A 57,306-nucleotide genomic window follows, 5' to 3' on the forward strand; every position below is an offset into this window, starting at 1 on the left:
ACGACGCCGCGCTCGACCGCCTCGCCGCGGCCGCCGGCGTCGGCCTTGAATGGCGCGACGTCGCGGGACGCCTCACCATCGTCGGCGCCGACACGAAGCGCGCGCTGCTGCGCAGCCTCGGCCTCGGCGCCGAGACGACCGGCGAGGCGCGCGCCCAGCTCGCCCGGCTCGCCGACGAGCGGGCCTTCCGCCCCCTGCCCGTGGCGGTCACGCTGCGCGCCGGCGCGCCGCTCGGACTGCGCCTTGGCGGCGCGCTCGCCGACGCCGCGCTGCCGTTCGAGGTCAGGATCGCCTGCGAAGACGGATCGGATCATATGATCGTCGTTCCGCCGCAACTCGGCGAGCGGCGCGAGATCGTCGCCGACGACGGACGCCGCGCCCGCGTGCGCGACCTGCCGCTCCCCGAGCTGCCGCTCGGGCGCCATGAGGTCTTCACCGACGCCGCGCCCGATTTTCCGTGCCATCTTTCGGTCGTTCCAGGCGCCGCCTTCCTGCCGCCCGAACTCGAACGCGGCGGAGCCTTCGGCGTCGCCGCGCAGCTTTACGGCCTGCGTCGCGAAGGTCCGCTCGGCGATCAGGGCGTCGGCGACTTCACCTGCCTGCGCCTCCTCGCCGAGGAAGCCGGCCGCGCCGGCGCCGCGACGGTCGGGATCAATCCGCTGCACGCGCTCTATCCGCATGATCCCGGGCGCGCGAGCCCCTATCATCCTTCCGACCGCCGCTTCCTCGAACCGCTCGCCATCGACCTGTTCGACCTGCCGCCCGAACTCATGACCGAGGCGGTCCGGGCGGCGCTCGCCCGCGCCGAGCCGCAGGCGCGCGCGCTGTCGGCGGCCCCCTTCGTCGACTATCACGCCGTCGCCGGGCTCAAGAACCCGCTGTTCGACATCGCCTACGCCGCTTTCAGCGCGCGCCGCTTCGCCGCGCCGAACGATCCGCTCGTCATGGACTATGAGCGTTTTCGCGTGCTGGGCGGCGAGAGCCTTCGCCGCTTCGCGCTGTTTTGCGCGCTCGAGCGCGCCCATGGCGCGACGCTCTGGCGCTTTCCGCCCGAGCTTTCGACGCCGCACGCGCCAGGGCTCGACGCCTTCGCGGCGCGTCACGAGCATGAGATCGGACGCGCCAAGTTTTTGCAGTTCATCGCCGACCGCCAGTTCGCGGCGGCGGCGGCGAAAGGGCGGGCGGCGGGGCTTTCGCTCGGCTTCTATCGCGATCTCGCGGTCGGCTGCGCGCCGGACGGGGCCGAAGCCTTTTCCGAAACGAACCGGCTCGTTCCCGGCGTCTCGATCGGCGCGCCGCCCGATCCGCTCGGCCCCAAGGGGCAGGTCTGGGGCCTGCCGCCGTTCGATCCGCGCGCCCTCGCCGCAGACGGCTTCCGCAGCTACGGGCGGCTGATCGCCGCCAACATGGCTTACGCCGGCGTGCTGCGCATCGATCATGTGCTCGGCCTCAAGCGCCTGTTCCTCGTGCCGAACGGCGCGGAGGGCAAGGACGGCGCCTATCTCGCCCAGCCGTTCGAGGCGCTCGCCGGACAGGTCGCGCTCGAAAGCGCCAGGGCCCGCTGCGCCGTGGTCGGCGAGGATCTCGGCACGGTGCCGGAAGGCCTGCGCGACGCGCTCGCCGAGGCCAATTTCCTGTCCTACCGGGTGATGCGCTTCGAGCGCCGCGACGACGGGAGCTTCATCGCGCCGCGAGACTATCCGCCGCTCGCCGCCGCCTGCGTCGCCACGCACGACCTGCCGCCGCTCGCGGGCTGGTGGAGCGGCGCCGACCTCGACGAGGCGGAGGCCCTTGGCCGTCTCGACGATCCGGCGGCGGCGCGCGACGAGCGTCTCGCCGAAAAACGCGCGCTCTGCGAGGCGTTCTCGCAAGACGCTGACGCGCGGGACGACGGCGCTGAAGTCGCGCTCACGCCGGAGGGCGCGCTGGGGCTCGCGCAGGCGGCGGCGCTGCACGGCTTCGTCGCGCGCTCGGGCGCGGCCCTGATGCTGGCCCAGGCCGACGATCTCAGCCTTGAAACCTCGCCCGTCAACCTGCCCGGCACGGACCACGAGCGGCCGAACTGGCGGCGCAAGATCATGGCGCCGGTCGAGGCGCTGTTTGCGGGCGCCCCGGCGCAGGCCATTCTTGCTTCGGTGCGACGCTGGCGCGGCGCGGCGGCGGGCGGCGGCTGACCGCCGCGCGGCTCAGCCGCCCATGCCCGTCGCGAGCAGGATCAGAGCAAGGCCGATGATGACCGCGAAGGTCAGGCACATGCCGACCAGGCGCAGCCGCAGATCCTCGCGCGGCTGCGACACGCCAAACGCATGGAGGCCGCGCCCCACGAGCAGGGCGATCCCGGCGAGATGCAGCCCGAAGGCGGGAACATAGGCGATCTCGGCGAGCAGCAGCAGCAACAGGGCGAAGGGCGTGTATTCGGCGAAGTTCGCCTGAACGCGCGCCGCCCGCTCCAGCATCGGGTCGCCGCCCGCGCCGATCGCCGCCCGCACGCGGTGGCGCTCGCGGATCACGCGCAGCGACAGGCCGATGAACAGAATCGCCAGCACGCCGGCGTAAAAGGAGGTGACGGGCGCGACCATGAGACCTCTTGGAGCGTGAGCCGGTCCGGCTGTCCTGTCGCGCTCTCGCGACGCGAAGCCGGCCGCTTCGCCGGAAAATCCTCTAGGCTCTGCGCAGCGCCGCGGCAAGCGATCAGGCCGCTGTTTCGCCCGCCGGCGCTTTATGGGATGAATGCGCATGCGCGCCCTCGTCGTCCTCGCCCATCCGCTTGCGGAGAGCTTCGCCCACGCCGCCGCCGCCCGCGTCGCCGACGCGCTCGGACGACGCGGGTTCGAGGTCGATCTCCTCGATCTCTACGCCGAAGCCTTCGACCCGGTTCTGTCGGCGCGCGAGCGGCGCGCCTATTTTGCGCCGCCTTATGATTCGAGCGCGCTCCCGCCCTACGCCGAGCGCCTGCGCGCGGCGCACAAGCTCGCGCTCGTCTTTCCGCAATGGTGGTTCGACGCGCCGGCGATCCTGAAAGGCTTCTTCGACCGCGCGCTTGCGCCGGGCGTCGCCTTCGCGCATGGGCCGAACGGCCGGCCGACGCCGCTCCTGACCCAGATCGACGCGCTCTGGGCCGTGACCTCGACCGGCGCGCCGTGGTGGTTCACGCGCTTCGTCATGGGCGATCCGGTGCGCCGCCAGCTGTCACGCGGGATGAAGCCGTGGCTCTGCCCGAAGGCGCGTTTCCGCATGTTCACGCTCGACCATATGGACACGATGACGCGGGACCGAGCCGGCCGCTTCCTCGACCGCCTGGAGAAGGAGTGCGCGCATTTCTGACGCCCCCGCCCTTTGCGTGCGCGAGGCGGCCGCGCGCGACGAGCCCGCGATTCTCGCCTTCATGCGCGGACTGCATGAGACCGAGCAGGACGGCGAGCCGGCGACCGACCGCGCGCTGCTGCGGCTGCTCGACCGCAGCGAGATCTTCATCGCCGAGGACGCCTCGGGGCCGGTCGGCATGCTCGCGGTCGAGATTCTCGACCCGCCCGAAGACCTTGGCCGGCGCCCCTACGCCTGCCTGATGGCGCTCGCCGTCTCGCCCGCGCGCCGGGGCGCGGGCGTAGGCTCCAGGCTCGTCGAACGGATGCGCGCCTTTCTGAGGCGGGCCGGAATCGCCCGCGTCGATCTTTACGTGCGCGCGAGCAACGCGCAGGCGCTGGCCTTCTACCGCAAGCAGGGCTTCTGCGTCGAAACCCTCGCCATGCGGGCGCAGGTCTGACCTATTCGACGGTCACGCTTTTGGCGAGATTGCGCGGCTGGTCGGCGTCCTTGCCGAGCTCGACCGCCGTATAATAGGCGATGAGCTGGATCGGCACGGCGTAGATCATCGCCGCGAAATTCGCGCCGCATTTCGGCATGGCCACGACCGCCTCGGCGCCGACCGCCGCCTCGCGGGCGATCTCCTCCTCGCCGATCAGGATCAGCCGCCCGCCGCGCGCCGCGACCTCCTGCACGTTCGACACGGTCTTGTCGAGCACGCCGTCGTTCGGTGCGAGCACGATGACCGGCAGGTCGGCGTCGATGAGCGCGATCGGCCCGTGCTTCAGCTCGCCCGCGGCGTAGCCCTCGGCGTGGATATAGGTGATCTCCTTGAGCTTCAGCGCGCCTTCGAGCGCGAGCGGATAGGCCGTCCCCCGCCCGAGATAGAGCGCGTCGCGCGCCCGGGCGATCTTGTGCGCCGCCGACTCGGCCACGGGCTCGCATTTCAGCGCCTGCGCCATCAGGCCCGGCACGGCGATGAGCTCGGCGAGCGCGGCGCGCTCGGCCTCGCCCGCAAGCGTCCCGCGCGCCACGCCGAAGGCGATGGCGAGCGCCGCGAAGACCGCGAGCTGGCAGGTGAACGCCTTGGTCGAGGCGACGCCGATCTCGGGCCCGGCGAGGGTCGCCGCGACGACGTCGCTCTCGCGCGCGATGGTCGAGGTCTGCACGTTGACGATCGAAAGGATTTTCTGCCCCTTCGCCCGCGCAAGGCGCAGGGCGGCGAGCGTGTCGGCCGTCTCGCCCGACTGCGACACCACGACGAACAGCCCGCCTTCTTCGAGCGGCGGGTCGCGATAGCGGAACTCCGACGCGATCTCGACCTCGACCGGCAGGCGCGCGAAGCGCTCGAACCAGTATTTGGCGACGAGCGCCGAATAATAGGCCGTGCCGCAGCCGCACAGCGTGATCCGCGACAGCCTGGCGACGTCGACCGGAAGCTCATGCGGCGGCTCGATCTGGCCCGTCGCCATGTCGAGATAATGGGCGAGCGTGCGCGCGACGACCTCGGGCTGCTCGTGAATCTCCTTCGACATGAAGTGGCGATAGCCGCCCTTGTCGACCAGATAGGCCGAGGCGAGCGTCCTGACGCGGCGGCGCGTCACCGGCCGGCCGAAGCTGTCCATGAAAACGGCCGCGGCGCGGCTCACGACCACGACGTCGCCGTCTTCGAGATAGGCGATGGTCTGGGTGAAAGGCGCGAGCGCCAGCGCGTCCGAGCCGAGAAACATTTCGCCCTCGCGGTCGTCCTCGCCGAAGCCGACCGCGAGCGGCGCGCCGCGGCTCGCTCCGATGAGCAGGTCGTTCTCGCCCGCAAACAGCAGGACGAAGGCGAAGGCGCCTTCGAGCCGGGCGACGGCCGCGAGCGTCGCCGCCGTGGGGTCGAGCCCCTCGTCGAGCCCCTGCGACGCCAGATGGGCGATCACCTCCGAATCGGTCTGCGAGGCGAACACATGACCCTGCGCCTTCAGCTCCTCGCGCAGCTCGCGGAAATTCTCGATGATGCCGTTATGGACCACGGCGACCCTGTCGGTCGCATGCGGATGGGCGTTGGCCTCGGTGGCCTTGCCGTGGGTCGCCCAGCGCGTATGGCCGACGCCCGTCGTTCCCTTGAGCGGCCGCTCGGCGAGCAGCGCCTCGAGGTTGCGCAGCTTGCCGCTCGCGCGCCGCCGCTCGATCGCCCCGTGTTCGAGCGTCGCGAGGCCGGCCGAATCATAGCCGCGATATTCGAGCCGCTTGAGCCCCTCGACAAGGATGGGCTGGGCCGGGCCCAGAGCGAGCGCTCCCACAATGCCGCACATGATCTTCTCCCGACGGTCGCCTGAAGCTGCGCCTTTCCATAGCAGCGCCCGCGCCGCGGCGCAGGCGGCTTGCGTCGGGCGCCGCGCAATTTTGCGTAAAAATCCGGACCGGCCGGATCAGCCGCCGCTCTTTCTTTTGCGGAAGCGCGTCGCCCAGCCGGGCTTCTCGACCTGGCGCGCGCGCGCGAGCGCGAGGGCGTCGGGCGCGACGTCCTCGGTGATGACCGCGCCCGTGCCCACATAGGCGCCGTCGCCGACGCGCACCGGCGCGACGAGCGAGGCGTGCGAGCCGATGAAGGCGCCGGCGCCGATCTCGGTGCGGTGTTTGTCGAAGCCGTCGTAATTGCAGGTGATGGTTCCCGCCCCGACATTGGTCTTCGCGCCGACGGAGGCGTCGCCGACATAGCTCAGATGGTTGATCTTGGCTCCGGCGCCGACCTCGGCCGCCTTGGTCTCGACGAAATTGCCGATATGGACCTTCTCGGCCAGCCGGGTTCCGGGGCGCAGCCGCGCGAAGGGGCCGACGGTCGCGTCTTCGCCCACGCTCGCGCCTTCGAGATGCGAGAAGGCGCGGATCTGCGCGCCTGCGGCCACGCTCACGCCCGTCCCGAACACGACATGCGGCTCGACCGTCACATCCTCGCCAAGCGCCGTGTCGAAGGCGAGGGTCACGCTCGGGGGATCGACCAGCGTCGCTCCTTTGGTCATGGCGGCGTCGCGCAGGCGCTTCTGCATCAAGGCTTCGGCGGCGGCGAGCTGGAGCCGGTCGTTGACGCCCATCACCTCGTCCTGGGGCGCGATCAGCGCGCAGGCGGCGAGCTTCAGGAGGCGCGCGGCGGCGACGATGTCCGAGAGGTAATATTCCTTCTGCGCGTTGTCGCAGCCGATCGATTCGAGCAGGCCGAGCGCATGCGCGCCGGCGAGGCCCATGAGGCCGGCGTTGCAGGTCGTCACCTTGCGCTCGTCGGTGTTCGCGTCGCGGTCCTCGCGGATCGATTCGAGGAGGCCGTCCTTCATGATGAGGCGGCCGTAGCCGGTCGGATCGCTCGCCTCGAAGCCGAGGCAGACGACGGCGGTCTCGCCGGCGGCGAGCGCGATGCGCATCTTGGCGTAGGTGTCGGGGCGAACGAGCGGCGTGTCGGCGAAGGCGACGAGCACGTCGTCGAACCCTTCGGCGATCGCCCCGCGCGCGGCGAGCACGGCGTCGGCCGTGCCGCGCCGCTCCGCCTGCACGGCGATCTCGACGTCGGGCGCGATCCGGCGCGCCTCCTCGGCGAGAAGGTCGTGGTCCGGCCCGACCACCACCACGATCCTGTCGGCGCCGGCGTTCGAGACCGCGGCGAGCGCATGGCCGAGCATGGAGCGCCCGGCGACCTTGTGCATGACTTTCGGCAGCTTCGAGCGCATGCGCTTGCCCTGCCCCGCGGCGAGGACGACGGCGAGGCAGGTGCGGCGCGGATAGGCGCCGGTCGGGGTGTCTGCGGACATAAGCGCGAATGCTCCTTGCTGCGGTCGGCCGGCGTCGGCCGGAAAGGGTTCACCATGTCGGTGCGCCGCACAAAAAACGCGCGGCGCCGCGCTCGCCTCACCTTAACCGCGCCCCATTATGCGCTATAAGGCGAGAATTCTAGGGTTCCTTGACAAAAATGGCGCGGCGGCGCCGGAATGACGGGTTCATGATCGACCGCAGGGAGGTTTTGCAGCTCTCGCTCGGGCTGATGGCGACGCCCGCCTTCGCCCAGACCAATGGCGCAGCCGGGGCCCCGGCCGCGCCGCCCCCGGCCGCGCCGCCCGAACGCTTTCCGACCGCCGACGCGACGAGCTTCTCGCCCGAGATGGCGACGCAGGCCGCCCGCGCGCTCGCCGCGGCCCCCTACAAGCCCCCCGAGTCCGATCTCCCGGCCCCGTTCCGCTCGCTCACCTACGACCAGTATGTCGCGATCAACCTGCGGCCGCAGGGCGCGCTGTGGAAAACCGAGAACGTCGGCTTCGCGATCGAGCCGCTGCATCGCGGCTTCATCTTCTCGACGCCGATGCGCATCAACATCGTCGAGAACGGCGTGGCGCGCCGGCTCGTCTATGATTCGAGCCTCTACGACTTCGGCAAGCCGGCGCCGGCGGGGCTCGGCGACATCGGCTTCTCGGGCTTTCGCGTGCTCGCCCCGCGCGAGCATGGCGGCGGCTTCTTCGACCTCGCGACCTTCCAGGGCGCGAGCTTCTTTCGCGCGGTCGGGCGGGGCCTCGATCCGGGGCCGATGGCGCGGGCGCTGGCGATCAAGACCGCCGACCCGGCCGGCGAGGAATTTCCCGTCTTTCGCGTGGTGTGGATCGTGCGCCCGACGCTCGCCGACGCCGCGCTGACGATCTATGCGCTGATCGACTCCGAAAGCGTCGCCGGCGTCTATCGTTTCACGCTGCGGCCGGGCGACACCACGCTGATCGACACGGAATGCACCCTGTTCGCGCGCGCGGCGCTCGACCATTACGGCGTCGCCGCCATGAGCGCGACCCATGTTTCGGGCGCGATCGACCGCACCCGCGCCGACGACGTGCGGCCCCAGATCGGCGAGGTCGACGGGCTCCAGATCCTGACCGGCCGCGACGAATGGATCTGGCGCCCGGTGTCGAACCCGGCGACGCTGCAGGTCTCGACCTTCGTCGACGACAATCCGCGCGGCTTTGGCCTGATGCAGCGCGACCGCGACTTCGACCATTACCAGGACGACGACCAGCACTGGGAGAACCGCCCCTCGCTGTGGATCGAGCCGATCGCCGAAAAGGGCTGGGGCGCGGGCGGCGTGCAGCTCGTCGAGATCCCGTCCGATTCTGAAAACAACGACAACGTTTTGGCCTACTGGCGCCCCTCCGCCGCGCTGCCGGCCGGAGGCGAGGTCTCCTACGCCTATCGCCAGTTCTGGGGCCGCAATCCCGCGCCGCGCCCGCCGCTCGCCATGGTCGTCATGTCGCGCTCGGGGCGCGGGACCGGCAAGCGCCGGCGCTTCATCGTCGAATTCCAGGGCGGCCGGCTCGGCGAGATCCGCAACGGCGACGACGTCGTGCCGAAAGTCGTCGCGTCGCCGGGATCGATTCCGCTCGTGCGGACGTTTCAGAACGCCGACCGGGCGACCTGCCGGGTGATGTTCGAGCTCGACCCCGCCGGCGAAAATCATTCCGAACTGCGTCTTTCGCTCTTCTCGAAGGACGAGCCCATCAGCGAAACCTGGATCTATCGATGGACGGCGTGACGAAGGCCGATCTCGCCCTCGCCCGGGCGCCCGGACGCCCCGGCGACGAAACCTTTCCCTGCATGCCGGCGGAATCCCCGCTCGACATGCCGGCCCAGAGCCTGTCGCGCTTCGACCCGAAGAGCCGGCGCGGAAACGTCCTCTCCCACCCATGGGCCGGCGCCTTTCTGGCGCGGCTCGTGGTGTTTGGCGGCTGTCTCGCGCTCACCGGCTACGGGGCCTATGAGATGTATCGCGTCGTCGACGTCGGCGGCGTGACCCTGCTCGAATGGGCGCTGCTCATCCTCTTCGTCGCCAATTTCTCGTGGATCGCGCTCGCTTTCACGAGCGCGGTCGCCGGCGTGTTCTGGCTCGTTTTCCTCGCGCCCCGCCCGCCCGCGACGCCGGCCGCGCTGCATCAGCGCACGTCGATCGTGATGCCGATCTACAATGAGGCGCCGGGGCGCATCTTTTCGGCGCTCGAGGCCATGATCGAGGAGGTCGACGCGACCGGCCTCGGCGAGGCGTTCGACTGGTTCTTCCTCTCCGACACGACCGACCCCGACGTGTTTCTCGCCGAGGAGGCGGCTTACGCGGGCCTCGCCAGCCGCCTCGCCGGCAGGGCGCGCGTCTATTACCGGCACCGCCCGAAGAACGTGAACCGCAAGGCCGGCAACATCGAGGATTTCGTCACGCGCTGGGGCGGGCGCTACGACCACATGATCGTGCTCGACGCCGACAGCCTGATGACCGGCCACGCCGTCGTCTCGCTCGCCGCGGCGATGGAGGCCGACCCCGACGCCGGCATTATCCAGACCCTGCCGCTGATCATCAACCGCAACACGCTGTTCGCGCGGCTGCAGCAGTTCGCGGCGCGCATCTACGGGCCGGTCATCGCCGCCGGCGTGTCGGTCTGGATGGGACGGCAGGGCAATTACTGGGGCCACAACGCCATCATCCGCACCCGCGCCTTCGCCGCCCATTGCGGGCTGCCGACGCTGCGCGGACGCCCGCCCTTCGGCGGCCATATCCTGAGCCACGATTTCGTGGAGGCGGCGCTCATCCTGCGCGCGGGCTATGGCGTCTACATGCTGCCGACGCTCGGCGGCAGCTATGAGGAGAGCCCGCCGTCGCTGATCGACCTTTCGGCGCGCGACCGGCGCTGGTGCCAGGGCAATCTGCAACATCTGCGCGTGCTGCCCGCGAAGGGGTTTCGCCTCGCCTCGCGCCAGCATTTCATCACCGGCATCGTCGCCTATGTCGCCTCGCCTCTGTGGATGCTGCAAATTCTCGTCGGCGTCGTGATCGTGATCCAGGCGAGCTATATCCGGCCCGAATATTTCACCAACGACTTCATGCTGTTTCCGACATGGCCGCGCTTCGACGCGGCGCGGTCGCTGCAGCTGTTCGCGCTGACCATGGCGATCCTGCTCGCGCCGAAGTTCATGGGGCTGCTGCTCGCCCTGTTCGAGACGCGCACGCGCCGCGGCTGCGGCGGGGCGCTGCGCCTCACCCTGTCGTCGCTGTTCGAGATCGTCATGTCGGCGCTCCTCGCCCCGATCATGATGCTGATCCAGGCGGGCCATGTGCTGCACTTCGTGTTCGGCTTCGACACCGGCTGGGACCCGCAGCGGCGCGACGACGGCTCGATTCCGTTCCGCGCCATCGTGCGGCGGCACCGCGCTCATGTGGCGCTCGGCGTCGTCATGCTGATCGCCGGCTTCATGATCGCGCCTTCGCTCGCGGCCTGGATGTCGCCGACCATCGTCGGCCTGATCCTCGCGATCGTCCTGTCTTGGTCGACGGGGCTGCTCGGCGTCGGCCTCGCCTTTCGCCGCGCCGGCCTGCTGCTGACGCCCGAGGAGCAGTCGCAGCCGCCGCTCGTGGTGCGCGCCAACGATCTCGCGCGCAAGCGCGCGCAGGACGAACAGGACGCCGCGCCGCCGATCGAGGACGAAAGCTTCTGGGCGCGGCACCTCGCCTGGCTGCCGGCCGGCCTGAAGCGCGGCGACATCACCGCCGAATGGGCGCTCGCCAAGGCCCGGCTCGAAGAGGCCAGCACGCGCGAGGACGCGTTTGAGGCGATGCGGCCCAAGGAGCGCATGGCGCTGCTGCATGACCGATCGCTGATCGCCCGCCTGCTCGCCCTGCCCGCCGGGAGACGTCCCCCGGCCGGCCCCTGAGGCCGCGCGCGTCTTACACGCCGGCCGAAGCCGGCGCGGCGGGGAGCGGCCCGCAAAAGACCGCGCGACGCGCCGCGCCCTATTCCGCGAGGCCGAGATAGCCGGCGGCCTGCAGCCGCCAGTGCTCGAGCTTGAAGCCGCGCCCGCCAAGGAACGGCAGCATCGACATCGGCCAGCATTCGAGCGTCCAGGGACCGCCCCAATGGCGCACCAGCACGGGATATTTGTAGCCGCACGCCTTGTACAGGAAGGCGGCCCTGGCGCGGATCTTCTTGTCCTGGTCGCTCAGGGAGGCGTCAAGCTCCGCGTGATAGGAATTGCGATCGGCCGAGAGCTGGCCGGCGCGGGTGCGGAAACACCCCAGAATGGCGTCGACGGTCACGAGCGGCGCGCGCCGCGCGAAGCGTCGCCAGAGGTCGAAATCGCCGGCGAGGCGGAACGAGGCGTTGAGGCCGCCGGCCGCCTCCCACAGCTTCGGGCGCCAGAAGGTGCCTTCCTGCTGGATGAAATGGACCGAGAAGCGGCCGTCGAAAATGCCGGCGGCGATGGCGGTCTGCGGCAGCGGCCTGACCGGCGACAGGAACAGGGATTCGCCCGACTCGGCGAGCACGGTCGAGCGGCCGGTGAGCCATTCGACGTCAGGATAGGCCGCGAACACCGAGGCGACCGTCGCGAACGCGCCCGGCTCGAAGCGGTCGTCGGCGTTGATCCAGGTCATCGCGTCGGCCGGCCCGCAATGGGCGAAGCCCTTGTTCACGCCGTCATAGAGGCCCTTGTCCTTCTCGACCGCATAGGTGAAGTCGATTCCGCGGCAGGCGATGGGGAAGCCTTCGGCGAAGCGTTTCTTCCATTCGTCGAGCAGCGCCGCCGTGCTGTCGGTCGAGCCTGCGTCCTGGACATGATAATGAATCGAGAAATCGCCCGCCTGCGAGATCACGCTCAGCATGGTCTCGTTGAGAAAGCGCTCTCCATTGAAAACGGGCGTGACGATATTGAAACGCATTCCCCCACCATGCCGACAAGCCGCGCGCTCGCGCCTTTGAGGCGCCGGCGCATCTTTGCCCCGTTCAGCGCCGCGCCACAAGGCCGCGCGGCGTTCGCGCCATGAGACGCTTTGACGAAAGCCGAAACATCGCCCATACCTCGGCGAATTAAGCTGCGCCTTTTGGACGCTGGTCGTCCGAGGGCGCCGAAGACGGAAGACGGCCGCCGTTTCGCGACGCCTTCATGACGCCGCGCCCGCAACGTCCAGAATGACGCCGAACGCGCACCATCGTTGAGACGCCGGCGCCGCGACGGCCCCGGCGGCGACGGCGCGGCCCGCGGCGCCATCGAAGCAGGTTTCCCATGACCTCCATGCAGTCGTTTCCGCCGCCAAACGCCGAGCTCGCCCCGACCCGGCGCGAGCTGCGGCGTCTGAAGCTCTTCGACCTCGCGGCGGAGCGCCTACGCGCCTTCGTGAGAAAACGCCGCTCGCCGCTGCCGAGCGTGAGCCAGTGCGGGCAGGACCTGTTCGTCGCCGAGCATATCTTCCGGCGCAAGCGCGGCGGCTTCTTCCTCGAGATCGGCGGCGGCGACGGCCGCTATCTGTCGAACACGCTGGTGCTCGAGCTTTATCTCGACTGGCGCGGCGTTCTGGTCGAGCCGACGCAGGCGTTCGAGGCGCTCAGGCGCAACCGTCCCAACGCCGCCTGCGTGCGTGCGGCGCTCTCCGACCGCCGCAAGCGCGTGCGCGTGACCGAAGTCACGGACATGGGCCAGGTCGCCATGAATCCGGGCGTCGCCGAGGCGAACACGCTGCTTTCGGTGGTCGAGGACGCGGACGCCCCGAGCGCCTATGAGGCGCCGCATTTCGGTTCGGTCGTCGACAGCTATGTGGTCGAGGCGATGACGCTCGACGAGGTGCTGACCGAAACCGGCGCGCCGGCGACGATCGACTATTTCAGCTTCGACGTCGAAGGCCATGAATTCGAGATTCTTCGGGATTTTCCCTTCGACAAATGGCGCTTCAACTGCCTCGGCGTCGAACGGCCCTCCGAGGAGCTTCACAAGCTCCTGTGCGAGAAGGATTATTTCCTCATTCGCGACGACGGGCCGCTCGACTGGTTCTATCTGCGGCGCGATTTTCTGGTCGAGTGGTTCGCCAGCCTCGACTGATCCCGCGCGCCGCCGGCTCCTGCGGCGGATGGGCATTTTTCTGCGGCGTGATATGAACGAAAGCGTCGCCGCAGCGTTCTATCCTGGGACCCAGCGATTCGCGCGACATGCGGCGGCCGACGCGGCTAAGACAAAGGAAATTTTCGCCATGGCCTTCCGGGCGACGTTCAAAACGGCAACGCTTCTTCTCGCCGCCGCCGCGCTCGCGGCGACCGCCGGAGCCGCCTCGGCGCAGACGAAGCGCCAGCGCGCCCAGGCCGCGCGCGCGCCCTATGCGACCGAGCCGCCGCCGCTCACCGTCAACAAGCGCAGCTTTCTCGATCCGGGCCCGGTCGTGCCGGTCGGCAGCATGTCAAGCTACATGACCTCGCAGACGATCTTTTCGCGCACGCCGGACCAGACGGCGCATCGCTCGCTCTACGGCAACGAGACGCTTCCCGCGCCGCTCGAAGTTCCCGGGCGCCCGCAGCCGATCGTGACCTGGGAAACCCCGCGGGCCGACCCGTACTGAGCGTTTCGCCGCCAGTCGACAGCCCCTCGCCTCCTTCGGGGCGAGGGGTTTTTGCGCGTCGCCAGCCAGAGCCAGAGGCGTCACCAGGCCGATCTGGCGTCCTCGCCGCCCCGGTTGAGATGCACCTTGAGGTCGACATGATCGACCCAGGCGAGCGGCACATGATGGCGGGGCTCGTCCGGCGCGCCATTCTCATTCTCGAGTTCGATCGACCCATCGCCTTCCAGATGGTCGACGGCGCCGATTCGCACGCCGTCGGAGCCGACCACGTCCATATGGGCGACGATCTGGCTCGCCTGCGCGGCCGCGAGGCGCGACGCGGCCTCAGCGTCCGTTCCGGGCGTTGAGGCGGGCGCGGCCGCCCGAGTCCCGGTCGAGGCGGCGGCGACCGAAGCGGCGTGGGTCGAAGGCAGGGGGGCGGCGGCGGCCCCGCCGAGGCGGCCCGTCCAGCCCTCGCGGCGCCAATAGGTCTCCCGTTCGTCGATGTCGACGGCGCCGGCGCGGTCGAGGATGTCGACCGCGCGCTGATATTCATGCTCGAGCGGACGCACCGAAACCATGAAGCCGCCGCGCCGCAGCCCCTCGGCATAGGCGCGCCGGTCTTCATCCGGCAGGAAAAGCTCCTTCAGCGCCTCCCAGAAGCCTGGCTTCCCGTCCTCGCGCGGCGGATCGTCGGCGAGATGCTCCTCGCCCGTGACCAGCACCCGGCTCGGCGCGACGCCCGCCTGCATGAGGTCGGCCGCCGCGGCCTCCGCCTCCTCACGCGTGTCGAACAGGGCGGCGATGGCGTGGCTGTGGGAGCTTGAACGTTCGACGTCGATCATTCTTCGTCTCCAGAGGTCGCCGGCGTGACGGCCGGCAGGGCGAACGGGGTTGGGAACGAGCGGGGCGCGCCTGAGTTCCGCCCCGCCGACGCAAAGCGCGAAGAAAGCCGCAAGAAGAAAGCCGCAAACGGAAACGGCCGCGCCGGGCGAAAACCCGGCGCGGCCGTCGTGATCGAGCGTTAAGGCGCGAGCGGCGCGCGCCGCGGTCAGCGAACCTCGACCTTGAGCGCCTCCAGGATCGAGTCGCCCATCTGCGCGGTCGAGATCGACGGGCCGCCGGCGGCGATGTCGGCGGTGCGCAGCCCCTTGGCCAGCACCGCGGCGATCGAGCGGTCGAGCCGGTCGGCGAGGTCGTTCATGTTGAACGAATACCGCAGCGCCATCACCAGCGACGAAATCATGGCGATGGGATTGGCGATCCCCTTGCCGGCGATGTCCGGCGCCGAGCCATGCACCGGCTCGTACAGGGCCTTGCGCGCGCCGGTCGTCGCGTTGCGCTCGCCGAGCGAGGCGGACGGCAGCATGCCGAGCGAGCCGGTCAGCATGGCGGCGACGTCGGAGAGCATGTCGCCGAACAGATTGTCGGTGACGATCACGTCGAACTGCTTCGGCCGGCGCACGAGCTGCATGCCGAGCGCGTCGGCAAGCTGATGCTCGAGCTCGACGTCGGGGAATTCGCGCGTGTGCATGGCCGAGATGAGCTCGTGCCACAGCACGCCCGACTTCATGACGTTGCGCTTCTCCGACGAGGTGACCTTGTTGCGGCGCTTGCGCGCGAGTTCGAAGGCGATGCGGCCGATGCGCTCGATCTCATAGGTGTCATAGACCTGCGTGTCGATGGCGCGGCGCTGGCCGTCGCCGAGATCGATGATCTGCTTCGGCTCGCCGAAATAGACGCCGCCGGTCAGTTCCCGCACGATCAGGATGTCGAGGCCGTCGACGATCTCGCGCTTCAGCGAGGAGGCGTCGGCGAGCGCAGGGTAGCAGATGGCGGGGCGCAGATTGGCGAAGAGCTGCATGTCCTTGCGCAGGCGCAGCAGGCCGGCCTCGGGGCGCACGTCATAGGGCACGGCGTCCCATTTCGGGCCGCCGACGGCGGCGAGCAGCACGGCGTCGGCGGCCTGCGCGCGCGCCATGTCGTCTTCGCTGATGGCGACGCCATGGGCGTCATAGGCCGAGCCGCCGACGAGGCCCTTTTCGATCTCGAACTGGACGAGGCCCTCGGCCCCGAGGAAGGCCGCGAGCTTTTCGACCTCGGCCATCACCTCCGGGCCGATGCCGTCTCCGGGCAGCACGAGAAGCTTGTAGGTCGTCATGGCGATAAGGTCCCGTTGTTGCGAGGCGCGCGGAAGCGAGGGCGGCGCGAGCGAAACGCCGCGCCGCCGGCCGCCCGGGTCGACGGATGGCGGCGTCGCGGCGCGTCTTTTTGGAAGGGTCTTACAAGAGAAAACGCCGCCCGGCGAGGGGCGGCGCCAAGGCCTTGCTGGAAAACGCCGCTCAGGCGGCGGCGAGCTGGCGCAGAACGTAGGACAGAATGCCGCCGTTCTTGAAGTAGTCGAGCTCGTCGAGGGTGGCGATGCGGCAGAGCAGCGGCACCTTCTTCTTCTTGCCGTCGGCGTATTCGACCGACATCTCCATCTTCTGGCGCGGCTGCAGCTCCTCGCCGAGGCCATGGATGGTGACGAGCTCGTCGCCCTTGAGGCCAAGGCTCCTCCAGCTCGTGCCCGGCTCGAAGGTCAGCGGCAGCACGCCCATGCCGACGAGATTCGAGCGATGGATGCGCTCGAAGGATTCGGCGATCACCGCGCGCACGCCGAGCAGGCGCGTGCCCTTGGCCGCCCAGTCGCGCGAGGAGCCGTTGCCATATTCGGCGCCGGCGAAGATCACCAGCGGCACGCCGTCGGCCTGATACTTCATGGAGGCGTCGAAGATCGACAGCTCCTCGCCGTCGGGCCAGTGCTTGGTGTAGCCGCCCTCCGGCACGACGCCGTCCTGCTCGCGGATGAAGTTCTTGATGCGGATGTTGGCGAAGGTGCCGCGCATCATGATCTCATGATTGCCGCGGCGCGTGCCGTACTGGTTGAAGTCCTTCTGGGAGACCTGACGTTCGAGCAGATAGGAGCCGGCCGGGGACGCCGCCTTGATCGAGCCCGCGGGCGAGATGTGGTCGGTGGTGATCTTGTCGCCGAACAGCGCCAGGACGCGCGCGTCGACGATGTCCTTGACGGGCTCGGGCTCGGGCGTCAGCCCCTCGAAATAGGGCGGGTTCTGCACATAGGTCGAGCCCATGTCCCAATTGTAGGTCTCGCCCTCGGGCGCCTTGACCTTGCGCCAGTTGACGTCGCCGGCGAAGACGTCGGCGTAGCGCTCCTTGAACACCTTCTTGGTGACGAAGGCCTCGATATATTCGGCGACCTCCTCGTCGGACGGCCAGATGTCCGAGAGATAGACCGGGTTGCCCTTCTTGTCATGGGCGAGCGGCTCGGTCTTGAGGTCCTTCGCCACGGTGCCGGCCAGCGCATGGGCGACGACGAGCGGCGGCGAGGCGAGATAGTTCGCCTGCACGTCGGGGCTGATGCGGCCCTCGAAGTTGCGGTTGCCGGACAGCACGGCCGAGGCGACGATCCCATTGTCGTTGATCGACTTCGAGATTTCCGGCGCGAGCGGGCCGGAGTTGCCGATGCAGGTGGTGCAGCCGAAGCCGACCAGGTTGAAACCGACCTTGTCGAGGAACTTCTGCAGCCCCGACGCCGAGAGATATTCCGCCACCACCTGGCTCCCGGGCGCGAGCGAGGCCTTGACCCAGGGCTTCGAGGTCAGGCCCTTCTCGACCGCGTTGCGGGCGAGCAGGCCGGCGGCGATCAGCACGCTCGGATTCGAGGTGTTGGTGCAGGAGGTGATGGCGGCGATGACCACGTCGCCATGGCCGAGGTTGAAGTCCTTGCCCTCGACCGGGAAGCGTTTGTCGAGCTCGCCGGGCTTTTTGTATTCGGTTTCGAGCGACTTGACGAAGCCGGCGCCGACGCCTTCGAGCGGGATGCGGCCTTCGGGGCGCTTCGGGCCGGCCATCGAGGGCACGACGGTCGAGAGATCGAGCTCGAGCGTGTCGGTGAAGACCGGCTCGGGCGAACGGCTGGTGCGGAACAGGCCCTGCGCCCGGGCGTATTGCTCGACGAGCGCCACGCGGGCGGTGGAGCGGGCCGAGACGGTCAGATAGTTGAGCGTCTCGCCGTCGACCGGGAAGAAGCCGCAGGTCGCGCCATATTCCGGGCCCATGTTGGCGATGGTGGCGCGGTCGGCGAGCGAAAGGTGGTTGAGGCCGGAGCCGAAGAATTCGACGAACTTGCCGACGACGCCCTTCTGTCGCAGCATCTGCGTGACGGTCAGCACGAGGTCGGTCGCGGTGACGCCTTCCTGGAGGTCGCCATAGACCTTGAAGCCGATGACCTCGGGCAGCAGCATGGAGAGCGGCTGGCCGAGCATGCAGGCTTCGGCCTCGATGCCGCCGACGCCCCAGCCGAGCACCGAGAGGCCGTTGACCATGGTGGTGTGCGAATCGGTGCCGACCAGCGAATCGGGATAGGCGACCTCGACCGTCTCGGCCTTGCCGCGCGCCGGCTTGAACTTCTCTTTCTTGGTCCAGACCGTCTGGGCGAGATATTCGAGATTGACCTGGTGGCAGATGCCGGTGCCGGGCGGCACGACGCGGAAATTGTCGAACGACCCCTGGCCCCATTTCAGGAAGCGGTAGCGCTCGCCGTTGCGCTGATATTCGAGATCGACGTTGGTCTTGAACGCCTGCTTCGAACCCGCCGCGTCGACGATGACCGAATGGTCGATCACAAGGTCGACAGGAACGAGCGGGTTGATCTTCTGCGGGTCGCCGCCAAGCGCGGTCATGGCGTCGCGCATCGCCGCGAGATCGACCACGGCGGGAACGCCGGTGAAGTCCTGCATCAGCACGCGCGTCGGGCGGAAGGCGATCTCGCGCTCGGTCTTGCCCTTGTTGTCGAGCCAGGCCGCGACGGCCTCGATGTCCTCCTTGGTGACCGAACGCCCGTCCTCGAAGCGCAGCAGGTTCTCGAGCAGGATCTTCATCGAGAACGGCAGCTGCGAAATGCCCTTGAGCCCGTTCTTCTCCGCAGCCTTAAGCGAGTAGTAATGGTAGGTCTTGCGGCCGACGGTGAGCTTCTTGCGGCATTTGAAACTGTCGAGGGAGGCCATTGGGATTTTTCTCCGCGCGGACCGGTGGGAAGGAAGAACGAAAAGCACAGTTTGGAGCGCTTATAAATAATTTGTACGCCGAGAGCTATACGCGATAGAGAGGCGCCCGACGCATTTCGCGCGAGTTTTTCACCGGCTTTTTCATGCGGATTTCCGATGCGGCTTGAGGCCTTTCGCGTGAGCGTCGAACGCGGCGGACGGCGCGTTCTGAACGACGTCTCCTTCGCGCTCGAAAGCGGCGAGATGATCGTCGCGACGGGCCGCAACGGCGCGGGCAAGTCGACGCTTCTGCGCGCGCTCGCGGGCCTTCTGCCGCTCGCCTCGGGACGCGTCGAGCTTGCGCCCGCGCCGGATGGCGGGCTCGGCGAATGCGCGCATTACGTTGGTCATGCGGACGCTCTCAAGGGCGCGCTCGCCGCGCGCGAAAATCTCGAATTCTTCGCCGCCATGCTGGATGCGGGCCAAGGCGGGGCGCGGCCGCTCGACGCGCTTGCGGCGTTCGGCCTCGCCCATGTCGCCGAGATTCCGGCCGCCTATCTGTCCGCCGGCCAGAAGCGCCGCGTCGCGCTCGCGCGGCTCCTTGTCGCGCGCCGTCCGGTGTGGCTGCTCGACGAGCCGACCACCGCGCTCGACGTCGCCGCCGCCGCGCAGCTCGTCGCGATCATCAGGGCGCATCTCGCGGACGGCGGCCTCGTCGTCGCCTCGACCCACACGAAGCTCGACGTCGAGGCGCGCGAACTGCCGCTTGGAGCTGCAGCTTGACCAAAGAATTTGCGCCGCAAGCCTCGCCGCAGAGACGTTCTCCCGCGCCCCTTGGCGCGCTGTTCGCGCGCGAGCTGCGCGTCGGGCGACGCATCGGCGGGGCCGCGAGCCTCGGCGTGGTGTTCTTCCTCATGCTCGTCGCGCTCACCCCTTTCGCCGTCGGGCCGGATCTCGCGCTGCTGTCGCGAATCGCGCCGGCGATTCTCTGGATCGCCGCCCTGCTCGCGACGCTGATCGGCCTCGACCGCCTGTTCCAGTCCGACCATGAGGACGGCTCGCTCGACCTCATGATGATGAGCCGCGCGCCGCTGGAGCTCGTCACGCTGGTCAAATGCGCGGCGCACTGGCTTTTGACCGGGCTGCCGCTCGTCGTCGCCGCGCCCTTCTTCGGCCTGATGCTCGGCGCGCCGCCGGGCGGATTGTGGAGCGTCACGCTGTCGCTTCTCGTCGGCACGCCGGCGCTGACCCTCATCGGCGCGATCGGCGCCGCGCTCACGGTCAGCCTGCGGCGCGGCGGACTGCTGCTGCCGGTGCTCATCCTGCCGTTCTGCGCGCCGGTGCTGATCTTCGGCGTCGCGGCGTCAGCTGCGGGCGTGGAGCTGTCTCCGGCGCCTGCGGCCCCGCCCTTTCTCATTCTCGGGGCGATCAGCCTTCTGGCCCTCGTCGGCGCGCCGGTCGCCGCCGCGTCGGCGCTGCGGCAGATGAGCGAATAGGCCGGCAAGGCTGGCGCAAGGCGAAGGCGGCACGCTCGTCCCGGGATTTTGAAAGGGAGCGAAGCGAATGCCGGCACAGGCGAAGTCCAGGGCTTTTGCGCGCCGCGCCACGGCGGCCGGCGGCGCGGCGCTGCTCTCGCTCTGCCTCTTGGCCGCAGCCGAGGCGCAGTCGCGCCGCGGCGGCTTCGGCGGCGCTGACGGCGGCTTTTCACGCGCCGCCGGGGACGGCCGCGAGGGCGGGTGGAGCGAACGGCAGGCGGACGGACCGCAGGCGGGCGGATGGGACGGCGGGCGCCCAGACGGCGCCGCCCCGCCCGGCCGCCCGCCCGGGCCGCCGTGGAGGCCGCCAAATCCGCCCGGCCCGCCGGGGCCGAATCCGCCTCGCCCGCCGAACGGACCGGGGCGCTGGGATCCATGGCAGGCGGGCGCGGCCGCCGCGGCGGCGACGGTCGGGATCGAGGCCGTGCAGCAGAACGACTGGAATTCCGGGCCGGCCAGCGTCGGCGCGCCGCCGGCGCCGCCGCCGCCGCCACCCGCTGGCCGCGGCGAATGCGATGACGGGGGGGGGGGGGCGGGCGCCGCGGGGTCGGCGCAGCGTCCGTCCGCGTCGCAGGGCGGCGGCTGGCGCTCGGGCGGCGGCTGGATTTCCGAATAGGCCGCCCCGCCGGGCCGCGCGGCGAAGATTTGATCGACACGGCGCGACGCTTTTGCTGCGGCGCCGAAGACGGGCGCCCCCCGGGGGGGCCGCGAAGCCTGTGATGGACGCATAGGCCGCCCCGCACGACTTCGACACGAACGTGCAAAGCTTGGCCGAACGGCGGCGCTGATTGCGTTTCCGTTCGGAAAAGCTTAGAGAAACGGCCGCAATCGACGCTCGTTGCGAGCCGGCGCTTTCATCGCACGGCGCGCGACGGGCCAAAATCAGCCATTGTTCAAGAGCGCCGCCCGCGGGCCTGCGGAGCGCACCTTCAGGCGGCCGGCCGTTTCATGCGCAATTACGCCAATCCGTCGAATTTCCTGCAGCTCGCCGGCGCGGCTGCGCCCGTTATCGCCGGGCTGACGGCGCTCGCCTTCGCGGCGGGGCTCTATCTCGCCTTTTTCGTCGCGCCGGCCGACTACCAGCAGGGCGAGACGGTGCGCATCATGTATCTGCATGTGCCCGCCGCATGGATGTCGCTGTTCGTCTACGCCGTGATGACTTCGGCCGCGCTCGGCACGCTGGTCTGGCGCCATCCGCTCGCCGACGCGGCGCAGAAGGCCGCGGCCCCGCTCGGCGCCGGCTTCACCTTCCTGTGCCTCGTCACGGGCTCGCTGTGGGGCAAGCCGATGTGGGGCGCCTGGTGGGTCTGGGACGCGCGGCTGACCTCGGTGCTGGTGCTGTTCCTGATCTATCTCGCGCTCATCGCCTTGTGGCGCACCATCGACGATCCAGGCCGGGCCGCGCGCGCGGCGGCGATCTTCACGCTGGTCGGCGCGGTCAACATCCCGATCATCAAGTTTTCCGTCGACTGGTGGAACACGCTGCACCAGCCGGCCTCGGTGTTCCGCCTTGGCGGACCCGCGATCGCGCCGTCGATGCTCTGGCCTCTGCTGGCCATGGCCGTCGCCTTCACGCTTTTGTTCCTGACCCTTCACCTCCTGGCGATCCGCAACGAAATCCTGCGCCGGCGCCTGCGCCGTCTCGCGATCCTCGCCGCCGAGGCGGAGGACGCGGGCTTCGCCGCCGCCCCTCTTGGAGCCGCGCAATGACCGATCCGCATGTCGCCTACGTCGCCGCCGCCTACGGCTTCGGCGCGCTCGTCCTGGGCGGAATGGTTTTCGCGACGCTTGCCGATTATTCGGCCCTGAAGCGGGCTCTGGCGCGCTTTCCCCAGCGCGGGACGCGCGATCGATGACCGCCGCCGAAGACGCCGCGCCGCCGCCGCGCAAGCGCCGGCCGCTTCTCGTCTATCTGCCGCTCGCCCTGTTCGCCGCGCTTGCGACGCTGTTTCTCTTCAGGCTTTATGCGGGCGACGCCTCGCGCCTGCCCTCGGCGCTGATCGACCGGCCGGTCCCCGTCTTTTCTCTGCCGGGCGTCGAAGGGCTCAAGGGGGCGGACGGCCTGTCCGACGCCGATCTGCGCCAGGGCCATGTCACGGTCCTGAACATCTTCGCCTCATGGTGCGTGCCCTGCCGCGAGGAACATCCGGTGCTGGAGGGCCTCGCCGCCGATCCCGCCTTCAAGGACACGGGCGCGCGGCTCGTCGGCCTCGCCTACAAGGATTCGCCGCAGAACGTGCGCAGTTTCCTGACGCGGCTTGGCAACCCGTTCGCTACGATCGGCGCGGATGAAAAGGGCCGCGCCGCGATCGACTTCGGCGTCTATGGCGTGCCCGAAACCTATGTCGTGCGCGGCGACGGAACCATCGCCTATCGTTTCGTCGGGCCGCTGACGCCGGAGACGGCGCGCGACACGCTGCTGCCGGAAATTCGGAAAGCGTCCGGGCAGGTCTGACGCGTCCCTGAGCGATTCCGCGCGCCGCCCCGCCTCACAGACCGAGGTCGGAAAGACCCGGATGGTCGTCGGGCCGCCGGCCGAGCGGCCAGCGGAATTTCCTGTCCGCCTCGCGGATCGGCAGGTCGTTGATCGAGGAGAAGCGCCGGCGCATCAGGCCGCTCGCGTCGAACTCCCAGTTCTCGTTGCCGTAGGAACGGAACCAGCTGCCGCTGTCGTCATGCCACTCATAGGCGTAGCGCACGGCGATGCGTTCGCCGGCGCAGGCCCAGAGCTCCTTGATGAGGCGATAGTCGAGCTCCTTCGCCCATTTGCGCGTCAGAAAGGCGACGATCTCCGCGCGACCCTCGATGAATTCGGCGCGGTTGCGCCAGCGGCTGTCCGGCGTATAGGCGAGCGAGACGTTTTCCGGATCGCGGCTGTTCCAGCCGTCTTCCGCGAGGCGAACCTTCTTCGTCGCGCTCTCGGGCGTGAAGGGCGGCGCGATGGGGGACATCTTCCTGTCTCCTTCCCATGCGGCGCGAGGCCGCAGGCCCGAAACGATAGGCGTTCGCTGCGCGGCGTTCAACGCCGCGCGCCGCCTATTCGCCCCGCCCCGCGAGCTTCAGCCAGTCCTCCTCGCTGATCGTCTCGATGCCGAGTTCAGCCGCCTTGGCGAGCTTCGAGCCGGCGCCGGGGCCGGCCACCACCAGATCGGTTTTTCTGGACACGGACGCGGCCACCTTGGCGCCGAGCCGCTCGGCCATGGCCTTGGCCTCGTCGCGCGTCATGCGCTCGAGCGCGCCGGTGAACGCCACCGTCTTGCCGGCGACCGGGCTCGTCGAGACGATCGCCTCCATCGGCTGCGGGCTCACCTGCGCGAGCAGCGCGTCGAGCGCGTCTTCGTTGCGCGGCTCCATGAAAAAATCGGCGACCGCCTCGGCGACGACCGGGCCGACGCCGTCGATGTTGTTGATCTCGGCGCGCGGCTCGCTGTCGGGCGCGGCGAGGCGCGCCGTCTCGCGCAGCGCCGCGAAGGTCCCGAAATGGCGCGCGAGCCGGCGCGCGTTGGTCTCGCCCACATGGCGGATCCCGAGCGCATAGATGAAGCGGTTCAGCGGCGGCGCGCGGCGCGCCTCGATCGCGGCGAACAGGTTGCGCGCCGAGACCTCGCCAAAACCCTCGCGGTCCTTGAATTTTTTGAGCGCGGCCCGGTCGCGTTCGGCGAGCGTGAAGATGTCGGCCGCCGTGCGGATCGTCCCGTCGGCGAAAAGCTGCTCGATCAGCCTGTCGCCGAGCCCCTCGATATCGAGCGCGCCGCGCGAGGCGAAATGCTTCAGCCGCTCGATCGCCTGCGCCGCGCACACGAGCCCGCCCGTGCAGCGGCGCACGACGTCGGCGACGCCGGTCTTCTCGTCGATCTCGCGCAGCGCCGCCGAGCCGCAGACCGGGCAATGGTCGGGAAACGCATAGGGCGCGGCGCCCGGCGGGCGCTTTTCCAGGACGACGCCGACGACCTGCGGGATCACGTCGCCCGCGCGCTGGACGCGCACCGTGTCGCCGACGCGGATGTCCTTGCGGGCGATCTCGTCCTCATTGTGCAGCGTGGCGTTGGAGACGACGACGCCGCCGACCGTGACGGGGTCGAGCCGCGCCACCGGCGTCAGCGCGCCGGTGCGCCCGACCTGGATTTCGATGGCGCGCAGCACAGTCGTCGCCTGCTCGGCCGGGAATTTATGCGCGACCGCCCAGCGCGGGGCGCGCGAGACGAAGCCGAGCCGTTCCTGCAGCGCCAGCGAATCGACCTTGTAGACCACGCCGTCGATGTCATAGGGCAGGCCCGCGCGCATCTCCTCGACGCGGCGATAGCAGGCGAGAAGCTCTTCCGGCGAATGGCCGAGCGTGGTCAGCGGATTGACCGGCAGGCCATAGGATCGAAACGCCTCGATCATGCCAAGCTGCGTCGCCGCAGGCGGCGCGGGCTCGATCTCGCCCCAGGCGTAGGCGAAGAAATGCAGCGGGCGCGCGGCCGTCACTTCGGGGTCGAGCTGGCGCAGCGAGCCCGCCGCCGCGTTGCGCGGATTGGCGAAAAGCGGCCTGCCGGCCTCGGCCTGACGCGCGTTGAGCGCGGCGAAATCGGCGCGGTCCATATAGACCTCGCCCCTGACCTCCAGAATTTCGGGCGGCGCGCCGCGGAGACGGTCGGGGATTTGCTCAAGCGTGCGGACGTTGGCGGTCACGTCCTCGCCCTCAAAGCCGTCGCCGCGCGTCGCGGCCTGCGTCAGGACGCCGTTTTCAAACCGCAACGCGCAGGACAGCCCGTCGATCTTGGGCTCGGCCGTGACGGCGAGCGGGGCTTCCGCGTCAAGGCCCAGAAAGCGCCGCACCCGCGCGACGAACTCGAACGCCTCCGCGTCGGAAAAGACGTTGCCGAGCGACAGCATCGGAATTTTGTGGCGGATCTTGGCGAATTTCTCCGAAGGCGCGGCGCCGACCCTGCGCGTGAGCGAGTCCGCCTGGGAAAGCTGCGGAAACCGTTTCTCGAGCTCGCCGTAACGCCGGCGCAGCAGGTCATATTCGGCGTCGGAGACGGACGGCGCGTCCTGCTGATAATAGCGCGCGTCATGGCCGGCGATCTCCTCGCCGAGCTTTCGATGTTCGCGCTTCGCCTGCGCGGGCGTCATGTCGGCGACGGGTTTCGGCTGCTTCATGGCTTCGTCCGGGATCGCTTCGGACCTTGCGGGAGACCGGGTTAAAGCGCTTTTAAGCCGGCGGCGGCTCCTGCGAACGTCTATTTCGCGCCCTGCAGCAGGCGGGCGGCGGCCGCGCGCGCCTCTTCGGTCACGCTCGCGCCGGCGAGCATGCGCGCGATCTCCTCGCGCCGCGCCTCGGCGCCGAGTTCGGCGAGCTGGGTCGCGACGCGGTCCGGCGCCGCCGCCTGTTTCGAGATGCGGAAATGCGCCCCGGCCTGCGCCGCCACCTGCGGCGCATGGGTCACGGCGAGCACCTGCGCGCGCCGCCCGAGCCGCGCCAGCCTCTGGCCGATGGCGTCGGCCACCGCGCCGCCGACGCCGGTGTCGATCTCGTCGAAGACAAGCGTCGGCGCCGAGCCGCGCTCGGCGAGCACGACTTTCAGCGCCAGCATGAAGCGGGCGAGTTCGCCGCCCGAGGCGATTTTCATGAGCGGGCCCGGCCGCGCCCCGGGGTTGGTGCGCACCCAGAATTCGATCTGGTCGATTCCGTCAGGCCCCGCCGTCTCTTCGCGCGTCATGGTCGAAAAGCGCGCGCCTTCGAGCTTCAGCGGCGCGAGCTCGGCGAGGACGGCGGCGTCGAGCGCGGCCGCAGCCTTCCGGCGCTTCGCGGAAAGGGATTTCGCCCTGTCGCCGTAAGCGGACTCGGCCGCCGCGACCTCGGCCGTCAGCGCGACGAGGCGCGCCTCGCCGGCGTCGAGCGCTTCGAGCGCCGCGGAAAACTCGGCGGCGAGCGCCGGCAGCCCTTCGACGGGGACGGAATATTTGCGGCTCGCGCCGCGCAGGGCGAACAGGCGCTCCTCGACCCGCTCGAGCTCGCGCGGGTCAAAGTCGGCGGCGCGCAGCGCGTCCTGAAGCGCCTGCCCCGCCATGTCGAGCGCCGTGATGGCCTCGTCGAGGGCCTTGGCGGGCGGCTCGATCAGGTGCGGCGCCTGGGCCTCGCGCCGCTGCAGGCGGCGCAACGCGGCGGACAGGCTCGCGACGGGGCCATGATCGCCGCCGACGCAGTCATAGGCGTCGCGCAGGTCGCCCGCGACCTTTTCGGCCTGCATCATCTCGGCGCGGCGGGCGGCGAGCGTGTCTTCTTCGCCGGGCTCGGGCGCAAGCTTGTCGAGCTCGGCGAAGGCGTGGCGCAGATAGTCGGCGTCGGCGCGGGCCTTCTCCACCCGCGCCTCCTCGCGCGCGCGCTCGGCCGCAAGCTCGCGCCAGCGCGCATGGGCGGCGCGCGTCGCGGCGAGGTCGGCCGAAAGCCCGCCATAGGCGTCGATCAGGGCGCGGTGGGTCGCCGGGTCGATCAGGGCGCGGTCGTCGTGCTGGCCGTGGATTTCGACAAGCTCGCGGGTCACCGCGCGCAGCGCCTCATTGGTCACGCGCTGATCGTTGACGAAGGCGCGCGTGCGCCCGTCGGCGAGCTGGACCCGGCGCAGGATCAGGCCGCCGTCGGTGTCTATGTCCTGCGCGCCGGCGGCCAGAACCGCGGGATGGTCCGGGGCGAGGTCGAACACGGCCGTCACCTGCCCCTGCGCCTCGCCCGCGCGCACGAGCGAGCCGTCGCCGCGCGCGCCGAGCGCCAGCGAGAAGGAGTCGAGCAGGATCGACTTGCCCGCGCCCGTCTCGCCGGTGAGCACCGTGAGGCCGGCCGAAAAGGAGACGTCCAGCTTTTCGATCAGGACGATGTTGCGGATGGACAGCTGAACGAGCATCGCGCCGTCATAGCATTTCCGCGCCGGCGCGGCCCGGCGTTTTTCTCAGGCGCGGGAGGCTCCGGACTCAGCCCAGCCCGAACTTGGAGAACGCCTTGGAGATCCACGAGCCGTGATCTTCGTTCGGCTCGAGCCCGTCGTTCTTGAGCAGGGCGTAGGCGTCCTTGTACCAGCTCGAATCGGGGAAGTTGTGGCCGAGCACCGCCGCCGCCGTCTGCGCCTCCTGCGGCAGGCCGAGCGCGAGATAGGCCTCGGTCAGGCGCATCAAGGCTTCCTCGGCGTGGCGCGTCGTCTGATATTTGGCGAGCACCTCGCGGAACCGTCCGACGGCCGCGACATAATTGCGCTGGTTGAGATAATAGCGCCCGATCATCATCTCCTTGCCGGCGAGCTGGTCGCGGCAGACCTGGAGCTTGTAGCGGGAGTCGTCGACATATTCCGACTTCGGGAATTTCTGGATGATGTCCGCGAAGATCGCGGCGGCCTTGGCGGCGCGGTCCTGGTCGCGGCTGATGTCGGGGATCTGGTTGTAATAGGACATCGCCTGCAAATAATAGGCATAGTCGACGTCGGACGCGTTCGGGAACAGCGAAATATAGCGCTTGGTGGTTCCGATCGCGTCTTCATAGGCGCCCGACTGGTACTGGCTGAAGGCGGCCATGATCAGGCCCTTCCTCTGCCATTGCGAATAGGGATATTGCTTGTCGAGCGCCGTGAAATTCTTGGTCGCCGCCTCGTAGCTCCTGCTCTTGAGGTTGGCGAGGCCCTGATTGTACAGATCCTCGGCAGGCGTGTCCTTGAGGATTTCGGTCTTGTAGCTTTCGCCCTTGAACCAGTTCATCGGGTTCAGCGTGTCGAGCACGTCGGCGCGCGCGGCGGGCGCCGCGAAAAGGCAGGCCGCAGGCAGGAGGGCGTGCGCCGCGCGCCGCAGGCCCGAAACAGGCCGCGCGTCTGAAATGGAATGGGCCTTCAATGCTTCGGTCATGCGGATCGCCGTCCGTGAAATCCATGCGCAGCCGGGCGCGCGCCACAGATCACATGCGGCGTCACCACGGCATTAGTATGGCGAAGCTCCCGGGGCCGCCGGAAACGGCCCCGGGCCAGGCGCGGGCGTCAGCTCGACTGGCGGCGCAGGAAGGCCGGGATTTCGAGCTGGTCCTCCTCGGCCCCGCGCGACTGGTAGACGCGGGCGTGCGGGTCCTGCTGCGGCGCGCGCTCGCGCGGGGGCTGCTGCGGCCGCTTGGCGTATTCGGTCTGCACGGCGGCCGGCGTCTGCGGCCGCGCCTGCGGCATGCGCAGCTGCGGCTGCGGCTCGTCGTCCTGCTTGCTGGCGCCGAAGGAGGCGAGACGTTCGAGCAGCGAGCGGCGCTTGGCCTCGGGGTGGGGCTGGGCCGGAGCCTCGCCGCGCTGGGCGCGCAGCTGGTTCTGCGCCGGCAGCGGCAGGTCGTCGATCTGCGGCATGCGCTGCGGCCGCACCACGGGCGATTCGGCCGCCGGAGGAATGAAGGGCGCCTCGAACGGGTCCGCGGCCAGCGCCTGGGCGAGCCCGTGCTGCTGCGGATAGCCGCGCGGCTGCGGCTCCTCATAGGCCGGCTCGGCGTAGCGCGGACGCGGCGGCTGCGGCGCGCCCCGGTCTTCATAGCCGGCGGGGGCATAGGCTTCGGGCGCGGGCGCGGGCTCGTAGAAGGGCGCGGGCTGCGGCTGCGGCGCCGGCGCGGTCTCGATCGGACGCGGCGCGGTCTGGGCGCGCAGCCGGTTCGCGACCTCGGCGATGCGCGCTTCGGCGGAGTTCGTCTCAAAGGCGCCCGAGCCGGCCGGCTGGTCGATGCCGGTGGCCACCACCGACACGCGCACGATGCCGTCGAGCGAGGAATCGAAGGTCGCGCCGAGAATGATGTTGGCGTCTTCGTCGACTTCCTGGCGGATGCGGCCGGCCGCCTCGTCGACCTCGTAGAGGGTGAGGTCGTTGCCGCCGGTGATCGAGATGAGCAGGCCGCGCGCGCCCTTCATCGACACTTCGTCGAGCAGCGGGTTGGCGATGGCGGCTTCAGCCGCGAGGATCGCGCGGCGGTCGCCCGAGGCCTCGCCCGTGCCCATCATCGCCTTGCCCATCTCGCGCATGATGGCGCGCACGTCGGCGAAGTCGAGGTTGATGAGGCCTTCCTTGACCATCAGGTCGGTGATGCAGGCGACGCCCGAATAGAGCACCTGGTCGGCCATCGAGAAGGCGTCGGCGAAGGTGGTCTTCTCCGTCGCGATGCGGAACAGGTTCTGGTTCGGGATGATGATGAGGGTGTCGACCGCCTTCTGCAGCTCGACGATGCCCGATTCGGCGAGGCGCATGCGGCGCGCGCCCTCGAACTGGAACGGCTTGGTGACGACGCCGACCGTCAGTATGCCCATGTCGCGCGCGGCCCGGGCGATCACCGGCGCCGCGCCCGTGCCGGTGCCGCCGCCCATGCCGGCGGTGACGAAGCACATGTGCGCGCCCGACAGATGGTCGCGGATTTCCTCGATCGCCTCCTCGGCGGCGGCGCGGCCGACTTCCGGCTGCGAGCCCGCGCCAAGGCCTTCGGTGACCTGCAGGCCCATCTGGATGATGCGCTCGGCGCGCGAGGAGGTCAGCGCCTGGGCGTCCGTGTTGGCGACGATGAAGTCGACCCCGATCAGCCCTGAGACGATCATGTTGTTGACGGCGTTGCCGCCGGCCCCGCCGACGCCGCACACCATGATGCGGGGCTTCAGCTCCCTGAGCTCGGGCGCTTTGAGATTGATGGTCATCCGTCTGGCCTCTCGACGTTGGAGCGCCGGTCAAGGTCGCCCAAGATTGTTTCAAAATCGGACGAAACCCCGAGGCCGCCACCTCGCGCTCCGCCGCTCCGCTCTCGGCCGCCCCGTGAGGCGGCCCTCCCCTTTCAGACCTTGCGCCCGCGGCGTCCCCCGCCTTCAAGCCGCCCGATCAGAAACTTCCCTTCAGCCAGCGCCCGACACGGCCGATGTAGCCTGGCGCCTCCTGCGCCGGCGCGTTCGGTATGCGCGAGGGCCGGAAATGCTCGTTGCCGCTCACCTGCGGATAGACGAGCAGGCCGACCGCCGCCGCGAAGGCCGGGCTTTTCGCCGCCTCCGGCATGCCCTGCACGCCGACCGGCCGGCCGACGCGGATCTGGCCCGACATGATGCGCTTCGCCGCCTCCGGCATGCCGGCGAGCTGCGCCGCGCCGCCCGTCAGCACGATGCGCCGCCCGGCGTGGGCCTGGAACCCTGCGCCCTTCAGCCGGTCGCGCACCACTTCAAGAATTTCCTCGACGCGCGGCCGGATGATCGAGATGAGCTGGGCTTTCGGCAGATGCGCCGGATGCTCGCCGTCCTCGCCGACCTGCGTCACGCTCACCGTCTCGCGCTCGTCGGAGGCGGTGGCGAGGCAGGCGCCGTAGAGCGTCTTGAGGCGCTCGGCGTCGGCGAGGCGGATCGACAGGCCGCGCGCGACGTCGGTCGTGACATGGTTGCCGCCGAGCGCGATGCCGTCGACATAGGTCAGCGCGCCGCCGGCGAAGACGCTGACCGTGGTGGCGCCGCCGCCCATGTCGATCAGCGTCGCGCCGAGCTCGGCCTCGTCGTCGGCGAGCACCGAGAGGCCGGCGGCGTAGGGCGTCGCGACCATGGCGTCGACGCGCAGGTGGCAGCGCTCGACCGCGAGCATCAGGTTGCGCGCCGCCGCGGCGTCGCAGGAGAGCACATGCATCTGCGCGCCGAGCTCGTCGCCGATCATGCCGCGCGGGTCTTCGATCTGGCGCACCTCGCCGATCGAGAAGCCGATCGGCAGGGAATGCAGCACGGCGCGGCCGCCCCCGCCGCCGCGCGCGGTGCAGGCTTCGAGCACGCGGTGGATGTCGGTCTGGCCGACGGCGCGGCCGGCGATCGGCGTCTTGGCCTCGAACAGCTGCGAGCCGAGCCGTCCGCCCGTGCCGTTGATGATGACGCTCTCGACCTGGACTCCGGCCATGCGCTCGGCGGCGTCGACGGCGCGGCGGATCGAATCTTCCACGGCGTCCATGTCGACGACGGCGCCGCCCTTGACGCCGCGCGCGCGCTGGTGGCCGATGCCGAGGATGCGGCAGCGGTGGGTGCGCCCGCGCCCGGCCTCGCCGCCCGCCGGCGCGAGCCGCGCGATCAGGCAGACGACCTTGGACGTGCCGATGTCGAGCACGGAGAGAATGGCGCTCTTGCGCTCGGAGAGCGGACGCAGGCGCGGAGGCATGACCTGATGCGTCATATCTGGGAGCCTTTCGCCTTGGGCTTGCGGGCGGCTTCGAGCGCGGCGCGCTCGGCCGCGGCGTCTTCGGAAAGTCGGGCGACGAGGCGGCCCTGCTGGCGCAGGTCGATCGAGACGACCGCCTTGTCGAGCACATGGGATTCGCTTTGCAGCCGCGCGAGCAGGGCGGCCGCGGCGACCGGGTCGGCCTCGGGCAGCAGCACGTCGATCCCGTCGTCGGTCTTGAGGTTCCAGCGCCTGCCCGAGATGTAGACGCCGGCGCGCACGCGCCCGGCGACGGGCCCCGCGGCCTCGAGAATCGCGCGATATTCGGCGATATGCTCGTTCGCGCCCTCGCCGACCACGAGCGGCAACGCGGCGAAGCGCCGGTCGCGCGCCCGGTCGATGACGCGGCCGTCGGTCGCGACGATGTTGACCGTCCCGTCCTTCTGCCACAGCGCGCCGGGCTTGCGCTCCTCGATCTCGACGAGCAGCCGGTCGGGATAGAGCTTGGCGACGCTCACGTCCTTGACGAGCGGCATGGCGAGCAGGCGCTCGCGCACCCTGGCGGCGTCAAGGAAGGGCAGCGAGTTGCGCGGGCCGATTCCCGCCGCCGCGAGAATTTCGGGCTCGGTCAGCTCGGAGCGCCCGACGACGCGCACGGCGTCGATCCCGAAGCCCAGCGCCCTGGCGACGATGTCGGCCGGCTGGCCGTATTCGTCGACCATCGCCTGGTAATGGCCGCCGCGCACGGCGCCATAGACGCCGGTCGCGGCCAGCACCGCCGCGACCAGCACGAAGCCCGCGCCCGGCCGGGCGAGCGCCGCCGCGAGCCGCGCCCCGGCCCCCGCGCGCGGACGGCGCGGCCGTGGCCTCGCGGGCTCAAGCCGCCGCGTGATCTGCGTCCGCGCGCCGAAGGCCGCGGGCGCGAACGTGTCGCGCCCTTCTCCTAACGATCGCAGGAAGCGTCTTCGACCATCCATCGAACAAGCTCGCCAAAAGACATGCCGGCATGAGCGGCGATCTCGGGCGCAAGCGAGGTCTCGGTCATCCCGGGCTGCGTGTTGACCTCCAGCACGATCAGCGCGCCCGAGCCTCCGGGCGTGTCGTCGTAGCGGAAATCCGTCCGGCTCACGCCGCGACAGCCGAGCGCCCTGTGCGCCACAAGAGCTAACTCTTGTACATTTTGGTAAACAAACTCTTTAAGATTGGCCGGAAGGATGTGGACGGAGCCGCCGGGCGCATATTTCGCGTCATAATCGTACCAGCCGCCGTTCGCGGCGCGGATCTCGGTCACGCCATAGGCCCTGTCGCCGATGACCGCGCAGGTGAGCTCGCGCCCGGGCGCGTAGCGCTCGACCAGAACCTCGTCGCCATAGGCCCATTCCGTTCCGGTCAGCTCCTGCGGCGGATGCGCCTGGTCGGCCCGGACGATGATCACCCCGAAGGACGAGCCCTCGCCGAGCGGCTTGACCACATAGGGCGGCGCCATGACATGGGCCCCGCCCGCCTCGAAACGGCTGACCGTCACGCCCTCGGCGACCGGCACGCCGGCGGCCTTCAGCACGTCCTTGGCGCGGTCCTTCTTCATGGCGAGCGCGGAGGCCAGCACGCCCGAATGGGTGTAGGGGATGCGCAGAATTTCGAGCACGCCCTGGATCGCGCCGTCCTCGCCATAGCGCCCGTGCAGCGCGTTGAAGGCGACGTCGGGCTTCAGCGCCGCGAGCTTTTCGGCGACGTCGCGGCCGACGTCGAGCCGCGTCACGCGAAAGCCCTGCGCCTCAAGGGCTTTCGCGCAGGCCTCGCCCGAACGCAATGAGACCTCGCGCTCGGCGGCGAGGCCGCCCATCAGCACGCAGACATGTTGGGTCATTTTGGGAATCCGTCGGGGTTCGTCTTTCGAGACGCCGCGCTTGGCGGCTCCTTATCCTTCGAGACGCAGGCTTCGCCCGCTCCTCAGGATGAGGGGATGGAAATGGCCGGAAACCTGAAGATCCCTCATCCTGAGGAAGCTCCGCAGGAGCCGTCTCGAAGGATGAGGTCGCGCCCTGCTCTCCACAGACGGAAAGCCTGCGGCCGCCGCGCCGGACGAAAAGCCCGCCCCTAGCGCTCGCCGACGCGCAAAATCTCCCATTCGAGCGTCACGCCGCTTTGCGCCTTCACACGGGCGCGCACCTCCTCGCCGAGCGCTTCGAGGTCGGCGGCGCTGGCGTTCCCGACATTGACCAGAAAGTTGCAATGCAGCTCGCTGACCTGCGCGTCGCCGCGGCGCAGGCCGCGGCAGCCGGCGGCGTCGATCAGCTCCCAGGCTTTCGCGCCCGGCGGATTCTTGAAAGTGGAGCCGCCGGTGCGGCTCGACACCGGCTGGGTCTTCGAGCGGGCTTTGGTGATCTCGGCCATTTCGGCGGCGAGCGCGTCGGGGTCGCCCGGCTGGCCCTCAAGGATCGCGCGCGTGAAGATGATCGACGGGTCGAGGCCGCAGTGGCGGTAGGAATAGCCCATGTCGGCGTTCGAGAATTCAAGCACGCGCCCGGCGCGGTCGACGCCGCGGCAGGAGACGAGCCGGTCCCTGATCTCGGCCCCATAGGCGCCGGCGTTCATGCGCAGCGCGCCGCCGATCGAGCCCGGCACGCCGCGCAGGAACGAAAAGCCGGCGAGCCCGGCGCGGCCGGCGCGCAGCGCAAGCTTCATGTCGCGCGCGGCGGCGCCGGCGCGAAGGCGCGTTCCGTCGATCTCGATTTCCTCGAAAGGCGCGCCGAGCCGCACGACGACGCCGGCGAAGCCGCCGTCGCGCAGGATGAGGTTCGAGCCCGCGCCGAGCGCCAGAACCGGCGTCGCGGGATCGAGATTTTGCAGGAAATAGGCGAGGTCGGCTTCGTCGGCCGGCTCGAACAGGACGCGCGCCGATCCGCCTGCGCGGAAGAAGGTCAGCGGGGCGAGCGGCGCGTCCGGCGTCAGGGCGCCGCGCAGGCGCGGCATGGCTTGCGCGATTTCCGCGCATGATGCGTGCGTCAAGGCCTCGCCCCCGGCGGCCGCGCGGTCGAGCATGCGCTCAGGCCGCGTCCGCGGCGAGCTCGCCCGGCAGGGCGTAGGCCCATTGGGTGATGTTGCCGGCGCCGAGAAAGACGATGTAGTCGCCGGGCCGGGCGAGGCCGCGCACGAGCCGCGCGAGATCGGCCGGCCGCGCCAGCGGCACCACCTGGCGGTGGCCGCGCGCCCTGATCGCCGCGACGAGATGGTCGCGGTCGGCGCCCTCGACCGGCGCTTCGCCCGCCGGATAGACGTCGGCGACGATCACCGTGTCGGCGTCGTTGAAGCAGCTCGCGAACTCGTTGAACAGCGAATGCAGGCGCGAATAGCGGTGCGGCTGGGCGATGGCGATGACGCGCCCCTTGGTCGAGGCGCGCGCGGCCCGGAGCACGGCGGCGATCTCGACCGGATGATGCGCGTAATCGTCGAACACCACGGCGCCGTTCCACTCGCCGGTGCGGGTGAAGCGGCGCTTGACGCCGCCAAAGCCCGCGAGCGCGGCGCGGATCTGGTCGGGCTTCATGCCGAGCTGATGCGCGACGGTGGCCGCGGCCGCGGCGTTGAGCGCGTTGTGATGGCCGGGCATCGGCATCAGCAGCCGGTCTATCGTGATCTCGTCGCCGCTCTTGCGGTCGCGGATGACGAGCGAGAAGCGCGACATGCCGCCCTCGAGATCGACGCCGACGAGGCGCACGTCGGCGTGCGGATTCTCGCCATAGGTGTAGACGCGGCGGTCCTCGATCTGGCCGACGAGCTCCTGCACGGTCGGATGGTCGAGGCACATCACGGCGAAGCCGTAGAAGGGGATGTTTTCGACGAAGGTGGCGAAGGCCTTCTTGACGGCGTCGAAGGAGCCGAAATGGTCGAGATGCTCGGGATCGACGTTGGTGACCACGGCGACGTCGGCCGGCAGCTTCAGGAAGGTGCCGTCGCTTTCGTCGGCCTCGACCACCATCCAGTCGCCGGCGCCGAGGCGCGAATTGGTGCCATAGGCGTTGATGATGCCGCCGTTGATGACGGTCGGGTCGAAGCCGCCGGCCTCGAGCAGGGTCGCGACGAGCGAGGTCGTCGTGGTCTTGCCATGGGTGCCGGCGATGGCGACGCACTGCCTGAGCCGCATCAGCTCGGCGAGCATCTCGGCGCGGCGCACGACGGGAAGGCGCAATTCGCGGGCGCGGGCGAGCTCGGGATTGTCGCGCCGGATCGCGGTCGAGACCACCACCACCTCGGCGTCGCCGAGGTTTTGCGCGGCGTGGCCGACATGCACGATCGCGCCCTTGCGGCGCAGGCGCAGGACGTTGGCGTTTTCGGCGGCGTCCGAGCCCTGCACCGTATAGCCGAGGTTCAGCAGCACCTCGGCGATGCCCGACATGCCGATGCCGCCGATGCCGATGAAATGGATCGGCCCCAGTTCGTGCGGAAGCTTCATCGGTCTCGGCTCTCCCTTGCAAGGCCCTTGCGGGCGGCGACGCCGAGGACCAGTTCGGCGAGGCGGTCGGCGGCGTCGGGCGCGCCCGCGGCCTTGGCCGCCGCCGCGCGGGCGGCGAGGCCCGAAAGGTCGCGTCTCGCCTCGCTTAAGGCATTGGCGAGCCATTGCGGCGAAAATGCGCTTTGGTCGATGACCGAGCCCCCGCCGGCGGCCTCGAATTCGCGCGCGTTCGCCGCCTGGTCCTGATCGAGCGCATGCGGCAGCGGCACCAGAATGGCCGGCCGGCCGATGACGGCGAGCTCCGAGACGGTCGAGGCGCCGGCCCGGCCGATGACGAGATGGGCGCCCGCGATGCGCGTCGGCAGGTCGGGGAAGAAGGCCGCGACCTCGGCCTCGACGCCGAGCCGCTGATAGGCGGCGCGCGCCCGCGCCTCGTCCTCGCCGCGCGCCTGCTGCGTGACGATCAGCGCCTTGCGGTCTTCTTCCGGCAGGGCTTCGACCGCCGCCGGCACGACGTCGGTCATCACCCGCGCGCCCTGCGACCCGCCGGTGACGAGGAGGCGCAGCCGGCCGTCGGCGAAATCGGGATAGGGAATTTTTGCGGCTTCGAGCGCCATGGCCCGCACCGGATTTCCGGTCAGGCTAGTCTTTGCGGCCACGGCGGGGCCGATCCCGCCGAGCGTCGGAAAGCCTTTGGCGAGCGCGTCGACGCGGCCCGACAAAAACAGATTGGCCTTGCCGACGACGGCGTTGCCCTCATGGATCACGGTCGCGATCCCGAGCTGCGTCGCGGCGAGCACGGGCGGCACGCTCGGATAGCCGCCAAAGCCGACCATGGCGCAGGGCTTCTCTTTCGCCAGAATGGCGCGCGCCTGAAACGTTCCGCGCGCCAGCGCGAAGGCGGCGACGGCCTTGGCCATGATCCCCGCCCCGCGCGGCGAGGCCGAGGCGACGATGTGAATTTTCCGCGCCGGAAAGTCGCGGCCGTAGGTCTGCGCCCGCTCGTCGGTGAAGAGTTCGACCGCGCAGCCGCGGGCGAGCAGCGCCTGCGACAGCGCCTGCGCCGGGAAGAGATGCCCGCCGGTGCCGCCGGCGGCGAGCATCACGAGGCGCTCGGTCGAGCTCACGCGTAGAGCTCCTTGAACTCGGCCGGAGCGACGAAGCGTTCGCCCGGCCGCTTGCGGGTGACCGCGAGCAGGAAGCCGACGCCGAGCGCGAGCGACACCAGCGACGAGCCGCCATAGGAGATGAACGGCAGCGTCATGCCCTTGGCCGGCATGAGGTGCAGGTTGACCGCCATGTTGATCGCGCTCTGCACGCCGAACATGGCGACGAGCCCGGCGGCGGCGAAGCGCCGGAACGGGTCTTCCGCGCGGGACGCCAGCAACAGCCCGCGGAAAACGATGAAGGCGAAGATCGAGGCGATCAGCAGGCAGGCGGCGATGCCGAACTCCTCGCCCGTCACGGCGAAGATGAAGTCGGTGTGCGAGTCGGGCAGGATGCGCTTGACGGTGCCCTCCCCCGGCCCCTTGCCGAACCAGCCGCCCGAATAGAAGGCGTCGAGCGCCGTGTCGACCTGGAAGGTGTCGACGATGCCCCCGCCCGCGCCGGGATCAAGAAAGCGCAGCACGCGCGAGCGCACATGCGGCACGAGCTTGTAGGCGAGAAAGGCGCCGCCGAAGCCCGCCCCGCCGATCGCCACGACCCAGAACCAGTGCAGCCCGGCCATGAAGAACAGGCTCGCCCAGACCACGCAGATCAGCAGGGTCTGGCCGAAGTCGGGCTGCAGGATGAGGGGAATGATGGTCACCGGCAGCAGCAGGATCGCGAGAATGTTGCCGGGCGTGTCGCGCCGCTTCGCGCCTTCCGAAAAAGCCCAGGCGGCGAGGATGACGAAGGCGGGCTTCAAAAACTCCGAAGGCTGGACGCCGAAGATCCAGCGCCGCGAGCCCTTGACCTCGGCGCCAAACAGCAGCGCCGCGATGATCAGGGCCATGGCGACGAAATAGACGACCAGCGCGGCGCGGCGCGTCTGGCGCGGCGACAGGAACGAGGTTCCAAGCAGCACGGCGACGGTCGGGATCAGCGCCAGCGCCTGCCGGTGCACGAAGTGGAACGGCGGCAGGCCGAGCCGCTCGGCGACCGGCGGGCTGCCGGCCATGGCCAGCACCACGCCGAACACGATGAGGGTGACGATGGCTGCGAGCAGCCAGCGGTCGATGGTCCACCACCAGTTGGCCAGGGCCGACCGTTCCGTGCGCGCCGCCATTCGCAAACCCTTCGAGACTGCTCAGATCGTCCCGATTTTGTCGGCTTTTGGTTAATGTTTCGTGCTGGCGATGAGCGAAAGCGCGATCTCGCGGAAACGGTCGCCGCGCTTTTCAAAGTCGGGAAACTGGTCGAACGAGGCGCAGGCCGGCGAGAGCAGCACCACCGGCTCGGCGGCGGGGCTTTGCTGCGCCTCGAGCGCCGCGATCGGCAGGGCCTTTTCGAGCGTGTCGCAGAAGGCCACGGGGAAGGCGTCGCCGATCTCCCGGGCGAAGGCCTTCGCCGCCTCGCCGATCAGATAGCCCTTGACGACGCGCGAAAACAGCGGGCGCAGCGAGGCGAGCCCGCCCTGCTTCGGCCGGCCGCCGAGAATCCAGTAGACGTTGTTGAAGGAGAGCAGCGCCTTTTCGGCGGCGTCGGCGTTGGTCGCCTTGGAGTCGTTGACGAGCAGCGCCTTGCCGTATTTGCCGACCTCCTCCATGCGGTGCGGCAGGCCCGCGAAGGAGCCGAGCGCCTTGGCGAGCCCCGCGCCGTCGAGGCCGATGGCGTGCAGCGCGCCGACCGCGGCGGCGGCGTTCTGGCCGTTGTGCGCGCCGCGCAGCGAGCCGATCCCGACGAGGTCGGCGATCAGGCTGCGCCCCTGCGGGCCGCGCCAGTAGAGCGCGCCGCCGTCATAGAGCACGCCCTCGCCGCGCAGCCCGCCGGCGGCCGAAATCTCGACGACGTCGCGCCCGGCCGCCTTCAGCCGGTCCGCGATCGCCACGCACCAGGCGTCGTCGACGCCGACCACGGCGTGCTCGGCTTTGGCCACGAGGCGCTCCTTGATCGCGGCGTAATTTTCCATCGTTCCGTGGCGGTCGAGATGGTCCGGCGTGACGTTGAGCAGCACGCCGACGCTCGGCGCGAGCGTCGGGGCGAGGTCGATCTGGTAGGACGAGCACTCGATCACGAAGACGCGGTCGTGGCGCGGCGGCTCGAGCGCGAGGATCGGCGTGCCGATGTTGCCGCCGACCTGCACGTCGAAGCCGAGCGCGCGGAAGAGATGCGCGGCGAGCGCGGTCGTCGTCGACTTGCCGTTGGTGCCGGTGATGGCGACGAAGGGCGCGTCAGGCGCGACGCGGCGGCGCTCGCGACAGAACAGCTCGACGTCGCCGATGACTTCGATCCCCGCCTCGCGCGCCTTGACGACGCTCCAGTGCGGCGCCGGATGGGTCAGCGGCACGCCGGGCGAGAGAATCAGCGCCCTGAAGCCGGAGAAGTCGGCGGCCGCGAGGTTTTCGATGCGCAGGCCGGCCGCGCGCGCCTTCTCTCGGGCGTTGGCGTTGTCGTCCCAGACATAGACCTCGGCGCCGCCGGCGACGAGCGCCTGCGCCGTGACGAAGCCCGAGCCGCCAAGGCCGAACACCGCGACGGCCCTGCCCTCGAACGCGAAAACGGGGATCATGTCTACCTCAGCTTCAGGGTCGAAAGGCCGATCAGGGCCAGCACGAAGGCGATGATCCAGAAGCGCACGACGACCTGCGGCTCGGACCAGCCGAGTTGTTCGAAATGATGATGGATCGGCGCCATCCTGAAGACGCGCCGCCCGGTGAGCTTGAACGAAATCACCTGCACGATCACGGACAGGGTTTCGAGCACGAACAGGCCGCCGACGATGACGAGCACGATTTCGTGCTTGACGGCGACGGCGATCGCCCCAAGGAGCCCGCCGAGCGCCAGCGAGCCGGTGTCGCCCATGAAGATCTGCGCCGGGGGGGCGTTGAACCACAGGAAGCCGAGGCCCGCCCCGATGACCGCGCCCGCGACCACCGCGAGCTCGCCCGCGCCGGGGACGAAATTGATGCCGAGATAGTTCGAGAAGATGGCGTTGCCGGCGAGATAGGCGATCACGCCGAAGGCGCCGGCGGCGATCATCACCGGCACGATGGCGAGGCCGTCAAGCCCGTCCGTCAGATTGACGGCGTTGCCCGCCGCGACGATCACGAAGGCCCCGAACGCGAGGAAGAACAGGCCGAGGTCGAGCGCGAAGCCGTTGATCGCCGGCAGCGACAGGAAGGTGGTGTGCGGCCCGCCGAGCGCCATCATCGAAAAGCAGGCGAGCCCGGCGATGAGCACTTCGAGGGCGAGGCGCAGGCGTCCCGAAAAGCCCTTGTCGGTCTGCCGCGTGACCTTGAGATAGTCGTCGTAGAAGCCGATCGCGCCGAAGCCGACGGTCACGAACAGCACCGCCCAGACATAATGGTTGCGCAGGTTGGCCCACAGCAGGGTCGAGACGATGAGCCCGGACAGGATCATCAGCCCGCCCATGGTCGGCGTGCCCTTCTTGGTGATGAGATGCGACTGCGGCCCGTCGAGGCGGATCGGCTGGCCCTTGCCCTGCTTGAGGCGCAGCGCGGCGATGATCTTCGGCCCGAAGAAGAACACGAAGAACAGCGCGGTGGCGGTCGCGCCGCCGGTGCGGAAGGTGATGTAGCGAAACAGGTTCAGCGGCTGGAAATGCGCTGAGAAATAGGTCAGCAGGGTCAGCATGTCAGGCGCTCCGCTCCTCGCGCGCGCCGTCCGCGCCGAATTTCCGGGATTGCTCGCGCAACGCCTCGACCACCTCGCGCAGGCGCGCCCCGTTGGAGCCCTTGACCACGACGAGGTCGCCGGCGCGGACGCTCGCCGCGACGTCGCGCGCGATCTCGGCCGCGCTCGCGCGCCAGCCGCCCTGCATGTCGGCCGGAAGCGCGTCATGAAGATGGCGCGACAGCGGGCCGGCCGTGAAGACGAGATCGAAGCCGTTGTCGCGCAGGCCGGCCGCGAGCTCGGCGTGCATGCGCGGCGCCTCCGGCCCGAGCTCCAGCATGTCGCCGAGCACGGCGACGCGGCGCCCCGGCGCCGGCAGGGCGCCCGCGAGCTCGAACGCCGCGCGCATCGACGCCGGATTGGCGTTGTAGCTTTCGTCGATCAGCGCGTAGCGCCCGTCCTGCGCCTCGAATTCGAGGCGCTGGCCGCGCCCCGGCTGCGGCGCGAAGCCGGCGAGCGCCCCTGCCGCCGCTTCAAGATCGACGCCGAGCGCATGGGCGGCGAGAAGCACGGCGAGCGCGTTCGTCGCCTGATGGCGACCCGGCGCCCCGAGGCGGAACGACAGCAGTCTGCCGCAGACGTCGGCCTCGACCAGGCTGTGGTCGGGAAAGATCCGGGCCGAAAGAAGCCGCGCGTCGGCGCGCGCATGCTCGCCGAAGCTCGCGACGCAGCCGGCTCCGCGCGCCCGCGCCCTTGCGGCGAGACGCTCGAAATGCGGATTGTCGCGCGGCAGGACGGCGAGGCCGCCGCGCTCGAGCCCGTCAAAGATCTCGGCCTTGGCGTCGGCGATCGCCTCGACGCTCGGGAACGCCTCGACATGCACGGGCGCGACCGTGGTCACGATCGCCACATGCGGGCGGGTCATGCGCGTCAGCGGCGAAATCTCGCCCGGATGGTTCATGCCGATCTCGAACACGCCGAAACGGCTCGCCTTCGGCATGCGCGCGAGCGTCAGCGGCACGCCCCAATGGTTGTTGTAGGAGGCGACCGAGGCGTGGACGGCGCCGGCGCTTTGCAGCGCGCAGCGCAACGCCTCCTTGGTCGAGGTCTTGCCGACCGAACCCGTCACCGCGCAAATGCGGGCCTGCGTCCGCGCCCGCGCGGCGAGGCCGAGATTTTCGAGCGCGCGCAGCGTGTCCCGCACGACATAGAGCGGGCCGAGGCCCTTGAGCGCGTCGGCGTGCGCCTCGTCGACCACGGCGGCGAGCGCGCCCTTTTCGAGCGCCGCGGCCACATGGTCATGGCCGTCGCTCGAAACGCCCCTGATCGCGACGAAGATCTCGTCGGGCTTCAGCGTGCGCGTGTCGATCGAGACGCCGGTCGCGCCCCGACGCGGCACGCCGCCGACGACGCGCGCCTCGAGCGGGACGACGAGCTCGAGTCCGGTCCAGAGGGGTTCAAGGCGAGGCGCCGGATCGGCGCGCAGCGCGGTCTCGCTCATCGTTCGCCCGTCTTCAGGGCGGCTCTCGCGCATTCGGCGTCGGAAAAGGGCAAGACGCGGTCTCCTACGATCTGGCCAGTCTCGTGGCCTTTCCCGGCAATAAGAAGAATGTCGCCCAAGTCAAGAGCGCCGACGCCTTCGGCGATGGCCGCGGCGCGGTCGCCGATCTCGACCACGTTCCTCGCCCCGCGCGCGCCCGCAAGGATCGCGGCGCGGATCGCCGCCGGCGTCTCGCTGCGGGGATTGTCGTCGGTCACCACCGCGTAATCGGCGAGGCGCGTGGCGATCTCGCCCATGATCGGGCGCTTGCCCGGATCACGGTCGCCGCCGCAGCCGAACACGACGATGAGCCGCCCGGAGGCGTAGGGCCGCAGCGCCAGGAGCGCCTTTTCGAGCGCGTCGGGCTTGTGGGCGTAATCGACATAGACCGCGCCTCCGCGCCGCTCGCCGATCTTTTCGAGCCGCCCGGGCGCGCCCTGAAGCGTTTCGAGCGCGGCGAGCGCTTTGTCGGCGTCGCCGCCCGCGGCGAGCGCGAGGCCCGCCGCCACGAGCGCGTTCGACGTCTGGAAGGCGCCGGCGAGCGGCAGCCGGAGTTCGCGCCGCCGTCCGGCGAGGCTGATCACGAGGTCGGTCGCGGCGGGCTCGGGCATGGCGTCGAGGAGACGGATCGTCTCGCCCGCCCGCCCCACGCTCAAAACCTCGAGCCCGCGCGCGCGGCACGCCGCGGCGACCTGCCGCCCCGCCTCGGAATCGACGTCGACGACGGCCGGCGCGCCCGGCGCGAGCAGCCGCTCGAACAGTTCGAGCTTGGCGGCGAGATAGGCCTCCATGGTCGGGTGATAGTCGAGATGGTCGCGCGACAGATTGGTGAAGGCGCCGGCGGCGAGGCGCACGCCGTCGAGGCGGCGCTGCGTCAGCCCGTGCGAGGAGGCTTCGAGCGCGAGATGGGTCACGCCCTCCCGCGCCAGCGCGTCGAGCGTCTCGTGCAGGGAGATCGGGTCGGGCGTGGTCAGCGAGCCGTAGACGGCGCCGGACGGCGCGACCACGCCGAGCGTGCCGAGCGAGGCCGCCGAGAATCCGAGCCGCGCGAAAATCTGACGCGTGAAGGCGGCGACGGAGGTCTTGCCGCTGGTGCCGGTGACGGCCACGACGGTTTCGGGCTGGCGCGGAAAGAACCGCGCCGCCGCCAGCGCCAGCGCCGCGCGCACGTCGGCGACGCGGACGACGGGAAGCCCCGCGACGGTTTCGGGCGCGCCGGGCCCCGCGACCGCCGCCACGGCGCCGCGCCGCGCCGCCTCGGGCGCGAAGGCGAGGCCGTCGGCCTTCGTTCCCGGAACGGCGAAGAACAGGGCGCCGGGGCCGGCCTTGCGGCTGTCGCAGCAGAGCGCCGAAATCTCCGTCGCGCCGGGGGCCCCGGCAAGGTCCTCTCCGGGCAGAAGCTCGGCGAGCCGCATCAGTGCTCCCTTCCGCCGGTCTGCGGAACGTTGGCGTACCCATAGCCCAGTTTGGCGAGAAGGGGAAAGGGCTGCGTCGGCAGCTCGAAGCGCGGCGGCAGGCCGAGCAGCGGGCCGACGCGCTCGATGATCTTGCCGGCGACGGCCCCCGAGTTCCACGCCGCCGTGCGGTAGCCGTGCGTCTCGGGCAGCGCCTGCGGCTCGTCGAGCAGGGTCAAAACGAGGTATTTCGGCTTGTCGGCCGGCATGATCGCCATGAAGGTCGTGAACACGCGGTCCTGCGCATAGCGGCCATGCACGATCTTGTCAGCCGTGCCGGTCTTGCCGCCGATGAAATAGCCGTTGACGTTGGCGATCTTGGCCGAGCCAACTTCGGCGTTGAGGCGCATGACGTAGCGCAGCTCCTCGGAGGTCTCGGGCTTGACGACGCGCGGCGCGGACTTCTTGGCCGCCGCCTCGTCGCGCTTGAGGAAGGTCGGCGTGACGAGCAGACCGCCGTTGACGAGGGCGCCGACGGCCATCATCGCCTGCAGCGGCGCGACGTTCATGCCCTGCCCGAAGGCGATGGTCATGGTGTTGAGCTCGCCCCAGTTCTTCGGCAGCAGCGGCTCGGCGGATTCGGGCAGCTCGGTGCGCAGGCGCGACATCTGGCCGAGCTTGCGCAGGAACGCCTTGTGCCCCTCGACGCCGACCATCAGCGCGAGCCGCGCGGCGCCGATGTTCGAGGAATAGGTGAAGACTTCGGGCACCGAAAGCACGCGGTGCTGGGCGTGGAAGTCGTGGATCGTGAAGCGGCCGTAGCGCAGCGAGTCGCGCGCGTCGACGCGCGAGTTGAGATTGACCTTGCCGGCGTCGAGCGCCATGGCGAGCGAGATCGCCTTGAAGGTCGAGCCCATCTCGTAGACGCCGACGGTGATGCGGTTGATGTGCTGCGGGTCGAGCGCGTCGGCCGGCGTGTTCGGGTCATAGTCGGGCAGCGAGGCGAGCGCCACCACCTCGCCGGTGTTGACGTCGAGGACGATCGCCGCGCCGGCCTTGGCCTTGAACTTGGCGACGCCCTTGGCGAGCTCGTCGCGCACGGCGTAGGTGGCGCGGCGGTCGAGCGAGGTGGTGATCGGCGCCAGCGCGTCGGGGGTCAGCCTGAAGCCCGCGCCCGAAAGCTCGGAGAGCCCCTGCCCGTCGATGTATTTCTCGAGCCCCGACACGCCGACGCCGTCGAGATTGGCGAAGCCCAGCACATGCGCCGCGATCGGGCCGTTCGGATAGACGCGCTTGTTCTCGGGCAGGAAGCCGACGCCCGGCAGGCCGAGGCGATAGACCTCCTGCTGCTGCTTGGGCGTGACCGCGCGCTTGACCCAGATGAATCCCTTGCGCGTGCCAAGGCGCTTGCGCAGGTCGGCCGCGTCGACGTCGGGCAGCACGGCGGTCAGGAGCTCGACGGCCTCGTCCTTGTCGATGATGCGGCGCGGCTCGGCGAACACGCTCATCACGCGGATGTCGGTGGCGAGCACTTCGCCGTTGCGGTCGAGGATGTCGGGCCGCGCCGCCGCCACCACGTCGTCGCCGCGCCGCGCGACGCTCGCCTGCTCCTGATGCAGTCCGAAATAGACGAGCCGGCCGGCGATCACGCCATAAAGCCCGACGAACAGGCAGGCGACAAGCTTGAGCCGCAGCGGCGTCTTCCTGAGGTCGGTCGAGAAGACGCCGCGCAGCAGCCCCTGCAGGGGGCCTTTTCGCGCCGCGGGCGGGACCGCCCGGGCGACGGGAGCCCCCTCGGCCGAAGGCTGCGCGAAAAAGGGAGCGTTGCGGTCAGCGTCGTGCCTGTCAGCCATCGCGCGTCGGTCTCACGTCTTGTCAGCTAGCGGGCGGGGTTCGGGGCGGGGTTCGGGGCGCTCTCGGCGCCGGCCGCGTCCACGACGGGCGCGACGCGCTCCGGCCGGCGCGGCAGGGCGTCGAGCGAGACGATCTGGCGCAGCGAAAGCGGCTGGAGGTCGAGGAACTTCTCGGTCAGCGCCTGCACCCGCTCGGGGCGGGTCAGATAGGAATATTCGGCCCGCATGGTGGCGATGCGGTCCTGCTCGGCCTTGATCTCATGCTTCAGCTTCACGATCCGCTCGGCGTGGAAGATCGTCTCGTATTTGATCGAATAGGCGTAGATCGCCGATCCGAGCAGCGCCAGCACGGCGAGGACGTTCAGAATGCGGACCATGGAGCTTCCCGGAGAGTCGCAAGGCTGCGGCTCGCGCAAGGAAACACCGGCGGATCGGAAGAAATGGTTAACGAAGCGCTGCCGAGGTCGTGAGACACGTCGATTTCAGCGCTTCCGCGCCTTCGCGGGCTTCTCGCGCCGCGGCAGGCGGGCGAGCGCGAAAAGCCCCTGCTCCGGGGCCCGCGCCGGGGCGGAAAGGCGCGTTCCCCAGCGCAGCTTGGCCGAGCGGGCGCGTGGATTGGCCGCGGCCTCGGCCTGCGACGGAACGATCGGCTGGCGCCCTTCGAGCGAAAAGGTCGGGGCTTCGGCCTCGGGCTCGCCGGGCAGGCGGCGCGAGGGCGCCTCGCCGCGCCCCGAGCGCGCGGCGAAGAACAGCTTGGCGATGCGGTCCTCGAGCGAATGGAAGCTCACCACCGCGAGGCGCCCGCCCGGGCGCAGCGCGGCCTCCGCGGCGCATAATCCCGCGACAAGCTCGCCGAGTTCGTCGTTGACGGCGATGCGCAGCGCCTGGAAGCTGCGCGTCGCCGCATGCAGCTCGCCGGGCTTTGCGGGCGCGACGCGGGCGATCATGCCGGCAAGCTCGCCGGTGGTCTCGAACGGCTTTTTCGCGCGGTCGGCGACGATCGCGCGCGCGATGCGCCGCGACGCGCGCTCCTCGCCGAAATGAAACAGGATGTCGGCGATCTCCTCTTCCTCCGCGCCGTTGACGATGTCGGCGGCGCTCGGGCCCGCCTGCGCCATGCGCATGTCGAGCGGCCCGTCATGGCGGAAGGAGAAGCCGCGCGCGGCCTCGTCGAGCTGCATGGAGGAGACGCCGACGTCGAACAGCACGGCGTCGAACGGCCCAAGGCCCTGCGTGGCGGCGGCGAGCTTCGAGAACGGCGCCTCGATCAGGGTCAGGCGCCCCTGCGCCTCCGCGACCAGCGCTTCGCCGCCGGCGATCGCCGTCGGATCGCGGTCGAGCGCGACGACGCGGGCATAAAGCCCGCCGTCGCGCGGCGCGGCGACGGCGAGGATTTCGTCGCGAAGCACGGGAATGTGCCGGGCCGGTCCGCCTGCGGCGGGCGCTTGCGCCCCGCCGCGGCCCGAATTCATTCCCGTGCTCCATGCGACCGCGGCCGCCCGTCGGGCGCCGCGTGGCTGGCTCCAAGCTGTCTCCTCAAGTCGCGCACCCGGCTTCTGGCCTCGTCCAGATGCGCGCGGAAACGGCCCGGCTCCCAGATCTGGAATTTGCGCCCATGCCCGACGAAGGTGACTTCATTGGCGATGCGCGCGTAGCTCTTGAGCGATTCGGTGAGGATGGTCCTGCCTTCCGAATCGACCTTCAGAATTTCGCTCGTCCCGATGAGCGCGGTCGAGAACAGATCGCGCTCCTCCGAATAGGGCGAGAGCCCCGACAGCAGGCTCTCGATCTCCTGCAGCAGCGCGTTGCCGCCGCAGTCGAGGGCCTCCTGGTCGATCGACGGGTGAACATAGAGCCCGTCAAACCCGTCTCTCGCGAGGGTCGCCCGGAAGGGCGCCGGAATGGAGACTCGTCCCTTGGCGTCGAGCTTGTTCGTGTAATGCGAGACATAGCCGTCCACCCGGGCCATCCATGCCGGCCGTCCGCCCAAGGCGGACCCCAAGGGCCGAACCCTCCCCGGGGCGAGGCGTCTGGCGGCGCGGTCATGCCGCCTGCGGCGGGACTCCCACGGCCACGCTTGCGCTTCGTCCGGGATGATTTGGGATATCATGGGACACTATGGGCGGTCAACGCGCGACCGGGCGCCCGCCGCCTTCAGGCCATGGGAAAAAACGCGGCTGCGCCAAAGGCGCCCGCGTCGTCGTCCACAGCTTTTCAAAGGGGGCGGCCTTTTCGGGAGCGCGGCCGGGCGGCGCGGCGCGAAGGCCGGCGCGCCGGAGACCCACGCGCGCCGGAGACCCGAAGGCGAGACCGCAAAGGGAGAATGAAAAAAGCGCCGTCGAAACGGCGCCCGGGGTTATTTCTTCTTGCCTTCGTCGCGGATCGGCTCGCCCGCCGCGACATTGGGCTGGGTCTGGGAAGGCGGATCGCTCGCCGGAAAAGAGTCCTCCAGCTCTTCCTCGAGCTGCTCGTCCTTTTCCCGGGCGTCCAGCTCCTCGTCTTTCTTGGACTTGGGCTTGTCGATCATCCTGCGTCCTTTCGGCTCAAGGGTCGCAGAAATAATTCGCGGCGCGAAAAACCGTTCCCGCCGCGACGGCTATTTGCGCGCGGCGACGACGCGCGCCGGGGGAAACACGATCTCGACCAGCGTGCCTTCCTCGGGCTTGCTCCTGATCGAGAAGGAGGCGCGGTTGGCCTCGACCAGCGCCTTGGTCAGCGGCAGGCCGAGCCCGGTGCCGCCGCTCGCGCGCCCGCGCCCCGCCTGGCCGAAGGGGCGCAGCGCGACCTCAAGGTCGTCGCTCGACATGCCGACGCCGGTGTCGCGGACGCGCAGCGCGGCGCAGTTTTCGTCGGACAGCGCGGTCGAGACCACGACCTGCCCGCCGCCGTCGGTGAACTTGATGGCGTTGGAGAGAAGGTTGAGCGCGATCTGGCGCACCGAGCGCTCGTCGGCCCAGATCTGCGGCAGCTGCGGCGCGAGCGAAAGGCCGATGACGACGCGCGCCCCGCTCGCCTGCGGCTGCATGATCGAGACGCATTCGGCGACGATGCGGTTGAGGTCGGCCGCGGCGAAGGAGAGATCCATCTTGCCCGCCTCGATCTTGGACAGGTCGAGCAAGTCGTTGACGAGGCTCATGACGAGCGAGCCGGAGCTGTGGATGTCCTTCAGGTAATCCTTGTAGCGCGGGTTGGCGACGGGGCCGAAGCGCTCCTCGAGCATGACTTCGGCGAAGCCGATGATGGCGTTGAGCGGGGTGCGGATCTCGTGGCTGACCTTGGCGAGGAAATCCGACTTCAGCGCGCTCGCCCGCTCGGCCTCGCTGCGCGCGTCCTTGAGCTCGCGCTCGATCTTTTTCCAGTGGGTCATGTCGCGCATGAGCGCGCAATAGCGGCGCCCGCCGCCGCCGCCGATCCGCCCGAGCGTCATGAACATGGGGATCACCCCGCCGCGCCGGGTGAGGCCCAGGATTTCGCGTCCGTCGTTGAACACGCCGGCGGCGCCGCCGGGCTTCAGCCCCTCAAAATAGGCCTTCGCCCTTTCGCGGCTCTCGGGCGCGACGAGAACCGAGAAATCCTGGCCGGCGATCTCCGCGGCCTCGACGCCGAACAGCGCCTCCGCCGAACGGTTCAGGCGCTCGACCCTGCCGTCGGCGTCGAGCACGGCGACGCCGTCCATCGCCGTGTCGAGGATGGCGTTGAGCTCGCGCGCCTCGCGCTGGCTGCGCCGCGCCTCGGCCGCCACGCGTTCCTCGCCGCGCGAGGCCGCGCGCGGCTGCGGCGCGAAGGTCAGGAGGTCGATCTCGCCGCCGTCGCAGGCAAGCGTCTCGCGCCGCAGCGTCGCCGCGAGCTCGCGCCCGCCGGAGGGCAGCGTCGCAAGCTCCTCGGCGCCCGGCGCGAGCGCGAGGCCGCGCGCCAGCGCCGTGTCGAACGCGCCCGCAAGCCGCGCGCTGCGCAGATCGGCGCAGCCGACGAAATCGAGCAGCAAGCGGTTGGCGAAGATGGGCGCGCCCGCCTGCGCCGCGAGAACGCCGATCGGCAAAGCGTCGAAGCCCGCCCGCGCCTGGGCTGAAAGCGCGGACGCCGGCGCGGCGGCGCCGGGGCCTGCCTGTCCGGGAGCGTCGGCGTCGGGCGCATAGGCGGCGTCGAGCCGGCGGCGCAGCGCGGCGAGGGCCGGATTTTCGCCGTCAGCCGGCGTCGGCGCGTCGCCCGAGAGCCCCGCGGCCGGCCCGTCGCGGCGCGACAGCACGAGGCCGAAGCCGCGAAATCCCAGGAAGCGCCGCGCCCCGTCGAACATCGGCGAGCCGGCGAGAGAGACGCGCGCGAGCGTTCGATCGTCGGCCGACGGCCAGTCGACTTCGACGCCGCTCCAGCTCGAACGCGCGTCGAAAAGGCGCTGCAGCTCCATGCCCCGGTCGGCGTCGAAGGCGCCGACGAGTCGCGCGAGCTTCTGGCCGGTGAACGCCTGCCGCGGCTCGTCGAGCGCCTCGGCGAGCGCCGCGCCGACGTCGACGAGGAGATCGTCCGGGCCCGCGCGCCACAGGAACCTCGCGGGCGCGGCGGGCGGCGGCAAGGCCGCAGGCGCGGCGAAAGCCTTCGTTTCGAGCGCGGCCGGCCGGCTGCGCATGGCGTTCGGCATGTCGAGCGCGGCCGCGAGAAAGCGCGTCTTCCCGCCCCCGGCGCGAAGGCGCCGGCACAGGAAGATGATCGGCCGCTCGATCCCCTGGAAACGCAGCCGTTCGAGCCGCGCGGGCCCCCCGACCGGAAAGGCCGCGGCGAGGCCTGCGAGCCGGCGCGCCGGCGCGTCGGAGGGCTCGTCCTCCCGAAACGCGCGCGACAGCGCCTCAAGGTCGGGCGCGCCGAACAGGCGAAGCACGGCCTCGCTCGCGAAAAGCGCCCGCGGCGCGCCCTCGCCCGCGCCGCCAAGGGCGAGAATCGGCGTGTCGGCGGAAAGCCGCGGCGAAAGCTCGCGCAACGCCTTCGCGGCGTCGGCTTCGCCAAGGTCGGGACTGAAGCGGATACCGGTCATCGCGCCGCTTTCCGGCAAGGCTTGCGCTGAAAACTTTCCGGCGGACGCCGGCGGACCTCGGCCTCCGCCCGGCCGAGCCGGGCCGGCGCTTTCGCGCCTGCGCCGTCGCGTCCGCCCCGGCGGCGCGCCGCATGGCCTTAACGTCGAGCTAACCATAGACCAGGGTCGAAATCCATGTCCGCCCGCCTCCGCATTTTCCGAAGCGCGGTTTTTTAAGCAAAATTGACTCATGATCGTTAACGGCCGGCGGCCGCGGCGAACGCTCCGAAGCCCGCGTCAGACGCTTGCAATCCCGCGCGCTTGCCTCTAGGGTCCGCGACCTGTCGACAGGCCGCCATAGCTCAGTTGGTTAGAGCGCTAGATTGTGGATCTAGAGGTCCCCCGTTCGAGCCGGGGTGGCGGTACCAGTTGAGGCGGCGCGTCAGGCGCGCAGGCTGACCCCTTACGGCCCTTCCGCCCCCTTCGACCTTTCCGCGCCGAAGCCGGCCGCCCGGCCTCTTTCCGCGAACCCGTCGCCGGACGAAAGCCGGTCACGCGCCCGCCCCTCCCCTTTCGGTCGAGCGAAGCCCGCCGGCCGCCCTGCGAAGCCGGTCCCGGCGTCTCCGTCGAGACGGCGAGCGGCCCGAGCCGGCGTCCTTATGCTTTCCTTATGCGCGCGCCGTGCGTTCGCAATCGATTCCTGACCCGTCTTCGTCCGAAAGCTTCCGCCGACGCATCCGTCCCGGAGGCTTTCCGATGTCTGACTTTCTCTTTCTCGCTTCAGCCGTCCTCGCCATGCTCGGGCTCGCCGCCTATGCGCGCCTGCTGGCGCGGCTTTCGTAAGGGGCGCGCCATGATCGAGCCCCTCATCGGCCTTTCGGCGGCGCTTCTCGTCGCCGCCTATCTGCTCGTCACTCTCCTCCAGCCCGAACGTTTCTAGGGAGCGCTCCAGTGACTCTCGTCGGATGGCTGCAGATCGCGGCCCTCTTTCTCGTCGTGCTCGCGACGGTCAAGCCGCTCGGCCTTTATATGGCGCGCGTCTTTTCAGGCGAGCGCACCTTTCTCACGCCGGTCGTGAGGCCGCTCGAAACAGCCCTCTATCGCGTGGCGGGCGTCGCCGAAGGCGAAGAACAGGGATGGCTCGGCTACACGCTCGCCATGCTCGCCTTTTCGCTCGCCGGCCTCCTCGCGCTCTATGCGATCCTGCGGCTTCAATTCTACCTGCCGCTCAACCCGCAGGGGTTTCCCGGGGTCGCGCCGGGCCTCGCCTTCAACACGGCGGCGAGTTTTGTCACCAACACCAACTGGCAGAACTACGCCGGCGAGTCGACGATGAGCCACTTCAGCCAGATGGCCGGGCTCACGACGCAGAATTTCCTCTCGGCCGCGACCGGCGTCGCGCTCGCCGTCGCGCTCGCCCGGGCCTTCGCCCGCTCGAAGTCCACGACCATCGGCAATTTCTGGGTCGACCTGACGCGCGCGACGCTCTACGTGCTGCTGCCGCTCGCGGTCGTCGTGGCAATCGCCTTCGTCGCCATGGGCGCGCCGCAGACGCTCGACGCCTCGGCCGCGGCGACGACGCTCGAAGGCGCGACACAGACCCTCGCGCTCGGCCCGGTCGCAAGCCAGGAGGCGATCAAGCAGATCGGCACCAACGGCGGCGGCTTCTTCAACGTCAACGCCGCGCATCCGTTCGAGAACCCCACGGCGCTGTCCTGCCTCCTCAACATCTTCGCGATGCTGTCGGTCTCCGCGGCGCTCCTCTACGCCTTCGGCGAGATGGTCGGCGACCGGCGGCAGGGATGGGCCTTTCTGGCCGCCGTCGGCCTGTTGCTGATCGCCGGCGTCGGCGGCGTCTATCTCGCCGAGTCGGCCGGCGACCCGATCCTGACCGCGCTCGGCCTCGATCCCGCTCAAGGCGCCATGGAAGGCAAGGAGGCCCGCTTCGGCCAGTCGGCCAGCGCGCTCTACGCCGCCGTGACGACGGGCCTCTCGAACGGCGGCGTCAACGCCATGCTCGGCTCCTACACCGCGCTCGGCGGCCTCGTGCCGATGTTCCTCATCCAGCTCGGCGAGGTTTTGCCCGGCGGGGTCGGCTCCGGCCTTTATGGCATGGTCGTGTTCGCGATCCTGTCGGTGTTCGTCGCCGGGCTGATGGTCGGCCGCACGCCGGAGCTTCTCGGCAAGAAGATCGGCGCGCGCGAGATGAAATTCGCCATGCTGGCCGTGCTCATCCTGCCGCTCGCCATCCTCGGCTTTTCGGCGGTCTCGGCGACGGCGTCGTTCGGCGTGGCCGCGGTCGGCACGCCGGGCCCGCACGGCCTCTCCGAAATTCTCTACGCCTACACTTCGGCCGCCGGCAACAACGGCTCGGCCTTCGGCGGGCTGTCCGGCAACACGCTCTGGTACAATTCGACGCTCGGAGCCGCCATGCTGCTCGGCCGCTTCGCCTATGTGATTCCGGTGATGGCGATCGCCGGCTCGGTCGCGGCGAAGGCGAAGACCAGGCCCTCGGCCGGCACCTTCCCCACCCATACGCCGCTGTTCGTCGGCCTTCTCGTCGGCGTCATCCTCATCCTCGGCGGGCTGCAGTTCTTTCCCGCGCTCGCGCTCGGCCCCATCGCGGAACATTTCGCGACGCTGGCCGGCCAGACTTTCTGAGGCGCCTCCCATGACCACATCGCTCTCCCCCGCCGCCTCGCGCGCCGCAGGCGCAGGCCGGCGCGCCGCCCTGCTCGACCCCAAGATCCTCGGCCCGGCGCTTCGCTCCTCCGTCGCCAAGCTCGACCCGCGCCAGCTGGTGCGCAACCCGGTGATCTTCGTGACCGAGATCGTCGCAGCGCTGGCGACGGGCTTTTTCCTGCGCGACCTCGCGGCCGGCGCTGACGCCAAATTCTCGGGCCAGATCGCCGCCTGGCTGTGGTTCACCGTGCTCTTCGCCGTGTTCGCCGAGGCCGTGGCCGAAGGGCGCGGAAAGGCGCAGGCCGAAAGCCTGCGGCGCGCGCGCTCGGAGATGACGGCGCGCCGCCTGCTGAAGGACGGCGTGGGCTTCGAGATGGTCTCCGCGGCCGATCTCAGGGTCGACGACGTCATCGTCGTCGAGGCCGGCGAAATGATCCCGGCCGACGGCGAGGCGATCGAAGGCGTCGCCTCGGTCAACGAGAGCGCCGTCACCGGCGAATCCGCGCCGGTGATCCGCGAATCCGGCGGCGACCGCTCGGCCGTCACCGGCGGCACGCAGCTTCTGTCCGACAGCCTCACGATCCGTGTCGCCGCCGCGCCGGGCTCGGGCTTCGTCGACCGCATGATCGCGCTGATCGAGGGCGCGAAGCGGCAGAAGACGCCAAACGAGATCGCCCTGTCGATCCTGCTCTCGGGCCTCACCCTCGTGTTCCTGATCGCCGTCGTCACGCTCTGGGGCCTCGCCGGCTATTCCGGCGCGACCCCTTCGGTCACCGTGCTCGCGGCGCTGCTCGTCACCCTCATTCCGACGACGATCGGCGGGCTTTTGTCGGCGATCGGCGTCGCCGGCATGGACAGGCTCGCGCGCTTCAACGTCATCGCCTCTTCGGGGCGCGCGGTGGAGGCCGCAGGCGACGTCGACATGCTGCTGCTCGACAAGACCGGCACGATCACCTTCGGCGCCCGCATGGCGAGCGAATTCGCGCCGGCGCCGGGCGTCGGGGAAGAAGAGCTCGCCCAGGCCGCGCTGCTCGCGAGCCTCGGCGACGACACGCCGGAAGGCCGCTCGATCGTCGCGCTCGCGACCGGCGAGCATGGGCTTTCGGCCGACGGCGCGCGGCCCGAGGCCGTGATCCCCTTTTCCGCGCAGACGCGGCTCTCGGGCGCGGACGTCGGCGGCCATCGCCTGCGCAAGGGCGCGGTCGACGCCGTCCTGCGTTTTGCGGGCGTCGCCGAGGCGTCGGCGCCGCCCGCGTTCCGCCAGGCGGTCGAGCGGATCGCGCGGGCCGGCGGCACGCCGCTCGCCGTCTGCGACGGCGCGCGGCTTCTCGGCGTCATCCATCTCAAGGACGTGGTGAAGCCCGGCGTCAAGGAGCGTTTCGCGCGGATGCGCGCCATGGGCATCCGCACCGTCATGGTCACCGGCGACAATCCGGTCACGGCGGCGGCGATCGCGTCCGAGGCCGGCGTCGACGATTTCGTCGCCGAGGCGACGCCCGAAGACAAGCTCGCCTTCATCCGCAGGGAACAGGAAGGCGGCCGGCTGATCGCCATGTGCGGCGACGGCGCCAACGACGCCCCGGCGCTCGCCCAGGCCGACGTCGGCGTCGCCATGCAGACCGGCACGCAGGCCGCGCGCGAGGCCGCCAACATGATCGACCTCGACTCGAGCCCGACCAAGCTCATCGAGATCGTCGAGATCGGCAAGCAGCTGCTGATGACGCGCGGCTCGCTCACCACCTTCTCGATCGCCAACGACGTCGCCAAATATTTCGCGATCATTCCGGCGCTGTTCGTCGGCGTCTATCCGGGCCTCGCCGCGCTCAACGTGATGGGGCTGTCGTCGCCGAAGTCCGCCATTCTCTCGGCCGTCATCTTCAACGCCCTGATCATCGTGGCGTTGATCCCGCTCGCCCTCAGGGGCGTCGCCTACCGCCCGATCGGCGCGGCCGCGCTGCTGCGCCGGAACGTGCTCGTTTATGGCGTCGGCGGGCTCGTCCTGCCCTTCGCCGGCCTCAAGCTCGTCGATCTCGTCGTCGCCTCGCTCCATCTGGCCTGACCATGCGCAACCAGCTTCGCCCCGCCGTCGCCCTGACGGCCCTGTTCACCCTTCTCCTCGGCCTGCTCTATCCGCTCGCGGTGACGGGCGTCGCCGCCCTCGCCTTTCCGGACGAGGCGGCGGGCAGCCTGATCCGGCGCGACGGCCGCGTCGTCGGCTCCGCGCTGATCGGCCAGAACTTCACCTCGGAGCGCTATTTCTGGCCGCGCCCCTCGGCGACCTCGCCCGACCCCTATGACGCCTCCGCGTCCTCGGGCTCGAACCTCGGGCCGACCTCGGCCAGGCTGCGCGACGACGTCGCCGCGCGGATCGCGCGGCTCAGGAGCGCCGGGATCGCCGGCGAGATTCCGGCCGACGCCGCGACGGCCTCGGGCTCGGGGCTCGACCCGCATGTCTCGCCGGCCTTCGCGCGGGCGCAGGCCCCGCGCGTCGCGGCGGCGCGAGGCCTCGACCCGGCGCAGGTCGAGCGCCTGATCGCCCGCATCGAGGAAGGCCGGCTTCTGGGCTTCATCGGCGAGCCGCGCGTAAACGTGCTGCGGCTCAACCTCGCGCTCGACGCGCTCAGGCGCTAAGCTCGCCGCCGATGCCTGACGACCGCAGAGACGACGGACGACCCGATCCCGACCTGCTGCTCGCCGCCGCCGGGCGCCAAACGGGCGGCCGGCTGACCCTCTTTCTCGGCGCGGCGCCCGGCGTCGGGAAGACTTTCGCGATGCTCTCGCGCGCGGCGAAGCTGAAGGCCGAAGGCGTCGACGTGGTCGTCGGCCTCGCCGAGACCCATGGCCGCGCCGACACGGCGAGGCTGCTCGACGGGCTCGAGATCCTGCCGCGCCTGCGCCTTCCGCACAGGGGGCGGGAGATCGAGGCGTTCGACCTCGACGGCGCGCTGGCGCGCCGGCCGCGCGTCCTCGTCGTCGACGAGCTCGCCGCCAGCAATCCCGAGGGCGCGCGCCACCCCAAGCGCTGGCAGGACGTCGAGGAGCTGCTCGCGGCCGGCGTCGACGTGTGGACGGCGCTCAACATCCAGCACCTCGAAAGCCTCTCGGGCGTCGTCGCCGACATCACCGGCGTGAGCGTGCGCGAGCGCGTGCCCGACACGCTGCTGCGTAAAGCCGACGAGGTGACGCTGATCGACCTGTCGCCGGCCGAACTGCTCGACCGGCTGAAGGCCGGCAAGATCTATCTGCCCGAGACCGCGCGGCGGGCGGGCGAGCGCTTCTTCCGCCTCGGCAATCTGACCGCGCTGCGCGAGCTCGCCCTGCGCCGCACCGCCGACCGCGTCGACGACGACATGGTCGACTATCTGAAGCGCCACGCCATCGAAGGCGCCTGGGCGACGTCGGAGCGGCTCATCGTCTGCGTCGGCGCCGACGCGCGTTCCGAGGCCGTCGCCCGCGCGGCCGGGCGCATCGCCTCGGCGCTCAACGCGCCCTGGACGGCCGTGCATCTCGAACGCGCCGACCGCGAGCCGGCGGGCGCCGCCGAAGCGGCGCGGATCGACGCCGTGTTTCATCTCGCCGAAAGCCTCGGCGCCGAGACGAAGCGGATGTTCGCGGCCGACTTTGCGGCCGAGATTTTGCGGCTCGCCCGCCGCGAACATGCGACCCAGATCGTGGTCGGCGCGCCGCGCCGCCGCATCTTCCGGGCGCGGCCCTCGCTCGCGCGGCGGCTCGCGGCCCAGGCCGAGGGCGTCGCCGTCCTGATCGTCACGGAAGGGCGGGACGAAACGCCGGCCCCGCCGCCCGCGGCGCGGCGGCGTCTTGCGGTCGACTGGCGCGCGGCCGCGCTGGCGACGGCGTCGGTCGCCGCCGCCACGGCGCTCGGGATGGCGATCGAGCGCGTCATTCCCCTGCCCAGCATCTCGCTGCTGTTTCTTCTCGCCGTCGTCGGATCGGCGATCGGGGCGGGCTACGCCAGCGCGCTCCTCGCCGCGGTCCTGTCCGGCCTCGCCTATAATTTCTTCTTCATTCCGCCGGTCTACACCTTCACCATCGCCTCGCCGCACGAGGTGTTCGCCTTTGTCGTCTTCCTGATCGCGGCGTTCGCCGCCGGCGGCCTCGCCTCGCGCGTGCGCGAGCAGGCCGAGACGGCGCGGGTGCGGGCCGTGGCGTTGCAGTCGCTCTATGAATTCGCGCGCAGGCTGTCGGGCGCGGCGACCC

At 70.2% G+C, this 57,306-nt stretch carries 45 protein-coding genes, 1 tRNA gene and 1 pseudogene (2 of these 47 running past the window's edge); 18 read left to right on the forward strand and 29 right to left on the reverse strand.

What is annotated here, in order from left to right; translation table 11 throughout:
* Window positions 1-2,174: pseudogene (gene glgX / locus ACILRB_RS07565) on the forward strand (glycogen debranching protein GlgX); it begins 2,116 nt to the left of the window's first position.
* Between the two features lie 12 nt (window positions 2,175-2,186).
* On the opposite strand, the gene ACILRB_RS07570 reads toward glgX, so the two are convergent.
* Window positions 2,187-2,579 carry an MAPEG family protein gene (locus tag ACILRB_RS07570; protein WP_395665687.1) on the reverse strand — a complete coding sequence of 131 codons (393 nt, stop codon included), beginning with the start codon at window positions 2,577-2,579 and terminating at the stop codon, window positions 2,187-2,189.
* Between the two features lie 157 nt (window positions 2,580-2,736).
* Here ACILRB_RS07570 and ACILRB_RS07575 point away from each other — a divergent pair, with 157 nt between their 5' ends.
* Window positions 2,737-3,324, forward strand: coding sequence for an NAD(P)H-dependent oxidoreductase (locus tag ACILRB_RS07575; protein WP_395665688.1), 588 nt, complete (start codon window positions 2,737-2,739; stop codon window positions 3,322-3,324).
* A 16-nt stretch (window positions 3,325-3,340) separates the two neighbouring features.
* On the forward strand, window positions 3,341-3,763 hold the full coding sequence (locus ACILRB_RS07580; protein WP_395665689.1) for a GNAT family N-acetyltransferase: 423 nt from the start codon (window positions 3,341-3,343) through the stop codon (window positions 3,761-3,763).
* A 1-nt stretch (window position 3,764) separates the two neighbouring features.
* Here the strand turns inward: ACILRB_RS07580 and glmS are convergent, their stop codons facing one another.
* Complete coding sequence (gene glmS / locus ACILRB_RS07585; protein WP_395665690.1) at window positions 3,765-5,603, reverse strand: glutamine--fructose-6-phosphate transaminase (isomerizing); 1,839 nt, start codon at window positions 5,601-5,603, stop codon at window positions 3,765-3,767.
* Window positions 5,604-5,720: 117 nt separating this feature from the next.
* Window positions 5,721-7,091, reverse strand: a complete 1,371-nt coding sequence (gene glmU / locus ACILRB_RS07590) for a bifunctional UDP-N-acetylglucosamine diphosphorylase/glucosamine-1-phosphate N-acetyltransferase GlmU (protein ID WP_395665691.1) — start codon at window positions 7,089-7,091, stop codon at window positions 5,721-5,723.
* Window positions 7,092-7,279: 188 nt separating this feature from the next.
* On the opposite strand from glmU, the gene ACILRB_RS07595 reads away from it, so the two are divergent.
* Window positions 7,280-8,848 carry a glucan biosynthesis protein gene (locus ACILRB_RS07595; protein ID WP_395665692.1) on the forward strand — a complete coding sequence of 523 codons (1,569 nt, stop codon included), beginning with the start codon at window positions 7,280-7,282 and terminating at the stop codon, window positions 8,846-8,848.
* Window positions 8,836-11,010, forward strand: coding sequence for a glucans biosynthesis glucosyltransferase MdoH (gene mdoH, locus ACILRB_RS07600; protein WP_395665693.1), 2,175 nt, complete (start codon window positions 8,836-8,838; stop codon window positions 11,008-11,010). Before ACILRB_RS07595 ends, mdoH begins: the two co-directional genes overlap by 13 nt.
* A 79-nt stretch (window positions 11,011-11,089) precedes the next feature.
* On the opposite strand, the gene ACILRB_RS07605 is transcribed toward mdoH, so the two are convergent.
* Window positions 11,090-12,013 carry a glycosyltransferase gene (locus ACILRB_RS07605; RefSeq protein ID WP_395665694.1) on the reverse strand — a complete coding sequence of 308 codons (924 nt, stop codon included), beginning with the start codon at window positions 12,011-12,013 and terminating at the stop codon, window positions 11,090-11,092.
* Between the two features lie 344 nt (window positions 12,014-12,357).
* Here ACILRB_RS07605 and ACILRB_RS07610 point away from each other — a divergent pair, with 344 nt between their 5' ends.
* Both ACILRB_RS07610 and ACILRB_RS07615 read left to right on the forward strand, forming a co-directional pair.
* A complete protein-coding gene (locus tag ACILRB_RS07610; protein ID WP_395665695.1) occupies window positions 12,358-13,167 on the forward strand; it encodes an FkbM family methyltransferase in 810 nt (269 codons plus the stop codon).
* A gap of 148 nt (window positions 13,168-13,315) precedes the next feature.
* Complete coding sequence (locus ACILRB_RS07615) at window positions 13,316-13,678, forward strand: hypothetical protein (protein ID WP_395665696.1); 363 nt, start codon at window positions 13,316-13,318, stop codon at window positions 13,676-13,678.
* 80 nt (window positions 13,679-13,758) lie between these two features.
* Here the strand turns inward: ACILRB_RS07615 and ACILRB_RS07620 are convergent, their stop codons facing one another.
* From ACILRB_RS07620 to acnA, 3 genes are all read right to left on the reverse strand, one after another.
* Window positions 13,759-14,502, reverse strand: coding sequence for a DUF2171 domain-containing protein (locus ACILRB_RS07620; protein ID WP_395665697.1), 744 nt, complete (start codon window positions 14,500-14,502; stop codon window positions 13,759-13,761).
* A gap of 206 nt (window positions 14,503-14,708) precedes the next feature.
* Complete coding sequence (leuB, locus tag ACILRB_RS07625) at window positions 14,709-15,818, reverse strand: 3-isopropylmalate dehydrogenase (protein WP_395665698.1); 1,110 nt, start codon at window positions 15,816-15,818, stop codon at window positions 14,709-14,711.
* Window positions 15,819-15,999: 181 nt separating this feature from the next.
* A complete protein-coding gene (gene acnA, locus ACILRB_RS07630) occupies window positions 16,000-18,726 on the reverse strand; it encodes an aconitate hydratase AcnA (RefSeq protein ID WP_395665699.1) in 2,727 nt (908 codons plus the stop codon).
* 156 nt (window positions 18,727-18,882) lie between these two features.
* Here acnA and ccmA point away from each other — a divergent pair, with 156 nt between their 5' ends.
* The 5 genes from ccmA (at window position 18,883) to ACILRB_RS07655 (ending at window position 22,695) form a co-directional block, all read left to right on the forward strand.
* Complete coding sequence (ccmA, locus tag ACILRB_RS07635) at window positions 18,883-19,488, forward strand: heme ABC exporter ATP-binding protein CcmA (RefSeq protein WP_395665700.1); 606 nt, start codon at window positions 18,883-18,885, stop codon at window positions 19,486-19,488.
* The gene (gene ccmB, locus ACILRB_RS07640) at window positions 19,485-20,201 is read left to right on the forward strand and encodes a heme exporter protein CcmB (protein WP_395665701.1); all 717 of its coding nucleotides are present in this window, start codon (window positions 19,485-19,487) and stop codon (window positions 20,199-20,201) included. Before ccmA ends, ccmB begins: the two co-directional genes overlap by 4 nt.
* Window positions 20,202-21,188: 987 nt before the next feature.
* A complete protein-coding gene (locus ACILRB_RS07645; protein ID WP_395665702.1) occupies window positions 21,189-21,950 on the forward strand; it encodes a heme ABC transporter permease in 762 nt (253 codons plus the stop codon).
* Window positions 21,947-22,096, forward strand: coding sequence for a heme exporter protein CcmD (gene ccmD / locus ACILRB_RS07650; RefSeq protein ID WP_395665703.1), 150 nt, complete (start codon window positions 21,947-21,949; stop codon window positions 22,094-22,096). The genes ACILRB_RS07645 and ccmD overlap by 4 nt, the downstream gene beginning before the upstream one ends.
* Window positions 22,093-22,695, forward strand: a complete 603-nt coding sequence (locus tag ACILRB_RS07655; RefSeq protein WP_395665704.1) for a DsbE family thiol:disulfide interchange protein — start codon at window positions 22,093-22,095, stop codon at window positions 22,693-22,695. Before ccmD ends, ACILRB_RS07655 begins: the two co-directional genes overlap by 4 nt.
* A 34-nt stretch (window positions 22,696-22,729) precedes the next feature.
* On the opposite strand, the gene ACILRB_RS07660 is transcribed toward ACILRB_RS07655, so the two are convergent.
* From ACILRB_RS07660 to ACILRB_RS07765, 22 genes are all read right to left on the reverse strand, one after another.
* Window positions 22,730-23,191: a DUF1348 family protein gene (locus ACILRB_RS07660; RefSeq protein WP_395665705.1), complete on the reverse strand. Its 462-nt coding sequence runs from the start codon at window positions 23,189-23,191 to the stop codon at window positions 22,730-22,732.
* 85 nt (window positions 23,192-23,276) lie between these two features.
* Window positions 23,277-25,385 carry an NAD-dependent DNA ligase LigA gene (ligA, locus tag ACILRB_RS07665; protein ID WP_395665706.1) on the reverse strand — a complete coding sequence of 703 codons (2,109 nt, stop codon included), beginning with the start codon at window positions 25,383-25,385 and terminating at the stop codon, window positions 23,277-23,279.
* An 80-nt stretch (window positions 25,386-25,465) separates the two neighbouring features.
* The gene (gene recN, locus ACILRB_RS07670; RefSeq protein WP_395665707.1) at window positions 25,466-27,127 is read right to left on the reverse strand and encodes a DNA repair protein RecN; all 1,662 of its coding nucleotides are present in this window, start codon (window positions 27,125-27,127) and stop codon (window positions 25,466-25,468) included.
* Window positions 27,128-27,194: 67 nt separating this feature from the next.
* Entirely contained in the window at window positions 27,195-28,112 is a 918-nt protein-coding gene (locus ACILRB_RS07675; RefSeq protein ID WP_395665708.1) for an outer membrane protein assembly factor BamD, read from the reverse strand.
* 128 nt (window positions 28,113-28,240) lie between these two features.
* A complete protein-coding gene (gene ftsZ, locus ACILRB_RS07680) occupies window positions 28,241-29,908 on the reverse strand; it encodes a cell division protein FtsZ (protein WP_395665709.1) in 1,668 nt (555 codons plus the stop codon).
* A gap of 178 nt (window positions 29,909-30,086) precedes the next feature.
* Entirely contained in the window at window positions 30,087-31,400 is a 1,314-nt protein-coding gene (ftsA, locus tag ACILRB_RS07685; RefSeq protein WP_395665710.1) for a cell division protein FtsA, read from the reverse strand.
* The gene (locus ACILRB_RS07690; RefSeq protein ID WP_395665711.1) at window positions 31,397-32,362 is read right to left on the reverse strand and encodes a cell division protein FtsQ/DivIB; all 966 of its coding nucleotides are present in this window, start codon (window positions 32,360-32,362) and stop codon (window positions 31,397-31,399) included. The genes ftsA and ACILRB_RS07690 overlap by 4 nt, the downstream gene beginning before the upstream one ends.
* Window positions 32,329-33,252 carry a D-alanine--D-alanine ligase gene (locus ACILRB_RS07695; protein ID WP_395665712.1) on the reverse strand — a complete coding sequence of 308 codons (924 nt, stop codon included), beginning with the start codon at window positions 33,250-33,252 and terminating at the stop codon, window positions 32,329-32,331. Before ACILRB_RS07695 ends, ACILRB_RS07690 begins: the two co-directional genes overlap by 34 nt.
* Before the next feature lie 230 nt (window positions 33,253-33,482).
* Complete coding sequence (gene murB / locus ACILRB_RS07700) at window positions 33,483-34,427, reverse strand: UDP-N-acetylmuramate dehydrogenase (protein ID WP_395665713.1); 945 nt, start codon at window positions 34,425-34,427, stop codon at window positions 33,483-33,485.
* Between the two features lie 4 nt (window positions 34,428-34,431).
* Window positions 34,432-35,838 carry a UDP-N-acetylmuramate--L-alanine ligase gene (gene murC, locus ACILRB_RS07705; RefSeq protein ID WP_395665714.1) on the reverse strand — a complete coding sequence of 469 codons (1,407 nt, stop codon included), beginning with the start codon at window positions 35,836-35,838 and terminating at the stop codon, window positions 34,432-34,434.
* Window positions 35,835-36,965 (reverse strand): undecaprenyldiphospho-muramoylpentapeptide beta-N-acetylglucosaminyltransferase, encoded by a 1,131-nt coding sequence (gene murG / locus ACILRB_RS07710; protein ID WP_395665715.1) that lies wholly within the window; start codon window positions 36,963-36,965, stop codon window positions 35,835-35,837. The genes murC and murG overlap by 4 nt, the downstream gene beginning before the upstream one ends.
* On the reverse strand, window positions 36,962-38,107 hold the full coding sequence (locus ACILRB_RS07715; RefSeq protein ID WP_395665716.1) for an FtsW/RodA/SpoVE family cell cycle protein: 1,146 nt from the start codon (window positions 38,105-38,107) through the stop codon (window positions 36,962-36,964). Before ACILRB_RS07715 ends, murG begins: the two co-directional genes overlap by 4 nt.
* A gap of 51 nt (window positions 38,108-38,158) precedes the next feature.
* Complete coding sequence (murD, locus tag ACILRB_RS07720; RefSeq protein WP_395665717.1) at window positions 38,159-39,550, reverse strand: UDP-N-acetylmuramoyl-L-alanine--D-glutamate ligase; 1,392 nt, start codon at window positions 39,548-39,550, stop codon at window positions 38,159-38,161.
* Window positions 39,551-39,552: 2 nt separating this feature from the next.
* Complete coding sequence (gene mraY / locus ACILRB_RS07725; RefSeq protein WP_395665718.1) at window positions 39,553-40,635, reverse strand: phospho-N-acetylmuramoyl-pentapeptide-transferase; 1,083 nt, start codon at window positions 40,633-40,635, stop codon at window positions 39,553-39,555.
* A 1-nt stretch (window position 40,636) separates the two neighbouring features.
* Window positions 40,637-42,115 carry a UDP-N-acetylmuramoylalanyl-D-glutamyl-2,6-diaminopimelate--D-alanyl-D-alanine ligase gene (locus tag ACILRB_RS07730; RefSeq protein WP_395665719.1) on the reverse strand — a complete coding sequence of 493 codons (1,479 nt, stop codon included), beginning with the start codon at window positions 42,113-42,115 and terminating at the stop codon, window positions 40,637-40,639.
* Entirely contained in the window at window positions 42,112-43,569 is a 1,458-nt protein-coding gene (locus tag ACILRB_RS07735) for a UDP-N-acetylmuramoyl-L-alanyl-D-glutamate--2,6-diaminopimelate ligase (protein WP_395665720.1), read from the reverse strand. The genes ACILRB_RS07730 and ACILRB_RS07735 overlap by 4 nt, the downstream gene beginning before the upstream one ends.
* Entirely contained in the window at window positions 43,569-45,401 is a 1,833-nt protein-coding gene (locus ACILRB_RS07740) for a peptidoglycan D,D-transpeptidase FtsI family protein (protein WP_395665721.1), read from the reverse strand. Before ACILRB_RS07740 ends, ACILRB_RS07735 begins: the two co-directional genes overlap by 1 nt.
* Window positions 45,402-45,427: 26 nt before the next feature.
* Window positions 45,428-45,778 carry a hypothetical protein gene (locus ACILRB_RS07745; RefSeq protein WP_395665722.1) on the reverse strand — a complete coding sequence of 117 codons (351 nt, stop codon included), beginning with the start codon at window positions 45,776-45,778 and terminating at the stop codon, window positions 45,428-45,430.
* A 105-nt stretch (window positions 45,779-45,883) separates the two neighbouring features.
* Window positions 45,884-46,873, reverse strand: a complete 990-nt coding sequence (gene rsmH / locus ACILRB_RS07750) for a 16S rRNA (cytosine(1402)-N(4))-methyltransferase RsmH (protein WP_395665723.1) — start codon at window positions 46,871-46,873, stop codon at window positions 45,884-45,886.
* Complete coding sequence (locus ACILRB_RS07755; RefSeq protein WP_395665739.1) at window positions 46,870-47,361, reverse strand: division/cell wall cluster transcriptional repressor MraZ; 492 nt, start codon at window positions 47,359-47,361, stop codon at window positions 46,870-46,872. Before ACILRB_RS07755 ends, rsmH begins: the two co-directional genes overlap by 4 nt.
* Window positions 47,362-47,757: 396 nt before the next feature.
* On the reverse strand, window positions 47,758-47,928 hold the full coding sequence (locus ACILRB_RS07760; RefSeq protein ID WP_395665724.1) for a hypothetical protein: 171 nt from the start codon (window positions 47,926-47,928) through the stop codon (window positions 47,758-47,760).
* Window positions 47,929-47,997: 69 nt separating this feature from the next.
* Window positions 47,998-50,427, reverse strand: coding sequence for an ATP-binding protein (locus ACILRB_RS07765; protein WP_395665725.1), 2,430 nt, complete (start codon window positions 50,425-50,427; stop codon window positions 47,998-48,000).
* 330 nt (window positions 50,428-50,757) lie between these two features.
* Between ACILRB_RS07765 and ACILRB_RS07770 the strand changes: the two genes are divergently transcribed.
* From ACILRB_RS07770 to ACILRB_RS07795, 6 genes are all read left to right on the forward strand, one after another.
* Window positions 50,758-50,834: transfer RNA gene (locus tag ACILRB_RS07770), tRNA-His, on the forward strand.
* Window positions 50,835-51,220: 386 nt separating this feature from the next.
* Window positions 51,221-51,346 carry a potassium-transporting ATPase subunit F gene (locus ACILRB_RS07775; RefSeq protein ID WP_395665726.1) on the forward strand — a complete coding sequence of 42 codons (126 nt, stop codon included), beginning with the start codon at window positions 51,221-51,223 and terminating at the stop codon, window positions 51,344-51,346.
* Window positions 51,347-51,357: 11 nt separating this feature from the next.
* Window positions 51,358-53,067: a potassium-transporting ATPase subunit KdpA gene (gene kdpA, locus ACILRB_RS07780; protein WP_395665727.1), complete on the forward strand. Its 1,710-nt coding sequence runs from the start codon at window positions 51,358-51,360 to the stop codon at window positions 53,065-53,067.
* Window positions 53,068-53,077: 10 nt separating this feature from the next.
* Window positions 53,078-55,147, forward strand: coding sequence for a potassium-transporting ATPase subunit KdpB (kdpB, locus tag ACILRB_RS07785; protein WP_395665728.1), 2,070 nt, complete (start codon window positions 53,078-53,080; stop codon window positions 55,145-55,147).
* Window positions 55,148-55,149: 2 nt separating this feature from the next.
* A complete protein-coding gene (gene kdpC, locus ACILRB_RS07790) occupies window positions 55,150-55,719 on the forward strand; it encodes a potassium-transporting ATPase subunit KdpC (RefSeq protein WP_395665729.1) in 570 nt (189 codons plus the stop codon).
* Window positions 55,720-55,730: 11 nt separating this feature from the next.
* On the forward strand, window positions 55,731-57,306 hold the 5' portion of the coding sequence (locus ACILRB_RS07795; RefSeq protein ID WP_395665730.1) for a DUF4118 domain-containing protein. The gene runs 1,109 nt beyond the window's last position; the window shows 1,576 of its 2,685 coding nt (coding positions 1-1,576); its start codon is at window positions 55,731-55,733; the stop codon falls past the right edge of the window.

The organism is Methylocella sp., assembly GCF_044226135.1.
GTDB lineage: Bacteria > Pseudomonadota > Alphaproteobacteria > Rhizobiales > Beijerinckiaceae > Methylocapsa.

Coding starts and splice junctions, on each gene's coding strand:
- ACILRB_RS07570 (WP_395665687.1), bottom strand. CDS start 2,579: ATGGTCGCGCCCGTCACCTCCTTTTACGCCGGCGTGCTGGCGATTCTG.
- ACILRB_RS07575 (WP_395665688.1), top strand. CDS start 2,737: ATGCGCGCCCTCGTCGTCCTCGCCCATCCGCTTGCGGAGAGCTTCGCC.
- glmS (WP_395665690.1), bottom strand. CDS start 5,603: ATGTGCGGCATTGTGGGAGCGCTCGCTCTGGGCCCGGCCCAGCCCATC.
- glmU (WP_395665691.1), bottom strand. CDS start 7,091: ATGTCCGCAGACACCCCGACCGGCGCCTATCCGCGCCGCACCTGCCTC.
- ACILRB_RS07595 (WP_395665692.1), top strand. CDS start 7,280: ATGATCGACCGCAGGGAGGTTTTGCAGCTCTCGCTCGGGCTGATGGCG.
- mdoH (WP_395665693.1), top strand. CDS start 8,836: ATGGACGGCGTGACGAAGGCCGATCTCGCCCTCGCCCGGGCGCCCGGA.
- ACILRB_RS07605 (WP_395665694.1), bottom strand. CDS start 12,013: ATGCGTTTCAATATCGTCACGCCCGTTTTCAATGGAGAGCGCTTTCTC.
- ACILRB_RS07610 (WP_395665695.1), top strand. CDS start 12,358: ATGACCTCCATGCAGTCGTTTCCGCCGCCAAACGCCGAGCTCGCCCCG.
- ACILRB_RS07615 (WP_395665696.1), top strand. CDS start 13,316: ATGGCCTTCCGGGCGACGTTCAAAACGGCAACGCTTCTTCTCGCCGCC.
- ACILRB_RS07620 (WP_395665697.1), bottom strand. CDS start 14,502: ATGATCGACGTCGAACGTTCAAGCTCCCACAGCCACGCCATCGCCGCC.
- leuB (WP_395665698.1), bottom strand. CDS start 15,818: ATGACGACCTACAAGCTTCTCGTGCTGCCCGGAGACGGCATCGGCCCG.
- acnA (WP_395665699.1), bottom strand. CDS start 18,726: ATGGCCTCCCTCGACAGTTTCAAATGCCGCAAGAAGCTCACCGTCGGC.
- ccmA (WP_395665700.1), top strand. CDS start 18,883: ATGCGGCTTGAGGCCTTTCGCGTGAGCGTCGAACGCGGCGGACGGCGC.
- ACILRB_RS07645 (WP_395665702.1), top strand. CDS start 21,189: ATGCGCAATTACGCCAATCCGTCGAATTTCCTGCAGCTCGCCGGCGCG.
- ccmD (WP_395665703.1), top strand. CDS start 21,947: ATGACCGATCCGCATGTCGCCTACGTCGCCGCCGCCTACGGCTTCGGC.
- ACILRB_RS07655 (WP_395665704.1), top strand. CDS start 22,093: ATGACCGCCGCCGAAGACGCCGCGCCGCCGCCGCGCAAGCGCCGGCCG.
- ACILRB_RS07660 (WP_395665705.1), bottom strand. CDS start 23,191: ATGTCCCCCATCGCGCCGCCCTTCACGCCCGAGAGCGCGACGAAGAAG.
- ligA (WP_395665706.1), bottom strand. CDS start 25,385: ATGAAGCAGCCGAAACCCGTCGCCGACATGACGCCCGCGCAGGCGAAG.
- recN (WP_395665707.1), bottom strand. CDS start 27,127: ATGCTCGTTCAGCTGTCCATCCGCAACATCGTCCTGATCGAAAAGCTG.
- ACILRB_RS07675 (WP_395665708.1), bottom strand. CDS start 28,112: ATGACCGAAGCATTGAAGGCCCATTCCATTTCAGACGCGCGGCCTGTT.
- ftsZ (WP_395665709.1), bottom strand. CDS start 29,908: ATGACCATCAATCTCAAAGCGCCCGAGCTCAGGGAGCTGAAGCCCCGC.
- ftsA (WP_395665710.1), bottom strand. CDS start 31,400: ATGACGCATCAGGTCATGCCTCCGCGCCTGCGTCCGCTCTCCGAGCGC.
- ACILRB_RS07690 (WP_395665711.1), bottom strand. CDS start 32,362: ATGGATGGTCGAAGACGCTTCCTGCGATCGTTAGGAGAAGGGCGCGAC.
- ACILRB_RS07695 (WP_395665712.1), bottom strand. CDS start 33,252: ATGACCCAACATGTCTGCGTGCTGATGGGCGGCCTCGCCGCCGAGCGC.
- murB (WP_395665713.1), bottom strand. CDS start 34,427: ATGCTCGACCGCGCGGCCGCCGGGGGCGAGGCCTTGACGCACGCATCA.
- murC (WP_395665714.1), bottom strand. CDS start 35,838: ATGAAGCTTCCGCACGAACTGGGGCCGATCCATTTCATCGGCATCGGC.
- ACILRB_RS07715 (WP_395665716.1), bottom strand. CDS start 38,107: ATGGCGGCGCGCACGGAACGGTCGGCCCTGGCCAACTGGTGGTGGACC.
- murD (WP_395665717.1), bottom strand. CDS start 39,550: ATGATCCCCGTTTTCGCGTTCGAGGGCAGGGCCGTCGCGGTGTTCGGC.
- mraY (WP_395665718.1), bottom strand. CDS start 40,635: ATGCTGACCCTGCTGACCTATTTCTCAGCGCATTTCCAGCCGCTGAAC.
- ACILRB_RS07730 (WP_395665719.1), bottom strand. CDS start 42,115: ATGAGCGAGACCGCGCTGCGCGCCGATCCGGCGCCTCGCCTTGAACCC.
- ACILRB_RS07735 (WP_395665720.1), bottom strand. CDS start 43,569: ATGCGGCTCGCCGAGCTTCTGCCCGGAGAGGACCTTGCCGGGGCCCCC.
- ACILRB_RS07740 (WP_395665721.1), bottom strand. CDS start 45,401: ATGGCTGACAGGCACGACGCTGACCGCAACGCTCCCTTTTTCGCGCAG.
- ACILRB_RS07745 (WP_395665722.1), bottom strand. CDS start 45,778: ATGGTCCGCATTCTGAACGTCCTCGCCGTGCTGGCGCTGCTCGGATCG.
- rsmH (WP_395665723.1), bottom strand. CDS start 46,873: ATGAATTCGGGCCGCGGCGGGGCGCAAGCGCCCGCCGCAGGCGGACCG.
- ACILRB_RS07760 (WP_395665724.1), bottom strand. CDS start 47,928: ATGATCGACAAGCCCAAGTCCAAGAAAGACGAGGAGCTGGACGCCCGG.
- ACILRB_RS07765 (WP_395665725.1), bottom strand. CDS start 50,427: ATGACCGGTATCCGCTTCAGTCCCGACCTTGGCGAAGCCGACGCCGCG.
- ACILRB_RS07775 (WP_395665726.1), top strand. CDS start 51,221: ATGCGCGCCTGCTGGCGCGGCTTTCGTAAGGGGCGCGCCATGATCGAG.
- kdpB (WP_395665728.1), top strand. CDS start 53,078: ATGACCACATCGCTCTCCCCCGCCGCCTCGCGCGCCGCAGGCGCAGGC.
- kdpC (WP_395665729.1), top strand. CDS start 55,150: ATGCGCAACCAGCTTCGCCCCGCCGTCGCCCTGACGGCCCTGTTCACC.